Genomic DNA, 56,199 nt, shown 5'->3' with positions numbered 1-56,199 from the left:
CCATACCTTGAGGAGGCATGGATGAGAACCATACGCACAGGTGCGATACTCCTCCTGTTCCTCGCCTTCACGATCGCGGCACAGGAAGCAGGAGATAGCCCATCACAGACGAGCTTCGGCATGGGGGTGGCCTTCGGCGTGGCGGCCTTTCCCAACCCGGACGGTACGGTGGAGACCTACAACCAACTCTCGCTCAGACCCGACATCAGCATCGGGAAGTTCGGCATAGGACTCAACCTCACCCTCCACTACCGCTTCGCCGACAGCGAGGGCGAGTCGGGATTCGAGGTGCGGGAGGAAGACTGGGTGCCCGACAGCGACACCTCGTTCCTCGAGCTCTACCTCCCGAAGATCCGCTACGTGCGGTACGGATTCAAGGGCGACCCCCTCTACGTGAAGGCGGGTACCCTCGACGCAGTGAACCTCGGGACGGGGTTCGTGGTGGGAGGCTACTCCAACGCCAACTATCTCCCCGACTTCCCGGTGTGGGGGCTGGAGTGGGACATGGACGGCACCCTGGTGAACTTCCCCTTCATCGGGTTCGAGAGTTTCGTGGCCAACCTGGCGGCCTTCGAGCTCTTCGGCGTGCGCGGCTACGTGCGTCCCCTCGCAGGGAGCGGCATACCGATGATCAAGGACCTCCAGGTGGGGGCCACGGTGGCGGTCGACCGCGACCCCTACTACTATGCGCGGAAGAACGAGAACTATACCGGACCGGATGAGGCCGAAAAACCGGTGGTCGCGTGGTCGCTCGATGCCATCCAGCCGATCCTCGCCTCACCCCTCATCTCCCTCTCGGCCTTCGGGGCCGTGGCCATGGAGGACGAGGCGGCAGGGGCCATGATCGGTGCAGGGGGCCGCGCCTTCGCCTTCCTCCTCTACGGCGCACAGCTGCGCTTCCTGGGCGACGACTTCATCCCCTCGTACTTCGACGTGTCCTACGACCTCTATCGGCCTCAGAAGTACGCCGTCTACACCGGAGAGGCGCACGTTCCGGGCTCCATAGGGTGGCTCGCCACCCTGGGTTTCTCGGTACTCGAGGACAAGATCACGCTCAAGGCCACGATGGACGGGCCCTTCGGCTCCTCCGAGGAGGCCCTTGCGAGACCCCATCTCCTCGCCACCTTTGTGATGGCAGAGGGGGTGATCCCGGGCTTCTTCTTCGACATCGTCTACGACAAGAAGGACATAGGAAGCTTCTCCGATCTGGGGAGATGGCAGGAGGACTCCTACATGGTCTTCAACATCCACTACCGCAGCGGCCCCGCGGTCCTCACCCTGTTCTACACCCTGCGGTACGAACTCACCGACGAGGGTTACGAGCCGGTGACCACCAGCGGCACGGAAGTGTCCATCCAGTTCTAAGGAGGCAGGTATGAGACGTACCATCATCATGGTGAGCGCCCTTCTCCTCTTCCTGGGGGCCCTCACGGCCCAGGAGCAGCCCATGGCGGTGCTCGAGTACTTCGACGACCCCTCGGAGATCGAGGTGATCGACAGTCAGGGGTTCCAGGTGGAGGGCGTGTACTTCGGCATGGAGATCGCGGAAGGTGAGACCATCACCACCTACAACAGCTCGGCGGAGCTCAGGCTCTCCCCCAACGGCACGATCATCAAGCTGGCTCCCGACACCACCTTCAAGGTGGAGCAGATCCAGAAGACCGAGGAGCAGGAGAACCGGTTCGCCCTCGTGGCCGGAAAGCTCAGGGCGGTGGCCGCCAAGGTCCCCAGGACCAGATACACCATCACCACCCCCACCGCGGTCTGCGGCGTGCGGGGAACCGACTTCGGCATCCTCGTGGTGCCCGGACAGGAGGAGACGCTCTTCGTGAGGGAAGGGCTCGTGGCCTTCAGCCGGGGCACCGAGGAGGTGATGGTGGGAGCGGGGCAGATGATCGACGCCCTCGCCGAGGTCTTCCAGCCGGTCGTCATCCCTCCCGAGACCCTCCAGGACCTCTATGAAGGCCTCGAATTCCAGGTCCTCGACCCACAGGAGGTGCCGGGACAGGTGGAAGAGCCTCTCGAAACGGCCGAGATGCCTCCGGCCGAGGAGTCTCCCACGCCTCAGCCGGAACCGGCCCCTTCCCAGGAGGAGAGCGCCTTCATGGCATGGCTGAGGGAGGCACTGGGCCTCGAGCTCGGGTCGGTGACCATCAACGGACAGACCTACTCCAAGGCCGTGCTCCAGCCCACATTCGCGGTGGGCAAGTTCAGGGCGAGCCTGTACCTTCCCATCATCTACACCAGGGACCTCTTCGACCCCTCCGACTGGTACAGGCCGAAGGGGAACGACGAGTGGTCCTTCGGCACCGACTACGACTGGGGGGAGGACCCAGTGGGAGGTGTGAGCGACTTCTTCCGCGACCTCGCCTTGAAGATCCGCTACATCGAGTACGGTGAATTGCGCGACCCGTTCTTCTTCAAGGTCGGCAACATCCGAGGAGTCACCACCGGCCACGGGACCATCATGCGGAACTACGCGAACGACACCGACTTCCCCTCCGTGAGGAGAGTCGGGCTCAACATGGGCATCGACGGCGAGAAGGGCGGCACGGAGCTCGTGGTCAACGACCTGGCCGAACCCGAGATCATGGGGACACGCCTCTACACACGTCCCCTCGCCCCCTCGAGCAGGCTGGCCTTCGGCCTCACCGCCCTCGCCGACATCGATCCTGCAGGCGACATCCCGGAGGACAGCCCCAATCCCTTCGACACCCTCGCGCGCCAGGCTGACCCCGTCTTCCTCAACCTGGGACTCGACCTCGACATCCCCCTCTACGAGGGCGAGCAGCTCAGCTTCATCCTCTTCGCCGACCTCGCCGGCATGCTCCCCTACCTGCGACACGCGGCGGAAGATCCCTGGGTGGGCTCGGTCGATTCGGGCTTCCAGTGGGACGCCCTGCTGTACGTGGACGAGTCGGAGCGAAAGGCAGAGCTGCGGAACTACGGGGTGAGCACGGGACTCTTCGGCACCATCGTGGTGGTGGACTACAGACTCGAGTACCGCTTCTTCCAGGGGACCTTCAGGCCGGGCTTCTACGGCCCGGACTACGACAGGATGCGGGGCCAGTACGCGAGCGCCCTCATGGCCTATCTCACGGACAAGGACAACCCTGCGTTCCACACCACCACCATGGGGATCTACGGAGAGGCGGGCTTCTCCATCGTCGACAAGGTCTCCTTCCAGGCAGGCTACTTCTGGCCCTGGGACCTCACGTCTTCGGGCGAGATCACCTTCTCCGACAACGACTTCCTCACCATGAGACTCGCGGCCGAGAAGGGCTTCATCCCGGCGGGAAGGCTCAAGGACGTCTCGGCCTCGTTCCTCTACCAGCGATCCTTCTTCATCCCCACCATCCTCGGGCGTGAAGGCTTCGAGAAGGCCTCCCTCTTCGATGCGAACACCGTGTTCCAGGGCGAGATCGTCTGGGGTGTGGCACCCACGCTCGACATCGCCATGCTGGTGACCACGAACGTGATCTACAACGACGACGGCACCGTCGCCTACGACGAGGACGGGAGCCCGAAGTGGGCGCCGTCCGTCACCATTGAAAGCAGGGTGCACTTCTAGTACACTCGTCTCCATGAACGACCGCACATCCGCCGCCTCCCCCAGGATCAACCTCCTGGAGGAGGCGGTTTTTCGCAAGATCGCCGCAGGCGAGGTGATAGACAAACCTGCGGCCGTGGTGCGGGAACTCCTCGACAACGCCCTCGATGCCGCCGCCTCGGAGATCACCGTGGAGATCGCCCAGGGAGGGATGGAGCGTATCCTCGTGCTGGACAATGGGGAGGGCATGGTCCCCGAGGACGTGCGACGCTGCTACCTCCCCCATGCCACATCCAAGATACGCTCCGAGCAGGACCTCCTCGCGGTCACCACCCTGGGCTTCAGGGGCGAGGCCCTGGGGAGCATCGCGGCCGTGGCCACGACCCGGATCGCCAGCCGCGCACGCGGCACTCCGAGCGGATACTTCGTGCTCGTCGACCGCGGAAGGCTCGTGGAGGAGGGCGAGACCCATCTCCCGGAGGGCACGCGGGTGGAGGTGCAGCGACTCTTCTCCTCCTTTCCGGCCCGGAAACGGTTCCTCAAGAACCCGTCGACCGAGGGGCTCCTCTGCAGGCGCATGGTGGTAGAGAAGGCCCTCCCCTTCCCCCGCGTGGCCTTCCGGTTCGTGAAGGACGGAGGGATGGAGTTCTATCTTCCGCCTCAGGACCTCCTCGCCAGGGTGTGCGCCGCCCTCCCCGACCTGTTCAAGCCTTCGGCGTCGGAATACTTCGAGGTCGAACAGGATGGGGTCCGGATGGAGGGAGTCCTCCTTTCCCCGGCATTTCCCCAACGCGACAGGAGACACATCCGCATCTACCTCAACAGACGCCTCGTCCAGGAGTTCAGCCTGGCCCAGGCCGTGGCGTACGGCTACCGGGGGGTGCTTCCCGGAGGCCAATACCCCGCCGCGGTGATCTTCATCACCCTTCCTCCGGAACGGGTGGACTTCAACGTGCACCCCGCCAAGCGGGAGGCGAAGATACGAGGCCTCTCCTCCCTCCACGCCCTGCTCGCCCGGGCCGTGGAACAGGCCCTCAAGGACTGGATCGGTGTCCGGAGGATCGCCCCCACCCCGGGGAGGCCGGAGACGGTGGGGGAGACCGAGCGGGTCTACCACCCGTACCCCGATCCCTCCCGGTCGGGAACGGGCGAGCTCTTCACCGGACCTGCCCACACCTTCACCCTTCCCGCCGACTCGGGACCTCCCCCCTCCCCCCGCACCGGCGAGGGCTTCACCTACCTGGGACAGGCCTTCGGCGTGTTCCTCGTGGTGGAACGGGAGGGCACACTCCTCCTCGTGGACCAGCACGCGGCCCATGAGCGGATCCTCTACAACCGGCTCAGATCGCACCCCTCTTCGCAGGAACTGCTCTTCCCCTACGCCTTTCCGGTGGACGCAGACGAAGCAGCCCGGCTCGAAGAGGCGAGGGAGGAGACCGCGGCCCTGGGGATACGGTTCGTGCTGGAAGAGGGGAGATGCACGCTCACCCACCTCCCCGCACCCTTGAGCGACGCCCCGCACGTGGTGGCCCAGTGGCTCAAGGGGGAGCGGCTGGAGGACCCGGAGAGAGACGCATACGCCACCCTGGCCTGCAGGGGGGCGATCAAGGAGGGGGAGGTGGTCGACAGACTCACCGCCCTCGACCTGCTCTCACAGACATTCTCCCTGGAGGAACCGTTCTGTCCCCACGGCAGACCCCTCTGGGTGGAGATCACCCGCGAGGAACTCTTCCGGAGGATACGACGGATCGTCTGAAAGGGGTTCCAGGACTCACAGACCCGAGAGGAGCTTCTCCACCTCTGCTCTGCGGGAATAGTCGGGTTTCTTTTCGAGGAGGGTGGAGAGGACCTTCTTCGCCCCTTCCGCGTCCTCCAGGGTGATGAGAAGCTTGCCGAGCTGGTAGTAGGCGTCCCAGTAGGACGGATCTATCTTGAGGAGCTCCTGGAAGACCCTCACCGCTTCGTCGTACTCCTTCGCATCGAGGTACGAGAGAGCCAGGTTGTAGCGTACCAGGGTGTCCTTGGGGTCGGCCTCGATGGCCGCGCGGTAGTGCTTGATGCTCTCGGAGTAGAGCTTCTTCCGGGCGTAGAGGTTGCCCAGGTTGTTGTTCACCTCGAAGGAGGTGGGATCCAGCTTGTAGGCCTCGAGGAGGAGACTGAGGGCCTTGTCGTCTTCGCCCTTGTCCTGATGGAGGAGTCCGAGCTGGACCCGCGGCTTCACGTAGTCGGGCTTGAGCTCTATGGCCTTCCCGAAAGCCGCCTCCGCCACGGTGTAGGCCCCGAGCTTGTAGGCGGCCAGCCCCAAGGTATACTGGTACTCCGGTACGCGGGGCGCCAGATCCACGGCCTTCTGGGCGTACGAGAGGGCTTCCTGGGCCTTGTCCTCTTCTATGAGCACCAGGGCGAGGTTGTAGGCCGAGATGGGGTCATTGCTCCCCTCCTCCGTTGAGAGGGCCTCCTTGAAGGCCTTCTCGGCGTCCTGGAGCCTGCCGGCGAGGTAGTAGGTGAGACCGAGCCCCCGCCAGGCACGGTAATCGCCGTCGTACTCGAAGATCTTCTTGTAGTGCTTCTCGGCCTCCTGGTAGTCACCCTTCTCCCGTGCGTACTCCCCCAGCTTGAGATAGGCAGCCGTGTTCTTGGGGTCGAGGGCGATCACATTCAGGAACTCCTTCTGGGCGTCGTCCCGCCGACCGAGTCGTTCGTGGGTGAGGGCGAGATTGTAGTGGGCGTTCACCCAGGTGGGTTTGAGGTCGACGCACCGGGTGAACGAGAGCCGTGCATCGTTGAATTTCTGCCTGCTCCGCTCCCTGTCGCTGGAGGCGAGCGAGAGGCCCATCATGTACTGCACTTTCCCCAGCTCGTAGAGGGTCTCCGCACTGCGGGGGTTGAGCTTGAGGGCCTTCTGGAACTGCTCTTCGGCCGCGGGATAGTTCTTGTTGTCGGCGTAGATCTTGCCCAGCACATAGTAGGACTGCCAGACGTTCGGGTCGGTCTCGATCGCCTCCTGCGCCGTACTGACGGCCTCCCTCACGTCGCCCTCCTCGTAGTAGCTCTCCGCGGTGTAGGCGAGGGCTGTGGCATGATGCTGCCTCTGCCTGGTCGCGTCTTTGAGAGAGATGTCAAGCACCTTGTTGAAGTTGTCCCTGGCAGTCATGAACTCCCGCTTCTCCAGGGCCTTGGTTCCCGCCTCGAGGAGGGCCCTGATCTGCTCTTCCTTCTTCCGCTCCTCCTCACCGAGCCGCGCGAGGCGCTCTTCTTCCTGTCGCTTCGCCTCTTCCTCCTGCCGTCTGCGCTCTTCCTCCGCCTTCCGGGCCTGTTCCTCCAGGGCCCGGGCGCTCTGCCCCTCGAGGGCCTCGCTCAGCTCGGAGAGCGACCGCGAGAGCTGCTCCTGCTGGCGGGCGAGTTCCTCGAGTTCCTTCCTCCGTTGATCCTCCTCGTAGGCCCGCTTCTCCTCGAGAATGCGCTGTTTGAGGGCCCTCACCTCCTCGTCACCCGGGTTCCTGAGGAGGAGGGTGTCGAGTATGTCGAGGGCCCGCTGGTACTCGTGGGCCGCGGCGTACTCCTCAGCGAGGAGGAGGGCGTTCCGGTACTCGGCCTTCCCCGACTGCACCACGAGGTAGGCGGTCACCCCCCCACCGGCGAGGAGCAGGGCGGCTACGACGCCTGCGATGAGGAGTCGCCTCCTCGACCGATCTCCCTTTGGTTGGTCTTGTGGTTGGTCTTGCCTCGACATGATCCCTCCTAGTCGGCGAGTTCGAGTTCTTCCGAGAACTCCTGAGCCCCTTCGGTCCCGGCCTCGACGTCCTGTGTCTCTTCGGCGGCCTCCTCCAGGGACTTGAGCACGGAGTCCAGAAGCTGTTTCCTCCTCGCCTCCTCTTCCTTCCGCCTCCGCTCCTCCTCTTCCTGCCGGCGCTGGGCTTCGAGGAGCTTCTCTCCGAGGAGGGCGATCATCTTCTCTATGTTCGTCCTCTGGGGCGTGGTGGGATCGAGCCTGAGGTAGATCGTATAGTCGTCGATCGCGTCCTGGTACTTGCCCAGCCGCACCCGGGTGTTGGCCCTGTTGAGGTAAGGCTTGGGGAATGTGGACTTGAGGGAGATGGCCTCGGTGTACATGAGCTCCGCGGTATCCTGATGCCCCAGTGCCAGATAGCTGTTACCCATGTTGAAGAAGAAGACCGCATCGTACCCATCGGTGCGGTCGATCCCCTGCTTGAAGACCTCTATCGCCTTCTCGTGGAGCCCGAGGGCCTGATAGGCGGCCCCGAGGTAGAGGTAGACCTGGGGCACGGAGGGATTCTCCCCGATCGCCCCCTCCAGGAGCGGGACCGCCTCCTGGAGTTTGTTCTGCATGAAGAGTTCTTCCCCGCGGGCGAAGAGTGAGAGTTCCTCGGCCCCGGCGGGGGCCGCGAGGGAGAAGAGGAGAAAGGCGCTGCATTTGACACATACGAGAAAACGCTGTAGTGTTTTTATAAGACTCAGCCGCGAGGGAAGGTGCACCTGCATGTTCATCATCATACCTATCATTATCGTCGGTACGGGCCTGGGAGTGTTTACCTTTTTCCTCTTGAAGGCCATCCTCCTCCCCCGTCGGATCTCCTCCATCGCCCATCTCATCTCGCAGGAACGCTACAACCAGGCCATCAAGATGGCGAAGGCCATCGCGGAGCGGGATCCCCGCAACAGCGAAGCCCACTACCTGCTCGGCCTCGCCTACCTCAAGACAGGACGCCCCGAACTCGCCCTCATGGAACTCAAGATGGTAGGCAGGATAGGCGTGTTCACCGAATACTGCCCCGAAATCCAGTACAGGGAAACCATAGCCGAACTCTACAAAAGCTTCAACCAGCCGGAAGAGGCGCTCAAGGAGTACCTGCTCCTCCTCAAGCGGTATCCCGAGATGCCCGACTACTACTACAAGTGCGGACAGCTTTTCGAGATGAGGAATCAGAGCGACAGGGCCTTCATCTACTACCGGAAGGCCATCGAGCTCAACCCACGCTATGCCGACGCCCACTTCAGGCTGGGAGCCCTCCTCTACCGCATGCACAAGTACCCGGAAGCCCGGTCCGAGCTCGAGACCGCACTCCGCTACGATCCCGACATCCTCCCGGCCTACTACTATCTGGGCAAGATCTACCGGGAGGCGAAGGAGTATCACGCGGCACTCCTCTCCTTCGAGAAATCCGTCCGGCATCCCGACTACAAGCTCAGATCCCTCATCGAGCGGGGGACCTGTTACCTCAACATGGGCGATTACGAGAGCGCCATCATGGAGCTCGAGCGGGCCGTCAAACTCAGTCCCGAGGCCACCAACCCCGAGATGCTCTATGCCCGCTACTTCCTCTCCATCGCCTACGAGAAACGCAGGCGGATCGAAGATGCGCTCGAGCAGTGGGAGTTCATCTATCGCATCAATCCTTCGTTCCAGGACGTGGGGGAAAAGCTGGCCCAGTACCAGGATGTGCACCACGACGATCGCATCAAGGACTTTCTCACCTGCAACGAGAACCTCTTTCTCGAGATCTGCAAGAGCATCATCCAGGCGATGAACCTCGCAGTCACCACGATCAAACCCATTCCCAACGGGGCGGAGATCATCGCCGTCGACGTGGAGACGAAATGGAGGAACACCAGGAAGCTCCCCCGCCTCGTGAGGATCTACCGTACCACCGAGATGATCGACGAGGCCACGGTCCGTGCCACGCACGAGGCCATGAGGGAACAGAACCTCGTACGCGGGGTCATCGTGGCGAGCGCCCCGTTCTCGAAGCTTGCCCGTGAGTACGCGGAGACGCGTCCCATCGACCTCTACGATAAGAACGTACTTCAGAAGCTCCTCCAGCGCATAGACATGGATTCCGGGGTGCTCAAGGTATGAGGATACTCTGCGTCTCCGACGAGGTGGACCCGATCATCTACAGCCCGAGGGTCAAGGAACACTTCCCCGATATCGACCTCGTCATAAGCGCGGGCGACCTTCCCATGGAGTACCTCGGCTTCCTCGCGAGCATGTTCAACAAACCCGTGCTCTTCGTGTTCGGCAACCACAACCTCAAGTACCTCGGGCTCTTCAGGCCCAGTATCCCCATCCCCTTCTCGGCCCAGCCCGTCCCTCCCCACAAGTTCGGCGCCACCTACATAAGCGACAGGGTGCTGAAGGTAAAGGGACTCCTCATCGCCGGTCTCGGGGGCTCCTACCGGTACAACAACGGACTCAACCAGTACAGCGACTTCCAGATGTGGTTGAAGGTCCTCCGCCTCGTCCCCCGACTCCTCTACAACAGGATCCGCTACGGCAGGTTCCTCGACATCCTGGTGACCCATGCGCCGCCCTACGGGATCAACGACAGGCCCGATCCCTGTCACCGCGGATTCAAGAGCTTCCTCTGGTTCCTCAAGACCTTCAAACCCCGCTACCACCTCCATGGACACATCCATCTCTACAACGGCCTCGAGAAGAGGGAGTCCCGGTACCACCAGACCACGGTGATCAATGTCTTCAAATACTACCTCCTCGAACCGTCTCTTTGATCGAGGTATATAAGGGGGATCCATGTCCGACTTCCTTCGCGAGCAGGCGAAAAAAGACTTCGAACGAGCCCGCATGCGGGAGTTCTTCGAACGCATCCTCTCCTTCACCTCACCGGAACGACAGGAGCTCCTCCCTCTCGATGAGGTGAAGAAGCTCTTGAGACCGAAGGGAGAACGGTATCTGGGGCTCAAGACCGTGCCCATCGACAAGATCGTGGGGAGCGAGGGGAGGTACCTCGACTTCAACAAGAAGTTCCTCCCCCGGCATGGGCACACCCGAGGGAGATGGGAGAGCATCGATCAGGCGCACCTCGCCTACAAGGAGCTCCCGCCCGTGAAGCTCTACGAGGTGGGGGGTGTGTACTTCGTCAGAGACGGCAACCATCGGGTCTCGGTGGCAAAGAGCAAGGGGTCGAAGTTCATCGACGCCGAGGTGACGAGTCTCAACGCCGAAATCCCCCTCCACCCCGACATGACGCTCGACGAGCTCCGGAAGAGGGTGATCGACTACGAGTACGCCGAATTCCGGGAGAAGACCGATATGGAAAGGGTGCTTCCGGGGGTCGAGATCAGGTTCAGCACCCCGGGACGATACGACGAACTCTACGAGCACATCCTGGTCCACAAGTACTACATCAACATGGACAAGGACTACGAGATCCCCTTCGAAGAGGCCTTCCGGTCGTGGTACGAGAACGTGTACCGTCCCATCGTCGAGGTCATCCGCAAGGAGAACATCCTCAGCATGTTTCCGGGCCGCACGGAGGGCGATCTCTACCTGTGGTGCGTGAAGCACTGGGACGATCTCAAGCGACAGTACGGCCAGGACTACGACCTGCGCACCGCGGTGATCCAGTTCGCCCAGCGACACGGGACCACGTGGAAGAGGCGTCTCTCACGCTGGTGGAAGAGGCTCACCTCGTGGTTGAGGAGACCTCCGGCCGATCCTCAGTAGACGGCGTAGGGCCCCGAGCGGAGGAGGTAGCCCTCCCGCTCGATGAGGGCGTAGAGCACCGCCACCTGTTCGGGGATCTGCTCCCGGGAGAGGAAGGCGCCGGGCTTGAGCTCGCGGGAGAAGAGGAGCCTTCCCTCTCCGTCGTATCCTACCACCTTGAGGGGCTCGGTACTCCTGGACTGCACGCTCCCCTCCTGTACGAAGAGGGAGGGGAACCTCTCGGCGGGGTATGAGGCCGGGTGCTCCTTCACGAGAAAGGTGCGCTCCGCCTCCCTCCCCCCGTAGTCGCGGACGAGGAGGCGGTAGGTGCCGGCCGGGAACGGGTCGGCTCCCGGCGAGGCGAGGGTGAAGGAGAGCCAGTGCTGGCCCTCCTGAGAGAAGATGTCCCACGCCTCTTCTTTGACCTCCCAGTAGAGACCCGCCTCGTCTCTGATCACGTACACCACCTCGATGTCGTCGATTCCGTCGTCGTCCAGGACGGACGCGCTGCAGAGCAGGAGGAGCTCCTGCTCGCCGGATGCGGGATTCCGGGAATAGACGAGGCTGTGGGACACTTCGAGCACCGAAGGGGGGGCCCCCGTACACGCGAGCAGGAGGAAGGGCACGAGCAACCAGGACCGTCTCATCACCGCATTTTCTCAGAAAACGCCCTCCGCTGCAAGACGAAGGGCCTCGCCTTTCCTCCCCTCCCCCTTTCTGTTATAGTAAGGCCACCTACCATCACGAGGAGGAACGATGTCTTTCCTGTCCGTCGCACGAGAAGCCGCACTCATAGGAAGGGAGGTGCACCTCCGCTACCTCACGGGAGGTTTCCACATCTCCACGAAATCCGGAGTCCGCGACAGGGTGACCACCGCCGACATAGAGGCGGAGAAGGCCATCGTGGCCTTCATACGAGAGGCCTTTCCCACCCACAACATCCTGGCCGAGGAACACTCGTACGAGCCCACCTCCTCTCCCTACACCTGGATCATCGATCCGCTCGATGGGACCAACAACTTCTCCCGGGGATTCCCCTTCTTCGCCTGTTCGGTGGCCCTCAAGGAGGGAGACGAAGTGATCGTGGGGGCCGTGTGCGATTCCGTGAGGGGGGAAATCTTCACCGCGGAGAAAGGAGGGGGGGCTTTCCTCAACGAGGAGCCCATCCACGTCTCCGAGGTGAGCGACCTGGCCACCTCGCTCCTCGTCACCGGGTTCTACCAGACCCAGAGCGAGGAGGTGGTTCGGAACCTCGAGGTGCTCAAGCGTCTCTTCCGGAGGGGTATTCTGGGCATACGGCGCACCGGCGCGGCCGCCCTCGATCTGTGCTACGTGGCCTGCGGAAGGGTCGACGGATTCTGGGAACCGATCCTCAATCCCTGGGATTTCGCTGCAGGGGCCCTCATCGTCCGGGAGGCGGGCGGGATGTGCACCACCTATGAAGCCGAACCGCTTCCTTTCGGGACATCGCCCGTTCTCGCGACGAACGGGAGGCTCCACACGGTCCTCTCCGAGGTCATCAGGGAGGCACTCTCATAGTCTCGCGCCGAGCAACACGAACGCACAAAAAAAAGAAGGGCGCCTTCCCGCGCCCTTATCTTCTGCTGGATTCTTTTTCCTGCATCTTGCGGAGCTTCTTGAGAAGCTTCCTCTGGAGAGCCTTTTTCTTCTGATTCTTGAGTTCCGAAGGCTTTATGTAGAACTCCCGCTTCTTCCATTCCCTGATGACGCCTTCCTTCTCCACCACCCTCTTGAATCGTTTGAGGGCCTTCTCGAGAGGCTCTCCGTTGTCCACGGGTATGTGTATGATGACAATCACCTCCTCTCTCTCTAGGATCGTCCCTCCATTATAAGGAGTTCCCTCAATTTGTCAAGGAGGCTCCCTCCCACGAGCGCGAGGGGATCCACAGGCACGCCCTGCACCCGCACCTCCCAGTGGAGGTGGGCTCCGGTGGCAAGTCCGGTGGATCCCACCGTGCCCAGGAGATCGCCGGGCTCGACCTCGTCTCCCTCCTCGACCGCGATGGAGGAAAGGTGGTAGTAGAGGGAATAGATGCCGGGTCCGTGCCGGAGCACCACCGTCCGGCCCGTGACGATCCTGTCGCGTACCAGGACCACCACCGCGCGCGCGGGGACATGCACCGGTGTCCCTTCGGGTGCGGCGATGTCCACCCCGGTGTGACGCGAACTGTCCGTTCCTCCGTTCGCATACCTGTAGAGGCGCTCGTCACCGAACCAGGACGAGAAGCGCCCCTCGGACACCGGGAGGAACCAGAGGCTGGAAAGTCCCGGGGCGTCGGGGGAAACCGTGAAGAGGAGATCCGAGAGCTCACGCGCCTCGCGGATCCTCCGCTCCGATTGATCGGTACGGATCTGCGTGAGTCCCGGGGTGAGGGGGATCTCCTCCTTCCGGTAGGTGCGGGGAAGCAGGGTGACCCTCCTGGAGATGAGGACCATCCCTCCCCCATCGCGCACCATGAGGGAGGCGGTCGAGGAGCCGTACCCCGGAGGGACGGCGAGGAATCCGTAGAGGGTCCTTCGGGTCCCTTCGAGGGGCAAGAGCGGCGAGGCGGCGAGCGCGCTTCCGACTTCCGACACGAGTACGGCCGTGAGGGGTCCGGATGCCCGTGTGATCAGCACCGGGTAGACATCCCCTTCCCGTGCGAACGAGGGGGCGAGGAGGGTCGAGGGATCGGCGAGGAGAGGCAGGGCTGCAACGAAGAGAACGATCAGGATCCTTCGCATCGCCTCATGTCCACGACCGTGAGCTGGATGGTCTCCTGGTTCTGATAGGTGTTCCACGTAGGGGTGAATACCACATCCACCTCGTCGTCCTCGGAAAACTCCACGTTCACCTTGTCCGACGCCCCCCAATACACGGCAGGCCAGAGGGCACCTCCCATGGCGAGGTGGAACTTGATGTGCGGTTGCCCGTTGCGGCCGATGAACTGGATGTCACGGACCACGGCCTCCCGGTAGAGCAACCTGAGGGGGGGATTCTGCTCCCCGTACGGGGCGAAGAACTCCACCACCTTCATGATATCGGGCGTCATCCATGAGGGCGGTATCTCGGCGTCGATGGTGAGAGGCTCCTCACCGCGAAGCGGAAGACCCAGGTCCTCCACCACCTCGACGAGTCGCTCGATGAATTCCTCCAGGCGTTCGGGGTGCAGGGAGAATCCTGCGGCGAAGTCGTGACCGCCATACTCCATGAGGAGATCTTCGCACGCCGTGAGAAGATTGAGCACCCCCACTCCCTGGAAGCTTCTCAAGGACCCCACGAGCCTCCCCTCTTCTTCGAGGGGGGCCAGAATGGCGGCGGGTACCTTGAACTTCTGGGCGAGCCGGGCCGCGAGGATCCCGGTGACGCCCCGCTGGACCGCATCGTGATACACGAGCACGAACTTCTCTTTGAACCGGGTGAAACTCTCGTAGGCCTGGGGCTGTATCCTCTGCCACAGGTCCTCCCCGAGCCGCTTCCGCTCGTCGTTGAGCTTGATGAGCTCATCGCCCAGGGCCTCCGCCTCGGCAGGGTCCCGGCAGAGGAGGAGACGCACCGCCACGTCCGGAGATCCCATCCGCCCCGAGGCGTTGATGATAGGCCCCACCTGCCAGAGCACGTCACGGGGAGCGAGCTTCTTGCCCAGGAGTTTCTGACGTGCCATGAGGGCCCTGAGCCCAGGCCGCTCCGGATCGGAGAGCCGGACGAGCCCCTCCCTCACCAAGATTCGGTTCTCGTTCCTGAGGGGCATGAGATCGGCGAGCGTCCCCAACCCCACCAGGTCCATCACCCGTTCCATGGAGCGGAGCACCCCGGTCTCCTCCATGAGTACGGCCTGAAAGAGGGAGAAGAGCACGTCGATCTCCTCGGGAGGCTTCTCCCTGTAGAGGGCGCCCCGGGATCTGTCCTTCAACCTGAGGAGGCTCCTGCCCTTCAACGAGGGGTAGAGGCGTTCCACCAGCGGCTTGAGGTCGAAGGCCTGGAGTTCCACTCCTCTGCCGAACGCAGCCTGGAAAAGCCGCTGCTGGAGCGGCAGATCGTACACATAGATGGGCGACTGGGCGATGAGATCGTAGATTCTGGTGCGGTCCACCGGGACCATGCCCGGTACGATCGATTCCTGCACCCTGTCGAGCTCTATGAGGTTCTCGGTCTGTATCACCTCCACGATGTAGGCCTCGTTGCCCGGCCGTATATTGAGGAGGCTCACCTCCTGGTTGAAGTGGTCGGAGAGACCGAAGGTGAGGGCCCAGAGGAACTTCGCCACCACGCCGCATCCGGCCAGGTCGCGGAACGGGTACCCGGATCCCTCGACCTTGGGATCGATGATGGCGTAGGCGGGAGGGAGTTCCTCCTTGGGTTCGTGGTGGTCGAGGACGATGACGTCGAGACCGAGCTCGGCGGCTCTCGTGATCTCACGCACACTGGAGATACCGCAGTCCACGGTGATGATGAGCGATCCCCCGTTCCGGGCGTGTTCCTCCACTGCATCGAGGGAGAGGCCGTACTGTTCGTCGCCCATGGGCACCCGCCAGTCCACCTCCATACCCATCTCCTCGAGGAACTCCGTGAGGAGCACGGTGGAGCTGATCCCGTCCGCATCCCTGTCCCCGAAGACGAGTATACGTTCCCCCTCCTCCTTCGCCTGGATCACTCGTTCCACAGCAAGGGGCATATCTTCGAACAGGAACGGGTTGTGAAGGTATCGGAGGTGTCGTTCCATGAAGAAGGAGAGTTCCTCGGGTGAGTCGAGCCCCCTCCTCACCAGGATGGTGGAGGTGAGAAGGTCGAGTCCGAACCGCTCGGAGATTCCGAGCACCCTGTTCTTGTCAATAGGCGGTTTCTGCCAGCGTGCCACGCCCTGTCCTCCTCGTGCTGCATGATGTCATGGCGATATCCGTTCCAGTACGAGCGAACCGGACGGGGTCTCCTCCCCCACCCGGTACGCCTCCCCCACCATCCGCGCCGCCTCCTCCGCCCTCGCCTCGTCCCGCGCATACACCCGCGCGAGCACCTCCCCGCGCACCACACGCTCCCCCCGCTTCCGCACACACTCCACCCCCACATCCGGAAGCACCGCATCCTCCACCCTGCTCCTCCCCACCCCCAGCACCACCCCCGCCAGCCCCACCCGGTACGCATCCACCGCACCCACCACCCCCTCCTCGACCGCCCGCACCTCCCGCACCACCGGCGCCCGCCACCTCCCCAACCGCCGCTCGAGCTCCTCCACATCCCCGCCCTGCGCCGCCACATTCCTCACCCAACGCTCGTAGGCCCGCCCGTCGTCCAGCACCTCGCCTACCATCCGACGCCCCTCCTCCACCGAGCCAGCCTTTCCGCCCAGCACCAGCATCTCCCCCCCCAACGCGCACACCAACTCCCGCACATCCGCAGGCCCGCCCCCCTTGAGCACCTCCACCGCCTCCTCCACCTCCAGGAAGTTCCCCACCATCCGGCCGAGCGGTTGACCCATATCGGTCACAAGGGCCACCGCCTCCCTCCCCAACTCCCGCGCCCCCTCCACCAGCGACCGGGCGAGGGCACGGGCGTCCTCCCTCCGCTTCATGAAGGCCCCGCTCCCGGTCTTCACGTCGAAGACCAGGCCCTGCGCACCCTCGGCGCACTTCTTGGAGAGGATACTCGCCGTGATGAGGGGGATCGACTCCACCGTGCCCGTCACATCCCTGAGGGCATAGAGTTTGCGGTCCGCGGGCACCATCTGTTCGGTCTGGCCGAACATCGCATACCCGCACTCGCCGAGGAGACGCTCCACCTCCTCCGGGGAGAGACCCGTTCTGTAGCCCGGGATCGACTCCATCTTGTCCAGCGTGCCTCCCGTGTGCCCCAGGGCCCTCCCGCTCATCATGGGCACCGGCACCCCGCAGGCCGCCACCGCAGGGGCGAGCGGGAGGGAGATCTTGTCGCCCACCCCGCCCGTGGAGTGCTTGTCCACACACCGCATCCCAGGGAACGAGAGCACCCTGCCCGACCTCATCATCTCCCGGGTGAGGGCCGAGACCTCCTGCGGGCCCATACCCCTGAAGAACACCGCCATGAGCCAGGCGGCCACCTGGTAGTCCGGCACCTCGCCCGCCACATACCTCCGCACGAGCGAGGCGATCTCATCCGCCGAGAGTTCCCCCCCGTCGCGCTTCTTCACTATGATGTCGACGATACGCATGGCCTCAAGTATAGCACGATCACCCCCCTTCCTGGAAGGCAAGCCCCCCTGTTTCAGGGGAAGAGGCTCCAGGACTCCCGATGACACGACTCCCCGAGGAAACCCTCACCATCCGGGATGCGTCCCTTCACACCGTACGCGCGGGGACGCTGGTGCCCGACCAGGCACCCTCATCCCCTCCACAGGGAAAGGAGCGCGTGGAGTCCCACCCCTACGAGGACCGAGACCCCCATCCTCCCCCAGAGGAGATAGGAGCCCCCCACCCCCAGAAGGGCCAGCCCGTCACGCACGAGGGACCACCCCTCGAGTGGAAGCGAGACGAACGAGGAGATCCAGAGCGCGGCCATCACCGCCGCAGCCGAGTCCTTCAACACCCGCTCCATCCCCTCACCCGTGCCACCCTTCCGGAAGAACGGGAGCAGGCGGATGAGGTAGGTGCCCACCGCCACCAGGAGGATCGCTCCGTACCGGTCCATCAGCGCCTCCTCCTCAGCACGAGCGGAGTGGCGAGCCCGGCCGCGAGCACCCCCAGCGACGAGAGTCCCAGCACGTGGAAGACCAACCCGATCCCGGCCCCCCAGAGCACCGCCCGGAGCCGTCCCTCCTGTACCGAGGGGATGACGAGCACGAAGAAGAGCGCGGTGAGGGAGAACACGAGCGAGCCCTCGATCGGGGAGCCCACGAGGAGGGCGGCCCCTCCGAAGGCGCCAAGGGCCGTCCCGCCCACCCACGCGAGGTAGGCTCCCAACGCCACACCCTGGAGGAAGCGTTCCTCGGCAGGGCCCTGGAGCGCCACCGCAAAGACTTCGTCGGTGAGTCCGGCCAGGGTGAGTGCAGGGCGCGAGAGGGGGATGCGCCTCGCGATGATCCCCGTATAGACCACGTGCCGAAGATTGAGAAAGAGGGGGAGCACCACCGCCGGCAGAAGTCCCTGAGGGAGCAGGGAGACCAGCACGAACTGGCTCGCCCCGGCGAAGACGAGGGCGGAGGTGAGCACTGCCGTCCAGGCCGGGAACCCCGTGCCCACGGCCGCAAGCCCGAAGGTCATCCCCACTGGCAGATAACCGACTACCACGGGGATGCTCGCGAAGAGCCCCCGGCCGAAGAGGGATCGGGCTTCCTTCCTCCGGGGCCGTGCGTTCCGAATCTGCATGAGTGCACTCTATCAGCACCGGCCCCGAGAGGCAACGGTTTTCCTTGACCGCACCCGCTTTCGATGATACACTTTCATAAGTGAATTATAAATTGCGTTACATGCAGGAGGTATGATGGACACGAAGATCCTGGGCGTCTGTATCGCCGCCGTCCTCCTCGTCGGGGCATGCGGGACCCAACCCGCCCCGAGGGAGGCCACACCCACGTCCGGAGGTACGCAGGTGAAACTCGTCGCCCTCACCTTCGACGACGGCCCCGATCCGGTGATGACCCCCCGCGTCCTCGACAAACTCGAGACATACGGGGTGAAGGCCACGTTCTTCGTCATAGGCCAGCTCGTGAACGAACGCACCACGCCGGTCCTCGAACGCATCGTGAGGATGGGGTGCGAGATCGGCAACCACTCATGGGGATGGGAGAGCATGAACACCATGCCCCCGGAAGAGATCGAGGAATCGGTCGACAAGACCACCAAGGCCATCGAGAAGTACGCCGGCACCACCCCCCGCTTCTTCAGGCCGCCCAACCTCGCGGTGAGCGACACCATGTACGAGGTGATCGACCTGCCCTTTGCGAGCGGCATCCTCGCCTTCGACTGGGCGGGACAGAACACCACCGCCGAGCAGCGGGCGAAACACGTCCTCGACGCAGTCCGCGACGGGGCCATCATTCTCATGCACGACGTCCAGCCCGAGCCTCACCCCACGCCGGAAGCCCTCGACATCATCATCCCCGAGCTCCTCGCTCAGGGATACGAGTTCGTGACCTTAAGCGAGCTCTTCGAGCGGAAGGGCATAGACCCACGGTCGAAGACGCACGATATGTGGGTCTTCGTGGAATGAGCCCTCACCCTCACGAGGCACGAAAGGGGCCTCCCGCAAAGGGAGGTCCTTTACTTCGTCTCGAACCGCTCACCCCTCCAGGATCCGCTCCGCCTCTTCCCGATAGGCATCCATGAGATAGGGGATTCCGGAAATCCGCGCCGCCTCCTCGGTGAGGGCCACGAGGTCCTCCCGGGAGATCGAGGAGAGGGTGAAGTTCCTGCTTCCCGCCATGAGCTGCTGGAGCCCCACCTTGAACTTCTGCGCATAGGTGTAGATCCCGATCGCACCCCACGGGAAGGAGTCCACCTCGTTCCCGTACTTGGCCTTGAGTTCCTCGTAGGTGACGAAGATCTCCTCCTTGGTGGTACCGTACTGGGCCACGGTCTTGGGCAGGTCGTTGTTCTTGGCCCAGTGCTCGAGATTCTTGCCCACCATGCCGGGGATCATGAGGGCCCGGCCCATGCACACCGCCTTCACGTAAGGCGCACCCATGGCGATGGCCTTGAACACCCCGTCCTCAGAAGAGAACCCGCCTGCGATCGCGAGATCCGGCACCCGCAGCCCCTTGGCAGAGAGCTTCTCGGCGAACTCGTAGGCGAGGGCCTCGAGGTAGAAGGTGGGGATGCCCCACTCGTTCATCATGGGCCAGGGGCTCATGCCGGTACCGCCCGGTGCACCGTCTATGGTGATGAGGTCGATGTGGGCCTCGGCACCCCACCTGAGGGCCTTCGCGAGCTCGGTCATGGCATAGGCCCCGGTCTTGAGGGTGATACGCTCGAATCCCAGCTTCCGGAGCCGCTCCACCTCGGCGAAAAAGCTTTCCCTGTCCACGAACCCTAGGCGGGAGTGCCGCTCGAACTCCCGGATGGCGCCGTCCTTGTAGGCGGCCTGCACCGCGGGGTTCTCCGGGTCGGGGGTCACCACGTAGCCGCGCCGTTTGAGCTCGAGGGCACGCTCCAGGGATTTCACCCTGATCTCCCCGCCGATACACTTGGCCCCCTGCCCCCACTTGAGCTCGATGGTCCTGATCCCATGTTTCTCAAGGATGTACTCTGCCACCCCGAGGCGGGTGTCCTCCACGTTCATCTGGACGAGTATCTCCCCGTACCCCTCATGGTAGCGCCTGTAGGTGGTGATACGGCGGTCCATCTCGGGAGAGTGCTTCACCTTCCCGTTCTTGTCCAGCTCGAGCTGGGGATCGACACCGCACACATTCTCCCCGCACACGATGGTGATCCCGGAGATCGCCGCTCCCACCGCGAAGTGTTCCCAGTTGATCCGGGCGATGTCGGTGGAACCGAGCGCCCCTGTGAAGATGGGCACCCTCATCTTCACCTTCTTCGACCACCCGTACTCGGTCTCGGTATCCACGTTCGGGAAGATCGCGGTATCGGGACTCGGGTTCTCGATCCCTTTCGCCCCGCTCGCATACCCCTGGATGTTGAGGTGCGAGTAGTCCACGGGGTAATCCTTGTCGGCCCCCGCGGTCACCTCCCCGAACGGACCGGGGTAGAGGACCTCCCTTCCCCGGAACGAGGCGAGCCAGACCTCACAGCCGCCGCGGCACCCGTCCACGCACCGGCTGCAGAGCCCGGACATCGGGACCACGCTTCGTGAGCGGTTGAACGTGGCCGTTGCTTCATTGGCATTCGGCCTGCGCAGGTTCATGAGAGCCCCCTTGACACATGGAGTGGTGTACCTATTGTATCATGGCATAGCGCGACCGCGCAATTATTTTCTGTATATTTATCCGCCACAGGCATCCTCCATTGACACGGAGGCCATCCTCCCCTACCCTCGTACCATATGACCCACTCCCGCTCCCGCCTCATGGACATCACCGCCTTCCTGGGTGCCCTCTCCATGTTCTGCGCCACCCTCGAGTACCTCGTGCCCAAACCGCTTCCCTACCTCAGGCTCGGACTGGCCAACATCCCGCTCATCCTCGCCCTTCCCCTTCTTCCCTTCCGCTACTACCTCCTCCTCATCCTCACCAAGGCAGCCGGCCAGGCCCTCGTGAACGGGACCCTCGCCTCCTATGTCTTCCTCTTCTCGCTCGGAGGTTCTGCGGCGAGCGGCCTTGCCATGTACGCCCTCTTCCGGCTCTTCCGCTCCGCGGTGAGCCCCGTGGGCCTCAGCACCATGGGCGCCCTGGTGAGCAACGCCGTCCAGCTCGCCCTCTCGGTGTGGTTCATCTTCGGCCCCTCCTCTCTCGTCATCGCCCCCCTCTTCCTCATCGTGGGCACGGCGAGCGGCCTGGTGGTGGGCCTCCTCACCCTGGCCTTCGTACGATCCTCGACCTGGTACAGGAGCCTCCATGCACACGCTGCGGACCATCCTCCTGCATGAGACCCACCCCGTCGAGGCCCTGTTCACCGGGATCCTCGTCTTCGTGCTCTTCCTCGCCCAACCCTCCCTCCCCCTCAGGGCCGTGCACACTGGCATCCTCGCCCTCATGGCGGTACTCTCCGGCAAACGTCTCAAACCCGGGTACTTCATCCTCTTCGTCGGGGGCATCACCTTCTTCCAGCTCCTCATCCCCAGAGGACAAGTACTCCTGGAGCTTGGCCCCTTCCCCGTGACAAGGGAAGCCCTCCTGGTGGGTCTCAAAAAGGGCCTCACCCTCTGCGGCCTCGTCTTCCTCTCCCTCTTCTCGGTACGGAAGGATCTTCCCCTCCCCGGCCGCCTCGGGACCTACTTCTCACGCGTCTTCGGCTACTACGCCGCCCTTATGTCCACCAGGGACCGCATCTCCCTCCGCCACCCCCTGGAGAGCCTCGACCGCATCCTCCTCCACACCGCATCATCCCTCCCCCACTCCCCCGATGCCCCCACAACGACCACTCCCCGAGGCCGCATCCTCCTTGGCATCCTGGTCCTCATCCATACCGTCCTCACCTCCCTGGGATGGATCATCCCCGGAATTTGACAAAAAAATAGTTTATTCTATAATGAAATAGAGGGCTTTTTCGAGCGATCGTACAAAAGTCTTCGAACCCATCTGGATAAGGAGGAACGTATGAGAACACGTCCATACGCGCTTCTTGTCATGATCGGCCTCATCCTTCTCGTGACCGCATGCGGCAAACAGGAGGCACGGAAGCCACAGGAGCCCGTGGCCTTCGAGTTCTGGACCTCGCAGACACAATCGGACAGGATGGCCACGATCCAGCTCCTGGTCGATACCTTCCAGGCCACCCATCCGGAGATCACCATCAACGTGATCCCCGTGGAGGAGAACGATCTTCCCACTCAGATCCACGCAGCCTCGGCCGCGGGCACCCTTCCCGGCCTCGTGGAGATGGGAGCCGAGAACGCCGTGGCCTTCGGGGCCGAAGGGCTCCTCGACACCGCGGCGGGCACCCGTGTGATCGAGAAGGTGGGCAAGGACAGGTTCTACGAGGGAGCCCTCACGCTGGTGGACGACGGGAGCGGCACCTACTACGCGGTTCCCTTCCACGGGTGGGTCCAGGGGCTCTGGTACAGGATCGACTGGTTCGAAGAGGCGGGGCTGAAACCGCCCTCCACCTGGGAGGACATGCTCGAGGCAGCCCGATACTTCTACAAACCGGAAGAGAATCAATACGGCATCCTGGTGGGGACGAAACCCGAGGTCTATGCAGAGCAGTGTTTCACCCACATCGCCCTCTCCAACAACGCGAGGCTCTTCGACAGGGACGGCAACCTTGTCTTCGATTCCCCCGAGATGCGTGAGGCAATCGAGTTCTACGCCGAACTCGCGAAGTACACCCCGCCCGGTCCCCAGACATGGAGGGCGAGGGACTACTACTTCCAGAACAAGCTCGCCATGTTCTTCTACTCCACCTATATCATGGACGACCTCGCCCTCGCCGAAGTGGCGCAGGGCTCGCTCACCGGCGAGAACTTCCCCGAACTCACCGGGGCCGAGTTCGATCCCGAGCTCGTGAACAAGACCGGATTCGTACCCATCATCACCCACACACAGCCTGCAGGCTACGGCGTGGTGGTGACCATGGGCATCACGAAAGGCCTGAGCGAAGCACAGCTCTCTGCGGTTGAGACATTCCTCCTCTACCTCTTTTCCGAGAACGCCTATGTCTCCTACCTCCACATGGCTCCCGGCGGCATGAACCCCACGATAAAAGGGATCGCGGAGACAGACCGCTTCCTCGAGGATCCACGGGGTGTGTACAAGCGGTTCGGAAAGGAGAAGCTCGCCCAGATCATCTCCGGACTCAACAGTATCCAGACCTTCAGCATCGTGGAAGGCAGGCGGATAGAGGCGGCCAGTACCATCTTCAGCAAACAGATCATCCCCCAGATGATCTATGCCATCACGCAGGAGGGAGTCCCCATCGACCAGGCGATGCGTGAGGCAGAACAGAAGATGAGAGAGATAGTGGAAGGCCGGTGACGACGGCATGATCGTCAGATCGTCATGAAACGGGAGCTCCGCATAGAGGAACGGGAAGCGCTCCTGGGGAGGAGGCTCATCCTCCCCGCGCTTCTCGTGATTACCGGACTCATCGTCTATCCCATCTTCTACAATATCTATCTGAGCTTCTTTGATGTTCATGTCTACGGAGCGAACCGTTTCATCGGCTTCAAGAACTACCTCGATATCGTCCTCGACAGGGAGTTCTGGGGAGCCTTCTACACCACCATCGTCTACGTGATAGGGACGACCCTGGGCACCACCCTCATGGGCCTCCTGGTCGCCCTGGTGATGAACCGGGAATTCCCCCTCCGGGGGCTCGTGCGGAGCCTCATCCTCCTTCCCTACGTGGCCCCGCTCATCTCCGTGGTATTCTCCTGGCAGTTCCTCTTCGACCCCGTCAACGGCATCGTGATGCACACCCTGGTGGAGCAGCTCCGCCTGCTTCCCGAACGGATCAACCTCATAGGCTCCCCCAAGAATGGAATATGGGTGGCCGTACTCTTCAGCATCTGGAAGAACTTCCCCTTCACTTATCTCATGCTCCTCTCACGGCTCCAGGCCATCGATCAGAACCTCTACGAGGCGGCTGAGATAGACGGTGCCTCGGCCCTCCAGAAGTTCTGGTACCTGACCCTCCCCGAGCTCTACTTCGTCATGGGCGCCGTGATCCTGCTGCGTTTCATCTGGAATTTCAACAAGTTCGAGGAGATATTCCTCCTCGCCCCCAATGTGAAGGTCCTCTCGGTGTACACCTACTACACCGCGTTCACCGGCACCCTCGACCTCGGGAAAGGAGCGGCCCTGGCCGTGGTACAGTTTTCCATCCTCATCATCTTCATCCTGTTCTACGTGAGGAAGGTGCTCAAATGGTGAGGAAACGGAACATCCTGAAGAGCCTGGGGTTCTTCCTCCTGGTCGTGGGGATCGTGCTCTTCGCGTTCTTCCCCTTCCTCCAGATGATCTCCACCTCTTTGAAATATCAGTGGGACTGGGGGAACCCCTCCCTCATCCCCCGGAAGCTCAACCTCGAGGCCTACGCCGAGCTCCTCAACATCGGACAGGAGCTGAAGAATGTCCCCGAGTCGGTGAGGCGGCTCCTCGAGGAGCAAGAGCTCACCGAAGCACAGAAGAGGGCCATCCTCGCCCGGTATCGCGATACGAGCGATGTCTTCCCCTTTCTCCAGTACTTCCGCAACTCCCTCTTCCTCTCCTCGTCGGCCGCGCTCCTCTCGCTCCTGATCGCCACCTTCGGCGCCTATTCCTTCTCGCGTACGAGGTACAGGGGGAGGGGGCTCATCCAGCGCGGGGTTCTCTTCGTCTACATGTTCGGAGGCATCCTCCTGCTCATCCCCCTCTACCAGATCTTCGTACGCATGGGCTGGTTGCAGACGAGCGGAGGCACCCTCGCCGCCCTCCTCATCATCTATCTCGTCCAGACCCTTCCGGTGTCCCTCTACATGCTGGGAAACTACTTCCGAACCATCCCCTTCTCCATCGAGGAAGCGGCCCTCATCGACGGATGTTCCCGGTTCGGCACCATATGGCGGATCATCATCCCCATGTCGATCCCCGCCCTCTTCACCGTCTTCATCTATGCCTTCATGATCGCCTGGAACGAATACCTCTTCGCGAGTGTGTTCCTCAAATCCTACAAAGGACTGTATACCCTCCCCTTCGGTCTCAGGTCCCTGTATCATTCGAAAAACGCGATATGGGACAGGATCATGGCGGCCTCGGTGCTCACGGCCCTTCCGGTGATCCCCATATTCATGGCGATCCAGAAGCGCCTGGTGGCAGGACTCTCGGCCGGAGGGGTAAAAGAGTAGTGATTTTTTTATCAGATCTTACCTAAAAGTAGAGAAAAACACATATTTTTTTGACCAATCCGCGAAATCGGGGTTATAATAGTGCGAAAATCCGTTTAAAGGAGGGGTCCATGAGTACCTGGATCGTCCTAGGAGCGCTCGTTTTCTACTTCATCTTCTACTTTTCGTACGGACGTAACATCCAGAAGAAGCTTCTCAAATCCCACGAGGCACCCGAGGCGCCCGCAAAGCGGCTCTACGACGGCGTGGACTACGTGCCCACCAGCAAGTACGTGCTCTTCGGGCACCACTTCGCCTCCATCGCAGGGGCGGGTCCCATCACCGGTCCGGCCATGGCAGTGGCCTGGGGCTGGCTCCCGGGGCTTCTGTGGATCTGGATCGGGAACGTCTTCATCGGCGCGGTCCACGACTACCTCTCGCTCACCGTCTCGGTGCGGTACGACGGGAGATCCGTCCAGTACGTGGCCCAGGATCTCATCGGCAAGGTGGCGGGGAAGGCCTTCGGGTGGTTCATCCTCTTCCTGTGTATCCTCGTGGTCGCGGCCTTCGGTGACATCGTAGCAGGGCAATTCGCGAGCAATCCCCACCTCTTCCCGACCTTCCTCTTCTTCTGTATCGCCGCTATCTTCACCGGCCTCATCATGTACCGCACCAAGGTGGGTATAGGGTACGGCTCCATCATCGGAGCGGCCCTCATCGTGGTCTCCTTCTGGCTCGGCTCCATGGTCTCCATCCCCGCCTCGAAGATCACCTGGTTCCTCGTGATCTTCGTGTACATCATCATCGCCGCCTCACTGCCGGTGAACATCCTCCTCCAGCCGAGAGACTACCTCAACAGCTTCCTCCTCTACTTCGGGCTCCTCGCAGGAGGCGTGGCAGCCCTCATCGGGTTCTCGAGCTTCGACTCGCTTCCCGTCTTCACCTCTTTCTCGGCCAAGGTGATAGGCGGACAACCCTCGCCCTTCTGGCCCACCGTGCCCCTGGTGATCGCCTGCGGCGCTCTCTCGGGATTCCACTCCCTGGTGGCCTCGGGTACCAGCTCGAAGCAGCTCAGGGAAGAGAAGGACGCCCTCTTCGTGGGCTACGGCGGCATGCTCACCGAGGGGTTCCTCTCGACACTGGTCGTCGTCTCCATCGCCACCTTCGGAAACGAGGTGTTCGGTGATCCCGCGAAGGTCCTTGCGGCAGGACCCCTCGACAGGTTCGTGAAGTCCTACGGCGCCATGGTGAGCGGCACCATCCCCTTCCTCTTCTCCGCCAGTTTCATGCAGCTTTTTGCGGCCCTCTGGGTGAGCTCCTTCGCCCTCACCACGCTGGACACCACCAACAGGCTCGGACGGTACATCCTCCACGAGCTCGCCCTCCCGCTCAAGGATCGCTCGCCCGGGCTCTACAGCATCTTCCAGAACAAGTGGATCGCCTCCTTCGTAGTGGCGACCATCGGCCTGCTCCTCGCCTCCTCGGGCGGCTACACGAGGCTCTGGCCCGCCTTCTCGGGTGCGAACCAGCTCCTCGCTTCCATCGCCATGCTCACCGCCACCGTCTGGGTGAAGAGGAAGCTCAATCCCAGGTATACCAATCTGGTCTTCATCCCGGCCATCTTCCTGTGGATCACGGTGACCGTCGGGCTCATCTGGTACGAAATCGTCATCGTACCCACGTATTTCGGCGACTTCACCAATGCCCTCAAGGTGAGTACGGGCATCATCGTCGGTACCATCAACATCGTGATGCTCATCCTCAACGTGGTGATCATGGTCGGATTCTTCCGCCACTTCCGGGAACAGGAAGCATCGGTATAAGGTGCACGGTGCACTCACACACAGGGGGGTCGTGCGAGACCCCCCTTCTTCGCTCGATCGGGGAGGCCGTGTGAAAGAAAAGGCACGAAGGCTATGGACAGCCCTCAAGGAGACGATCACACAGGTCCACAGGAGGAAGGCCACGGAGATACTCCTCTTCGAACTCTCCGAGATGGAGAACATCTTCGCCCTCCTCGTACTGGGGAGCTTCATCGGCATCCCCTCGCCGAATCCCATCCTCACCCTTGAACTCCTCCCCCACATGGAGGAGGAACTGTGGACCATGGTCTCCCGGGCCGATTTTGCACAGGATCCGCTGGGAGGCCTCATCAGCCTCCTCGAACTGGACTAGAAAGGAGCAGCATGAAACAGGGCGTGTTCTTCCTCGGGAAGGGCGGGGTGGGAAAGACCACCACCGCCAGTGCCTTCGCCGCAGGATGCGCCGCATGGGGAGGCATGGACGTGCTCGCCGTCTCCCTCGACCCCGCCCACAACCTGGGGGACGTGCTCGGCACATCGTTGCGGGAGAAACCCTCGAAGGTCGGGGAGCACCTCTCGGCCATGGAGATAGACGTGGGGAAGTGGATCTCCCGGTACCTCGCCTCGCTCAGGAAGGAACTCGCGAGCACCTATGCCTATACGAGTGTCGCATCCCTCGATTCCTACTTCTCTCTCCTCCGCTACTCTCCGGGCACCGAAGAGTATGCCCTGCTCTGGGCCATCAAAGAAATCGTGAGTCGATACCAGGAATACGACCTCGTGGTCTTCGATACCCCGCCCACAGCCCTCACCCTCAGATTCCTCGCCCTCCCCTTCCTCTCCGAGAAGTGGCTCGAAGGGCTCAAAGGCCTGCGCACGGCCATCCTCGAGAGGAGGCAGACCGTCCTGAGGCTCGACCCGGAGGCCCCGGTACGGGGGGCCCGTAGACCAGAAGAAGATCAGCTCTACCACAGGCTCCTCGGGCTCCAGCGGAGGCTCGCATCGCTGCGGGAGCTCTTCCTCGCCCGCAGCACCGTGGTGCTGGTGGTGAATCCGGACGAACTGAGCCTCAGGGAGTCGATCCGCATCAGGGACGAACTCACAGGTCTGAGGATACCCATCGCCGTGGTGTGTCACAACAAGGCAAGGGAAGCGGACGAATCGTGGGAACGGAAGATCAGGAACGCGTTCCGTACCACCCCCGTGGTGCGGATCCCCTTCAGGGAAGAGGAGGCCCTCGATCCTGACCGGCTTCCGGTACGGGAGCTGGTTGACCGGATCATCGACCACGTGCGTAAGGAGCAGCCATGAACTACTTCATACCCATCCTCGTACTGGGAATCACCGCCACGGTGGCCTACTTCTGGGGGAGGAGGAAGAACCGGTGGATGAGCGGGTTCATCGCTCAGGAGACCGAAGAGGTGCTCACCCCTGAGGACACGCACTATGTGAACATCGGCGGCACCATAGGGTACCACTTCACCTATCGTCTTGGACCACCGTTTACCGAGGCGAAGGGGACCTTCACCCTCCTGCCGAGACAGTCCATCCTCTATCTCCCCTTTTCCCTGCTCCTGGGCCATAGGGACAGGTACTTCCTCACGTTGTTCACGGACAGGCCCCTCTTGGGCGAGGGCCACCTTGTGCACGAACCCTACTACCGGAAACTCCTTCGCACCATTCCCAACAGAGCCGCCCTCACCGAGGAGCACATCACCTGTGGGGGAAAGCCCTACGTCCTGCTCTACGATCGGAAGAAGGCAGCTGACCGGCTCAAGGAACTCGCATCGCGGCTGCCCGATGTGGAAGGTCTTCACCACTTCTGCGTGTATGCGGACAACAGGAACTTCTACCTGTTCATGGAGCCGGCACGGGGGAGGATACAGCGTCTCCTCTCCGCCCTCCTGCCGCACCTTTCCTCGTTCTTCGCATGAGGCCGGGCTTTCAGAGGGACAGCGAGCGTCCCCTCCTCCTTCGGGGTATCCTTCTCACACCTCCCGGTACTCCTGCCGTGCAGAGCGGGCGAGCTCAGCGTAGAGGAGGGCGTTCCGACGGATGCGCGCCACCTCCTCATCGGTGAGGGAGCGCACCACGCGGGCCGGGCTCCCCAGGATGAGCGAGCGGGGGGGGAACTCCTTGCCCTCGGTGACGAGGGCGCCTGCTCCCACGAGGCTCTCCTCCCCGATGACCGCGCCCGAGAGGACCACGGCGCCCATCCCGATGAGGGATCCGTCCCCTATGGTGCACCCGTGGATCACCGCGTTGTGCCCTATCGTGACGTAGGAGCCGATGACCACCGGCAGATCCACGTCCACATGCACACTCGCGTTGTCCTGGACATTGGTATGGGCCCCTATGGTGATCGGCGCGATATCGGCCCGGACCGAGGCGCCGAACCACACGGAGGCATGGGGGCCGAGCTCCACGCTCCCGCACACCTCCGCGTTCCACGCCACGAAGGCGGTCTCGTCCATCCGGGGGACCCTTTCTCCTATCGCATGCAGCATACACGTCACTCCTTTCCGCTCATGTGGTATGGTACACGCACGCACCACCATACTACGGTGAAGGGGCGTACGTCATCCTCCTTGCAATTTCTTCCCCTGTGTGCATAATTTTTTCCATGAAGAGAGAATGGTTTTCGCAACACCCGCCTGCAGGGGCCGTGCTTCTCGCGGCCGACATCGGAGGAACCAACACCAACATCGCCCTCTTCGAACAACAGGGCGGGCGACTCGCCATGCTCGCCCACTGGGAGTTCGCGAGCAGGGAACTCGCGAACCTGGAGGAAGCCCTCTCGCAGGTGATAGAGGACCTCCAGGAGACTCTCGGGACAGGGATCCACATCCACGGGTTGTGCGCATCCGGCGCAGGACCGGTGGAGGAGAACGTGTGTCACCTCACGAACCTCCCCTGGATCATCGACGGCGAGGCCATACATAGGGATCTTGGGGTGAAGACGGTGGTCATCAACGATTTCTCGGCCATCTGCTACGGGGTACCCATCCTGGAGAGCCAGGCCGAGGAGAAGCTCGTGCCCATACCCCACACCGACGGACGCATCCCCCCGAGGAGGGGGGTGGTGCGGGCGGTGATCGGAGCCGGGACCGGGCTCGGCGTGGGCTTCCTCGTGGAGGACAGGGGGGAGTTCCACGCCTATCCCTCCGAGGGGGGGCACATCGACTTTCCGGCCGATGATGAAGGCGGGGATGCGCTCCGGCGCTACCTCGCCTCCCGCTACGCCCCCACGCCCGATGCCGAGGCAGTGGTCTCGGGACAGGGGATTGCCAACATCTTCGCCTTCCTGGTGGAGACAGGCCGGATCGAGCAAGACGAGACCACCCGCACCATCCTCTCCCACCCCCCTGAAGACCGCCCCCCCCTCATCGCCCGACACCGCAGCTCGCACGAGGGGTGCCGCCGCACCATGGAGCTCTTCGCCCGCCTCTACGGGCACATCGCCGCGGCCTTCGCCCTCACCTTCCTGCCCACCGCCGGGCTCTACCTCGCGGGCGGGATCGCGGCGAAGAACCTCCCCCTCTTCCTGGAGAGCCCTGCCTTCATGGAGGCCTTCGAGGCGAACTGCAGACCCAACATCCGGGCGGTGCTCTCCCGCATCCCGGTGTACATCATCACCGACTACAGCATCTCGCTCTACGGTGCAGCCTACGCCGCGGGGATCCTCATCCATGACTGAAGGAGGAGCTGTGCAGGACGATGCCCTCATCCAGAAGATGCGCACGGCCGGGATCGATCCCGATCTCACCTACGCGATACTGGAGCGGGTGAACGCCGCCGAACCGGAGGCCGCCCCCTCGTTCGAGCTCCCCTCGCCCGGCGACCCACGCATCGTGGACACCACCCGCCCCCTCTCCCTCACCCTCCCCCGCGCCGCCTTCCTCTCCCGGGCCGAGGAGCTGAGCATCCCCTCATCCCTCATCGATCGCTACGGGGGGGAAGACCCGGTGGTGCTCGACGATGCGGCGCTCTCCCTCCTGGGCGTAGCCCTCTACCCCCGCACCGCCTACGGCGTGCTCAACGGAGGGGCCGCCACCAGCTACGCGGACCTCACGCGGAACCGGGCCTTCGAGCCCGACCTGTTCGAGCTCTACCGCGCCTCCTTCGAGGCGGTCGCCCCCCGCGTGAAGGGCTCGGCCAAGGGGGCGTGCCCCGCCTTCTACCAGGAGGACACCTCGGGCGGGCCGAGCTTCCTGGCCCTCACCCTACGCAACCTGCTCCTCTGTGTGGCCCTCTACCGGCGCATGGCAGAGCAGTGGCACACCCCCTTGAGGGGCACGGTGCTCCCCCTCTTCCAGATGACCAGCCCCGCCACCCACGACCAGGTGATGGCACACCTCGAGAAGCTCAGAGGCCATCCCCTCCTCGAAGCGCTCTTCGCCCACACCGGCTATCGCGTGGACCCCACCCTCACCGCCCAGCAGCCCCTCGTGGCGGCCCTCACCCACCGCGAGGAGGGACTCCCGCGTCGGATCTTCACCCGGGCCTACGGGAAGGACGGCGAGCTCCTCCCCCTCCCGGGCGGCCACGGTCAGAACTTCATGGTCCTCGAAGGCATCTACCGAAGGCTCCACGAGGAAGGGTTCCGCTTCGTCTACCTCACCAACGTGGATAACCTTGGCGCCTTCGTGGAACCACGCACCCTCGCCTACACCGCCTTCTCCCGGGCCCAGGCCTCGTTCGAGTTCTCCTACAAGACCCCGGTGGACGTGAAGGGCGGGATCCTCGTCCGTGCGGGCGATGTACTCTCCTGCAGGGACATAGGCCCGGCCATTCCCAAAGAAGCCGTGGCCGCCTTCGAGAAGGAAGGCAGGCCGGTCCTCTTCAACTGCGCCATCGGGCTCTTCGACCTCACCTATCTCACCACGCACCTCGAGCACATCATCCGCACGCTCCCCCTCAGGGTCTCCGAGCAGGAGAAGGACGCAGGGCGGTACGCCCAGGTCGAGCAGATCACCTGGGAGGTGATGGACCTCATCGAGCGGCCGCTCGTCTTCGGGGTGGACAAGTTCCGCAGGTTCCTCGCGGCAAAGCTCCTCCTCGAGACATTCCTCACCGGCGGCCTCCACTTCGGCAGGCCCGAGCTCGAGGCCTTCTTCGCCTCCAGACCAGAGCTGGCCCGGACCGCGCGCGCCCTCTCCGCCGGCTTTAGGCGCGTGATGGAGGAGGCCTACGGCTACGTCCGCACCGAGGAGAGGTGGCGCCCCCTTCGGCTGGACGAGGCCCTCGTGAGGATGCAGGCGTGTGGAGGCATCGCATGAGTCGGTGGCGCAGGCTCTCAGAGGAGGCACGGGACCTCCTCGACTTCGCCAAGATGGGGGGGCTCGTCCCGGTGGTGACCCAGGAAGTGCACACGGGCGAGGTCCTCATGGTGGCCTTCCTCGACCCCGAGGCCTGGGAGCTGTCCCTCGCCACCGGCTACGCCCACTACTACTCCCGGACGCGGCGGCGCATCTGGAAGAAGGGGGAGACCTCGGGACACGTCCAGCGCATCGTGGAAGTCCGCATCGACTGCGACAACGACGCCGTGCTCTTCCTGGTGGAACAGGAGAGGGGGACGGCCTGCCACACCGGCCGCCGCAGCTGCTTCTACCGGACCCTCACCCCTAGAGGGCTCGCCGAGGAAGAGGCGACACTGCCTTGGCGAGGAGTCTCCCCGGAGGACCAGTCCTAGAGCAGGACGAGGCTGGTGATGGTGAAGTAGATGAGGAGCCCGGTCACGTCGAGGATAGTGGTGAGGAGCGGGCTGCTTATGAGGGCCGGGTCTATCCCCACCCAGGTGCAGAGGAGGGGGAGGGTGCTTCCGATGAGGTTGGCCCACAGGGCGATCCCCACGGTCGAGAGCCCCACCGTGAGGGCGATCCCGGGGTGACCCGTCCAGAGATACCCTATCGTGGCGAGCACGAGCCCTAGCGAGCCTCCCAACAGGAGCCCCACGAGGAGCTCCTTCCTCATCACCAGGAACCACCTCCGCGGGGTCAGTTCCCCCACGGCGAGGGCCCTGATCACCAGGGTGGCCGCCTGGCTGCTCGTATTCCCCCCGGTGTCCATGAGCATGGGGATGAAGAGACTCAGGCTGATGAACGAGGAGAGCACGCCCTGGAACCGGGAGATCACACCCGAGGAGAGAAACCCGGAGATGCCGAGGAAGAAGAGCCACACCACCCGCTTGGTGTAGAGGAGAAAGGGGGAGGCCTGGGTGTAGCTCGTCTCGAGGGGGACCACCGCGCTCTCCTTGTGCACGTCCTCGGTGGTCTCCTCGTCGAGCACGTCGATGATGTCGTCGACCGTGACGATGCCCAGGAGGATGTTGTCGTCATCCACCACGGGGAGGGCGTTGAGGTCGTACTTACGGATGAGGCGTACCGCCTCCTCCTGGTCGGCATAGGCGTTGATCGCCACGTAGTGCCAGTCCATGATGGACTCCACGGTGGCGTCAGGCGGGGCGAGGATGACCTTGCGCAGGAGGATGTCGTCCAAAAGATGCCCCTCCTCGTCAATCACGTAGAGCATGTTGATGATCTCGGCGTCTTTCCCGTACCTGCGGATGTGGTCGAGTGCCTTCTCGATGGTCCAGTGCGGCTTGAGCGAGACATAGTCGGGGGTCATGAGGCGGCCGACACTCTCCTCGGGATACCCCAGGAGCTCGAGGGTGATGGACCTGTCGTCGGGCGAGAGGAGGTTGAGGACCCGACGGGTGAGGTTGCCCGGGAGGTTTTCGAGGAGCTCGATACGGTCGTCGTGGGAGAGCTCGGAGAGGATCTCCTTCACCTGATCGCTCGTGATCCGTTCGAGGATCTGGCGCTGCAGCTCGCTGTCGAACTCGCTGAAGACATCGGCCTTGAGTTCGGGGGGCAGCATGAGAAAGAGGATGAGGGCGTCGGTGGAGGCCTCTTCCTCCTCCAGCGATGCGAGGAACTCGGCGATGTCGGAGGGGTGCCAGGAGACGAGTTCCTGCTTCACCTTGTGCCACAACCGCTGACGTACCCACTCCAGTACGAGCTCGCGGGAGACGTGTTCCCTCTCCATGGCCTCCTCCTCTCTCCTGGTATCGGGTGAGTATAGCCGGAAACCTTCTCCTCTCACAATAGGCCCCTCCACCCGCTTGCCCCTCTGCTCATTTTTCTCTATCTTTGCCCTGCACATACACGCAGGTGCGTCCCACGCAAGGAGTGAAATTCGATGGAGTGTCTCGTCATCCTCGACTATTCCGGAACCGTAAGCCTGGAGAGCGTGCGCTTCGGCACCGAGGAGCGGCTGAGGAAGGCCCTCGAGGAGAGCGGTCTCGCTGCCCTGGAGGTCACTCCCTCCTTCCTATGGAAGCAGGTGATCGAGACCTTCTGGGATCGGGCGAGCAAGGGGGGTATCACCTACGTGGAGAGCATCGTACGGGCGCTCGGGACGGTCTGTGAGGCACCCGAGGCGCAGAGGGAACAGGCGGCACGCGCCTTCGTGCGGAGCTACCTCAGGGCCTCCACCGTAGACCCGGTATGGGCACGCTTCCTCCGGATCGCAGGCCCGCACCTTCCCATCCTCATCGCCACCGATCACTACCTCGAGGCGGAACAGGCCATCCTCGCCCACCTCGAAGACGAGGGTATAGCGGCAAGGCCGTGGCCCGACGCATCCGAAGGGTGCATGGTGGCCTGCTCGGCCCGCATCGGCGCACGCAAGGAGGAGACCACCTTCTGGGAGGAGGTCCGCAGGGCCTACGGGAGCCACCCACGGGTGATCCACCTGGTCGACGACTTTGGCGCCAATGAGGCACCTGCCCGACGGCACCCCCTCACACGACGCCTCCAGGGACGCATCGAGCGCATCTCCACCGCCCTCCTTCCCCTCGAGGCGAGGGAAGTCACCATCCACCCCTTCGTCCTGCCGCGGCTCGACGACGAGGACCGGGCAGCGGATACCGTGCGGAGCTTTGTCCGGAGCCTCGCCGACACCCTCACCGCCGAAGGGTTCCTCCCCAAAGACGCGCGGGAGAGGGTGTGAAGAATTGCCCGCTTCGGTCCCCGGTGGTATAATGGGAACCATGAACGAACGAGCCTCACTTCCTTCACAGGGAAAGGGGCTGCTCGTGAGGGCGCTCGGCTTCTCCCTCGCCCTCCTCGGCGTCTATCTCCTCGCAGACGGGGGGAATTCGGCCGAGACCTCTACCGAGAAGGAGGATACCATGGCCTCGCTTTCAGGGGTAAAGGTGGTGATGATCATCGCCCACGAGAACTTCAGGGACGAGGAGCTCCTCGAGACGCGTGAGGAACTCCTCGACGCAGGGGCCTCCGTCGCCGTGGCGAGCTCCTCCCGCACCCCAGCCACCGGGATGCTGGGCGCACGAGTGACACCTGACAAGACCCTGCAGGAGATCCGCGTAGACGACTACGACGCGGTGATCTTCGTGGGGGGAACCGGGGCCCAGGAGTACTTCTCCAACCGTCAGGCCCTCGATCTCGCCAGGCAGGCCTATGAGAAGGGCAAGATAGTAGGGGCCATCTGCATCGCCCCCTCCATCCTCGCCAGGGCCGGGATCCTCAGAGGCAAGAGGGCCACCTGCTGGTCGGGCGAGAGCGGCACCCTGTTGGCCAACGGCGCCACCTACACCGGAAGGCCGGTGGAACGCGACGGCCGCATCATCACGGCGAACGGCCCCTCGGCGGCCCGTCAGTTCGGAAGGGCGCTCGTCGAGGCCCTCTCGGCCGGGGTCACCTCACCCTAAGCGGATCGCTTGAGGTGGACGAGGGCCCACCTGGGCCCCGGGAGACGTCCTTCCTCGGTGCGCACGCAGTCGAGGAGACCGAGGAGAAGGCCTGCGAGCGCGAGCTTCTGGAGGAACTCGTGAGAGGGCGCATCGAGGAAGAAGCGGATGGCATACACCACGAGCACCAGGTGCACGCACAGGTGAAAGGCCTTTCTCGCACCCGAGAACGCCCCCCAGTTCGCACGGCTCAACACCACCGTGCACAGCCACAGCGACCCCACGAGAAGGCCCGCTCCCAGGCGATGGAGGGGGTTGAGGAGCGTGCACGGTGCGAGCATGAGGAGCGATCCTATCCCTGCGAGCGTGAACAGGAGGGAAAGCCCGCCGCCTCCCTCCGCCCGTATCCGGGAGGCAATACGGAAGGAGAAAAGGCCGTCCACGAGAAAGGCGAGCACGAAGAGGCCCATGCCCCAGGGATTGGGGAGTCCCTCTTCTTCGGTGAAGGGCACGCCGAGGAGGCTCAGGGGATCGTTCCAGATATCGAAACCCTCGGGGTAGAGAAACGCCGATAGACACACCAGGAGGAAGGTCCACCATACCAGGAAGGAGATCTCCGCCCGTACCTTCTGGGAGAGGGCGGAGGAGGAATGATGCACCGCTCCCTCCTTCCCCATCGCTCTCCTCCGTGAAGGAGACTCAACTTTCCATAGGTTCCCTGCCGATAACATACTACAAAAAGGGGCGGTGATGAAGTCCTCGGCCTTTTCACATCCCACATATACGCTTGTGTGGAAGGTGGGGATCCTTGCGGTTACCCTCTACTACGCGATCCGCATCCCCCTCACCCTGGTCTTTCCATCCCTCTTTTCCCCCCTTCTTCCCCTCGACATCCTCGCGAGCCTTGCTCTCATCGCCGACATCCCCCTCGACTTCGCCTTCGAATCCCGTAAGACCTCCGGCCGGAAGCCCACGCTCCTCGCCCCTTCCCGCCTTCCCGACCTGCTTGCGGCACTCCCGCTCGATCTTCTGGTATTCGCCCTCCACCTCCCCTCTCCCCTCTCCCTCCTCTCGCTCGTCAGGCTCCTCAAGCTCATCTCGGTGCAGCGGAGCGCTACCCGGATCCTCTCCTACAGGATCAACCCCGCTCTCCTCAGGCTCCTCTCCCTTGTGGGATTCATCCTCCTCGCCGCACACGGGATTGCCTGCGGATGGATGAGCCTCCAGCCACCTTCGGAGAGCCCGGCCGGAACGAGGTACCTCTCCGCCTTCTACTGGACCATCACCACCCTCACCACCATCGGGTACGGCGACATCACCCCCTCGACCCCGATACAGACTGTCTATACCATTGTGATAGAGCTCCTCGGTGCGGCCATGTACGGTCTGGTCATCGGTAATATCGCGAGCCTCGTCTCGAAACTGGACGCCGCAAAGCTCCTCCACAGGGAGCGGATGGAGAGGGTCACGGCCTTCCTCTCCTATAAGAAGATCTCACCCGAGCTCCAGCGACGCATCCTCGAGTACTTCGACTACCTGTGGGAGACGAGACGAGGGTACGAAGAACGCGAGGTGCTCAAGGAGCTCCCGCATCCCCTCCGCCTCGCAGTGGCCATGGAGATCCACGGCGACGTCATTGAGAAGGTACCCCTCTTCAAGGGGGCGGGCGAGGATTTCATCCGGGACATCATCCTCCACCTCGAACCGGTCATCTATGGACCGGGCGAGTACATCATACGGGCGGGAGAGCTGGGCTCCGACGTGTACTTCATAAACAGGGGCTCGGTAGAGGTGCTCTCGGCCGACGAAAAGACCCGCTATGCCATCCTCTCGGAAGGTCAGTTCTTCGGCGAGATGGCGCTCATCCTCAGAGCTCCCCGTACCGCCACCGTGCGGGCCCGAACGTTCTGCGATCTCTACCGCCTCGACAAGGAGACCTTCGACAGGATCCTCTCACGGTATCCGGAGATCGCAGCCCAGATACAGGAACTCGCCGTCAGGAGAAAAGAGGAACTGGAAGGCGGGACCTCACGCCGGGGGTGAGACATCCTCGTCTTCCCTGTCCTCGCACACGAAGGCACCCTTCTCGGGATCGTATCGGAAGGGCGCGGGGATACACTCCTGTATGAACTCGAGGTACTGCACCAGTCTCTCCAGGAGCTCCTCCGAGATGGCGTGCTCGATGCGGCAGGCATTCTCCTCGGCCATCTGCTCGTCAGCACCGAGAACCACCCGGAAGAACCGCTTGAGGATGGTATGTCTCCGGAAGACGTCCTTGGCGGCCTCTTCCCCCTCCTCGGTGAGGCTGATGATGTCGTAGGGCGCATACTCGATAAACCCCCTATCCGAGAGGGTATGGAGGGTGTTGGAGACCGTGGAGCGGGACACGCCGAGGGCTTCGGCGATGTCCCGCACCCGGGCTACCCGCTTGGTCTTCGCGAGGACATAGATGGCCTCCAGGTAGTCTTCCATCCGTGAGGTGAGATCCTCTTGTCTCATGAGACAGCCTCCTTCGGTCGTGTGCTCCTTCCAACAAGGTAGAGGACAACCATCAGGCCGAGGAGGAGTCCTCCCGCGACCCCGAGCCACAGGAGGCTCCCGCCCTCCACCACCTGGAAGTAGAAGGTCCCCACAATCCATGCGAGGAGGGTAAGGTAGCCCGCGTTCGCGAGCATGGTCCCCACTCCCGCTTGCTGGAGGATCGCCGAGAGGGCCGCCACGCAGGGTGAATAGATGAGAACGAAGAGGAGATAGGCATAGGCGGCCGCCGGGGTGAAGCGTTCCCGCACGAGCGAGAATCCTCCCTCTTCCTCCTCCCCGCCGGGGGAAGGCACGAGCAGCTCATACAACCCCCTGAGGAGGGCCCTCCCCGCATCGACAAGGCCCGAGAGCGCCACCTGGAGGGAGAAGGGCTCTTCTGCTTCTTCCTCCGCTTCGATACCGTACATGGCCTGAAGGGTACCGATGATGGTCTCCTTGGCAAAGAGGCCGGTGAACAGACCTGCCACCGCCGGCCAGTTCTCCTCTTCCACACCCATGGGTTCGAAGACCGGTGTGATGGCCTTGCCCGTGCGGATGAGGAGCGAATCCGGCGATCCGCTCTCGAACGACACCTTGCCATTCTCGATCACCACCGCATTAAGGAGCGAGAGGATGAACACAGCGGTGGTGATGGTGATACCCGCCCGCTTGATGTAGGCGGAGAACCTGATCCAGGTGATCTTGAGGACCAGGGACATGTTCGGGAGGTGATAGGGGGGAAGCTCCATCACCAGAGGGGTGCGCTCGGCCTTGAAGAGGGTGTGCTTGAAGAGGAGCCCGGTGCCCACCGCGAGGACGATCCCCACGAAGTAGAGGGAGAAGACCACAAGCCCGGCTGATCGGGGGAAAAATGCCGCCGCGAAGATCACGTAGACCGGAAGCCGAGCGCCACAGGACATGAGCGGCGCCATGAAGATGGTGAGCAGCCGTTCCTTGCGACTCTCCAGGGTCCGGGTGGCGAGGATCGAGCTCACGGTACACCCGAATCCAAGGAGGAGCGGGACGAAGGCCTTTCCCGAGAGCCCCAACCCTCTCATGCCCCGATCGGCCACGAACGCGGCCCGCGCCATGTACCCGCAGTCCTCGAGGATCGTGAGGAGGAAGAAGAGGATGTAGATGATGGGGACGAACGTGGCCACGGTCTGGATACCCGTCCCCACCCCCTCCACGAGGGTCTGTACGAAGGGACCTGCTCCTATCCGGGAGAGGCCGTAGAGCGGAAGGTCCACGGCCAGGATCTGGAAGATCCCGTCGAAAAAGTCGATGAAGACCCCTCCTAAGGAGGTGGTGGCCCAGAAGAGCAGGAAGAGCACGGCCCAGAAGATCGGGATCCCCCACACCTTGTGGAGGACCACCCGGTCGATCCTCTCGGTGAGGGTGAGCTTTTCTGCGGCCTCGTGCGCCTCCTTGAGGATCGATTCGATCTCCTCGTAGCGTCGCCGTGCGAGGTAGACGTCAAGGTCCTCGCCCATACGCGCCTCAAGCTGGGTCCTGCTCGCTGCGAGTTCGGCCTTCCTCTCACGAAGCGAGGGATGGAGGGAGAAGATCACCTCCTCGCCTTCCAGGAAGAGGAGCAAAAGGGTGCGCAGACGGGGGGCTGGGACTCCGAGGAACGAGAGCTCGTGTTGCCACCGGGAGAGCCACTCCTCCACCACCTCGTCATAGGTGACGGGATGGGGCGGAGAGGGAGGGGAGAGGCAGGACTGGACGAGGGAATTCACCAGGAGACGAGCGTCCTGCCTACTGTGGGAGTTCACCAGGGAGACCGGCACCCCCAGACGCCGGGAAAGGGCCTCGGGAGAGATCCGGATCCCGTTCTGTTCCAGGAGATCCTTCTTGGTGATCACCACGTGCACGGGAAGTCCCTCCTCGAGGAGCTGGAGGGTGAGGTAGAGATTCTTCTGGAGCGAGAGCCCGTCCATCACGTTGATGACGAGATCCACCTTTTCCTTAAGAAAAAAATCAAAGGCCACCCTTTCCTCGGGGGCGGAACTCCCCAGGTGGTAGATCCCCGGGAGATCCACGATCCTCAGGCGGACGTCCTCACCCTGGTACACGGTGGTGAGGATGCCGTCGGTCCGTTCGATGGTCACCCCCGGCCAGTTCCCTATGTATTCGGTGCGGCTGGTGATGGCGTTGAAGATCGAGGTCTTCCCGGTATTCGGGGTACCGATGAGGGCACAGGTATAGGTCCTCATGAGGCCCTCCTCAGAAGAAGGATCTCCGCCTCATCCCTTCTCACCGAGACGAGGTACCCTCTCAGCTCCACCTCCACGGGGTCGCCGAGGGGGGCCCGCCGTTTCACCACAATGGAGGTGCCGGGGATAAATCCCATGGCGAGGAGCTTGCGCCTGTAGGGGCCGGGGCCGCCCTTGAATCCCACCACCAGCGCACCTTCCCCCTCTCTGAGCTGGGAAAGGGTCACGGTGCCACCCGAATCCGCCTCTTCGAGAGGGAGGGGCATCCCCAGATGGTGCATCCTCCCGTGCCTGTGTCGGTACCTGAATCGCGGCATTGTTCCTCCTCGAGTTTCAAGTTTAACTTTTTGTTTTATTGTTAAAACAATAGCGCATTCCGCTTTTTCCTGTCAAGCACCCCGACACAGTTCCTTGAGGCACCAACCGCCCATAAAGGCAGGGGAGGCCGACGCATCGACCTCCCCTGGAGTGGAAGTGAACGTTTTTATTCCGGCGTACTCACCTGTTCCCGTAAAGGGTTCTTCCTGAGCCGGTAAGGATCGCGTGGTTCGTAGTGGGTGTGGAGCAGGGTGTGCGGGAGCTCACCATTGGGCTCCTTGAGGAAGTGCTCGTAGAGGGCCCGCACTTCCGGGTTCTCGTGCGATTTGCGTACAGGGAGGGCGCTGTCCTCGGCGTAGAGTCCCATGAGTCGTTCCTCGCGTTTCTTGAGCGGACTCGGGAGCGGCTGGCCTCCCCCTCCCACACACCCGCCGGGGCAGGCCATCACTTCGATGAAGTGGTAGGGAAGAGGCTCCCCTCTCTCCTTCGCCTCGCGCACCCTGTCGAGGACCTTCCTCGCGTTCGACAGCCCATGGGCCACCGCCACTCTGATCTGCGTACCGTTGAGCTCTATGACCGCCTCCTTCACCCCCTTCACTCCCCTCACCTGGGCGAACTCCACCTTCGGGAGGCTCTTGCCGGTCTTGATCTCGTAGGCCGTGCGGAGGGCCGCCTCCATCACTCCGCCCGTGGCGCCGAATATGGTGCCCGCACCGGAATACGAGGAGAGCACCGGATCGGCGGGCTCCTCCTTGAGTTGATCGAAGCGGATACCCGCCTGACGGATCATCCGGGCGAGCTCCCTGGTGGTGAGGACGATGTCGACGTCCCAGAACCCACTGTCCCGCATCTCCTCACGCTGGGCTTCGAACTTCTTGGCCGTACACGGCATGATGGAGAGCGAGACGATCCTGGAAGGCGGTATCCCCTTCGCCTGGGCGAAGTAGGTCTTCACCACCGCACCCATCATCTGTTGGGGCGACTTGCAGGTGGAAAGGTGCGGCAACAGGTCGGGATAGTAGGTCTCGGCGAACTTTATCCAGCCCGGGCTGCAGCTGGTGATGAGGGGGAGACGCTCCCCTTTCTCGAGCCGGTGGAGGAACTCTGTGCCCTCTTCCATGATGGTCAGATCGGCGCTGAAGTTGGTGTCGAACACGTAGTCCACACCGAGCCTTCGGAGCGCGGCGTAGATCTTGCCGATCACCAGCTCGCCGGGTTTCATCCCGAACTCCTCGCCGAGGGCCACGCGCACCGCAGGGGCGATCTGTGCCACCACCACCTTCTCCGGATCGGCGAGGGCCTCCCATACCCGCTCCACCGCCTCCTTCTCGTAGAGCGCGCCCACCGGGCAGTAGACCACGCACTGGCCGCAGGCCACGCACACGCTCGTACCCATGGTCTGACCTGCGGCGTTCGCCACGATGGTGTGCGATCCCCTATTATGGAAGAAGATGGCGCCCACCGACTGCACGTGGTGGCACACCTCGATGCACCGGCCGCACCCTATGCACTTGTTCATGTCGCGCACGATGCTCGGCGAGGTGCGGTCCACCGGGAGCCCACGCTCGTACTTGTCGTAGGGGATGCTCCTCACTTCGAGCCGCTCTGCGAGGTCCTGGAGCTCGCACTTTCCGTGCTTGATGCACTTGAGACAGTCGTCGGGGTGCGTCGCGAGGATGAGCTCGAGTATCTTCCGTCTCGTCTCCCTGATCACCGGGTCGGAGGTGACCACCTCCATGCCCTCCCGGACCCGCGTGATGCAGGAGCGGACGTACTCGCCGTTCACCTTCACCAGGCAGATGCCGCAGATGCCCCGCGGCGAGAGGTCCTCGTGATAGCAGAGGGTGGGGATCTCCACGTCAGCCCGTGAGGCCGCATCCACGAGGAGCGTCCCCTCCTCCACCTCGAGGGGCGTGCCGTTTATGGTGATGGTCACCGTCTTGGCCTGCTTCGCCATTATCCGGCCTCCTTCACGTAACGCTGGTGTGCGATGAACGTGCGGATCTCGTCACCGAAGAGGTCCAGCACGTTCCCCACAGGAAGGGCCACCGACTTCCCGAACGGACAGAACGAGGCCACGCTCATGGTGGTGACGATCTCGCGCATCTCGTCCAGGTACTCCTCCTTGCCCTTTCCCATCATGATATTGCGCGCCATGAACTCGAGCTGGCGCGTGCCGTACCTGCAGGGGAAACACTGGCCGCAGGACTCCTCTGAGAAGAAACGGGTGGTCACCTCGAGGAACTCGGCCATATTGCGGGTGTGATTCATCACCACCACGGCACCCGAGCCGAGGGCCCCTCCCTCGGCCCTGAGTGAATCGTAGTCGAGGGGGAACGAGAGCGCCCGATCGTCATACACTGGGCCAGCGGTACCCCCGATCTGCACCGCCTTGAGCCTCCCCTTCACCCCTCCAGCGGCCTCGAGGAGCTCGTGAAGCGGCACCCCCATGGGCAACTCGTAGAGGCCCGGAGCGTGGACGTCACCGCTCACGCAGAAGAGCTTGAGCCCGGGTGAGTGCTCAGGCCCTATCTGCGTGAACCAGGAGGCTCCCTTGGTGAAGACCGCAGGCACATAGGCGAGGGTCTCCACATTGTTCACCAGGGTGGGGTGGCCCCACAGGCCCTCCTCGGTGGGATAGGGAGGCTTCATCATGGGGTAGCCTCGGTTCCCCATGAGGGAGTTGAGGAGTGCGGTCTCGTCCCCCACCACATAGGAGCCGCCCCCCATCCTGAGGGAGATATCGAAGGAATAGTCGGTCCCCAGGATCTTCTCACCCAGGAAGTGGTGTTTCCGAGCATCTTCCACCGCCTTGATGAGCCCCTTGGCGATGGCAGGATACTCGCCACGTATGTAGATGAACCCGCGCCTGGCCCCCACCGCATACCCCGCGATGGTCATCCCCTCGATGAGGAGGTAAGGCGCGTGCTCCATGATGTACCGGTCCTTGAAGGTTCCGGGCTCACCCTCGTCGGCGTTGGCCACCACGTAGGGCTCCTTGTGGCGCTGCACGCTCTCCCACTTCACCCCGGTGGGGAATCCTGCTCCACCCCTTCCCCGGAGGCCCGAGGACTTCACCTCGGCGATCACCTTTGCAGGGGGCCGGGCGAGGGCCTGACGCAACCCCATGAACCCTCCCCTGGAGATGTAGGCCTCCATGTCGAAGGCGTCCCTGTCGACCGCGAACTCAAGAATGAACCGTGCGTGGTTCATAGGCCACCCCCTCCCGTCTCGCGAGTTCCTCGATGAGAAGGTCGAGCTTCTCCCGGGTCATGCGGGTATGGAGCTCGTCGTTCACCATGAGCGAGGGGCCCTTGTCGCAGCACCCCAGGCAGTTGACGAGCTCCACGGTGAAGAGGCCGTCGGGCGTGGTCTGGCCTCTCTTGATACCCAGCCCTTCCTGAAGGGCGAAGTAGAGGTCGAGCGATCCGGCCAGCCTGCAGGCCAGCGAGTCGCACATACGGATGACGTATCGCCCCCGGGGTCTCCGGGAGAACATGGAGTAGAACGAGATGATGCCGTCGAGCTCGGAGACCGGGATATCCAGGTACCGGGCCACCTCCTCCACCTCATCGTCGGGAAGGTAGTTGCGGGGGTTATGATCCTGGATGTCGTGGAGGATGAGGAGGAGGTTGTCTCTCCGGGGAGGATACGCCTTCCACGGCCGGTCAATGTGCGCCATGGGGCCCTCCTGAAAGATAATTTTCGTATCTATAATTTTAGCCCCATACAAGACTCTCGTCAAGAAAAATTTCTCGAAAGATGTCCCTATGAGACATTATGACACATATTCGATTCTTCATGAAGAAACACTCGAGGCAATCAATAGAGCATTTGAACACTTTTTTTGAATATTTGATGTATGTTATATATCATCCCTCATGTGTCCCAATACCGCGCTACCCGGCGGAGGAGAGAGTTTCGGTACCCATCCCAGTCCGTGATGGGCCGGCGTGCCACCCCTTCCTCACAGGCGGCACGGGCCACTGCCACGGACTCGTAGGCGATCACCCGCGGATCGAAGGGTTTGGGCACGATGTACTCAGGGCCGAACGTGAATCGCTCCCCCCCGTAAGCCCGGGAGACCTCCTCGGGTACCGGCTCGCGGGCGAGTTCAGCGAGGGCACGTGCCGCCGCCATCTTCATGCCTTCGGTGATCCGGGTCGCCCGAACGTCGAGTGCTCCACGGAAGATGAAGGGAAAGCCCAACACGTTATTGATCTGGTTGGGAAAGTCGCTCCGGCCGGTGGCCATGATGAGGTCGGGCCGCACCGCCTTGGCTTCGGGATAGGAGATCTCGGGATCGGGGTTCGCCATGGCGAAGATGATGGGGCTCTTCGCCATACTCCTCACCATCCCCTGGCTGAGCACTCCCCCCACCGAGAGTCCCACGAAGACATCGGCGTCCCTGAGGACCTCCTCCAGTGTCCTGAAGGGCGTCTCGGCTGCAAACTCGGCCTTCTCGGGAGAGAGGTCGTCTCTCCCGGTGTGGATGACCCCTTTCCTGTCGCACATCACGATGTGTTCCTTCTTCACTCCGGCCGCTATGAACATGCGCGCGCAGGAGATTCCCGCCGCTCCGGCACCGTTGAAGACCACCCGCACCTCCTCCAACCTCTTCCCTGCGAGCTCGCACGCATTGAGGAGGCCGGCCGTCGCGATGATGGCGGTACCGTGCTGGTCGTCGTGGAACACGGGGATGTCACACTCCTCGATGAGCCTCCGCTCGATGGAGAAACACTCCGGGGCCCTGATGTCCTCGAGGTTGATCCCCCCGAAGGTGGGGCTTATGAGCTTCACGGTGCGGATGAACTCGTCGGGATCGGTGGTGTCCACCTCTATGTCGAAGACGTCGATATCCGCGAACCGCTTGAAGAGCACGGCCTTGCCCTCCATGACGGGCTTGCTCGCGAGGGCCCCCAGGTTCCCCAGACCGAGGATGGCCGTGCCGTTCGAGATCACTGCCACGAGGTTCCCCTTGGCGGTGTAGTCGTAGACGGCCTCAGGTCTTCGGGCGATTTCGCGTACCGGCTCGGCCACGCCGGGGGTGTAGGCGAGCGAGAGCTCCTCGGCGGTCTCACAGGGCTTGGTGGGCCTGACGGCGAGCTTACCCGGGACGGGGTGTCTATGGTAGGCGAGTGCGCGCTCCCTCAGGGACATGGCTCCTCCTCCACAGGGGTGTGGCTCACAGGATGGCAAAAACCGGCCAAAAGGGGAAGGGGTTCACGACCGGCCGCGCACTGCCCGGGAGAGAAGGGGGATAAGGGCAAGGAGCAGGAAGACGAGGGCATAGGCGAGGACGATGGCCGGGCCGGTGGGGAGGTTCCAGGCGAGGGAGGCGGTCATGCCGAGGAACACCCCTCCCACCCCGACGAGGGCCGTGACGGTGAGGGTAGCAGCAAATCCCTTTCTTAGAAGGAAAGCGCAGCTCGCGGGGAAGACGATGAGGCTCGAGATGAGGAGCACCCCCACGAGCCGGATCCCCAGGACCACGGTGACTGCGGTGGCCACCATGAGGATCCGCTCGTACCGCCGCACCGGGAGGCCCTGGACCTGCGCGAACTCGGGGTCGTATGTCACCATGAAGAGGGGGCGATACCACACCACCACCCCCGCCACCACGACCGCGGCCCAGAGGAGGCTCATCCACACCTCGTCCCACGTCACGGTGAGGATGCTCCCGAAGAGGTAGGCGAAGAGGTCCACGTTGAACCCGCCCGCCACGCTCGCGAGCACCACCCCAAGGGCCACCGCAGCACCGGAGATCATGCCCACTGCGGCATCCCCGTACGCCCCCCGCCGCTCCACGAGGAAGAGAAGAAGAAGCGAGGCGGCGACCACCAGAGGGAGGGAGAGGATGAAAGGCTGCGTCCCCACGAGGAGGCCCAGGGCCACGGTGGCGAAACTCACGTGTGCGAGACCGTCGCCCACCATGGAGAACCGACGGAGGATGAGGAACATCCCCAACAGCGAGGCCGGAAGGCTCAAGGCGAGGCCTGTGAGGAAGGCCCTCTGCACGAAACCGAGGGAGAGCAGCTCGATCATGGCAGCACCCTCGAGGCGTGGTACCGGCGTATCGTACACCTAGTCACAGGCGACCTCCCCGTGCGAGAAGTAGTGCTGTGCGGCCTGGTTCGCAAACTCCTCGGGCGTGCCGAAGAACTGGACCCTCCTGTCGAGGAGGAGGACCTTCTGTACATAGGGGAGCACTCCGGTGACGTCGTGGGTCACCATGATCACCGTGACGGGGTGGCGCCCCTTGATCTCGCTCAGCGTGAGGTAGAAGCACTCCCTCGTCCTCGGATCAAGGGCACCGGTCGGCTCGTCGAGGACGAGGAGATCCGGGTCGGCCACCAGTGCACGGGCGAGGAGGGTCCGCTGGCGCTGGCCGCCGGAAAGGGCATCGAGTCTCTTTCGCCTGAGATCACGTATCCCCAGGAGGCCAAGCACCTCCTCCACGCGCCGGCGTGCTTCGGGTCGCGGCAGTCTGCGCGTATAGAGGCCGGAACACACCACTTCCTCCACGGTGGCCGGGAACTGGGCACGGGTGTCCACGTCCTGGGGCACATAGCCTATGCGGAGGCCCTTCGTCGCGAAACGGACATCCCCCCCCATCGGACGGACGAACCCCAGGAGGGTGCGGACGAGGGTGGTCTTCCCCGATCCGTTGGGGCCGAGGATGACGAGGAACTCCCCCTCCTCCACCGAAAAGGACACGTCGGTGAGGACCTCCTGCGTGCCGTAGCCAGCGGCAAGGCCCCGCACCTCAATCAGCGGCGCCATACAGCACCTTCCTGAGGGAATCGAGATTCATCTCCCACACCTCCACGTACCCATACCCCTCCTCGGCCATCTCCTTGGGGAGGGTGTGCAGCCCGTAGAAAGGATACACCGCGATACCCTCGGCCTCGAGGAACCCGCCGAGCCTCACCTCTGAGACCGCTTCGTAGAGTACGCCGGGAGCACCCTCTTCTTCAAGGACGTGTCCGAGCACCTCCCTCACCTGGCGGGGGAGGACCTCGGCCGAAGGGGAGGCGCTCTCGAAGGGATAGACCACCTGAACCCCGTACCGTGCGGCCCATGCATCGAGCATCCTGTGGCCGGCGAAGACCACCGTTCGCCGGGGCGCAGCATCCACCAGCTCTCTCATCCTCCGATCGAGGACCTCCAGGCCCTCGAGGTAGGCCGAGAGCCGGGACCTTATCTCCTCCTCGCGATCGGGCATGGCCCGTAGGAGCTCCTCGGCATAGGCGCGGGCAAGCCCCTCGAGCGCCAGGGGATCGAGCCAGAGGTGGGGGGCATGGTGGTGGACCTCCGAGGCCTCGTGATCATGCTCCCCCCCATGTTCCTCCTCGACAGGATGGAGCCCTCCGCCTGCGACATCCTCCAGGGTGAGCACCTCCACCTTCTCGGGGAGGGCGCGGGTGAGCCTCTCCATCCACGGCTCGAGCTCCTCGCTGGTGTAGATCACATACTGCGCAGACTGCACCACCTGTATGTCACGAGGCGTGGGCTCGTATCCATGAGGGCTCGCGCCCCACGGGAGGAGGAGGTGGACCTTCACCGCATCGCCTCCTACGCGGCGTGCGAGGTCGTAGTAGGGAAAGAGCGAGACCGCCACCCTCACAGAGGAGGACGCATCGGCCCTCTCGTCCTGTCCTCGCCCGCATCCTGCGAGCGCAAGCATGCCGATGAGAAGAAGCCCGGCCAGGCGGCGGCTCATCATCTCCTCCTTACACGAAGGTTTTTAGCGTATGCTAAAAATAGTAAAAACAGTCACCTCGGGCAAGCGCCCTCCTCAGCCCGGACGCTCCCCCTCCTTGATCATGCCTTCGAGAGGTTCTACCATACCAGTGGAGGATGCATGTACAGACGGGTGAACGCGAAGACCCACCTCTCACGGGAGATAGCGGATCATATCAAGGACCTCATCCGCCGGAAAAAGCTCAACCCCGGAGAAAAACTTCCCAACGAGATCGAGCTCGCGCAGCTCTTCGGCGTGAGCCGCCCCACCATCAGGGAGGCGATAAAGACCCTCGTCTCACAGAACATCATAGAGATCGTCCGGGGGAAGGGCACCTACGTCTCCCGGACCCCCGGACTCCAGGAAGACCCACTGGGGCTCGAGTTCCTCATGGACGAGAACCTCCAGCTCGCCCTCATCGAGGTGAGGCTCATCGTGGAGCCGCCGGTAGCGAAGCTCGCCGCGGAGCGGCGCACGCCTGAAGATATTGCACGCATTGAGGAGATCCTCGCCCGGATGGAGCAGGAGATCCGTGACGGCCAGATCGGTCTCGTGCCCGAGATGGAGTTCCACCGGAGCCTCGCCGAGGCCACCCGGAACCCCGTGATCATGCGCCTGGTGCCCCTCATCACCGACGCGATTAGGAAGATCTACGGAGAGGCACCCCGCACCCTCGAGGAACACAGAGAGGCCCTCGAGGAACACAGGGACATCCTCTCCCACATCCGCGAGGGCCACGGGGAAAAGGCCGGCCAGGCCATGAAACACCACCTCGAAAAGAGCTACAGAAGAACCCAGAGAAAACAGTGGGCGAAGACCATTCCCCACTCCTTCCCCAGCCGGGAGGAGACTCAGTAGTCCACCTTCACCTTCCGGCCGGTCTTCGCGCTCTCGTAGATCGCGAGGATGATCGCCACCGCCTTGCGCGCCTCGTAGCCATCCACGGGGGGTTCTCTTCCCTCTTTCATGGCATCCACGAAGGCCTGGAACTGCCGCACATGCCCCTCGAGGCTGATCGCCCCCGGATCAGCGGCACCACCCTGTGTCCGTGTGGCACCTGAGAAGCGCCGGCGGATCTCCTCGTCCTCCGGGATCTCCTTCGCAAACGTCCAGGCCTTGAAATCCTCTTCCTCCATGACGGCGGAGCCCGCGGTGCCGGAGATCTCGATCCGCTTGAGGAAACCCGGATACACCGCGGTGGACCCCTCGATCACCCCGAGGGCTCCGTTCTCGAATTCGAGGGCGGCGACCGCCGTGTCTTCCACCTCTATCCGCTCATGCCCGAGTATCGCGGCGTAGGCCTGCACCGTCTTTACTCTGCCCATGTACCACTGCAGGAGGTCGATCGCGTGGATCGCCTGCACCATGAGGGCCCCTCCCCCGTCGAAACGCCACGTCCCCTTCCACTCACCCCTGTCGTAGTACTCCTGGGACCTGTACCACTTCACGTACGCATCCCCCAGCACCAGTCTTCCGAACCTGCCCTTCTCCACCGCATCCTTGAGCACCCTCGAGGCGTCGTAAAACCGCGACTGGAAGATCCCCATCACCTTCACACCCTTTTGGGCCGCAGCTTCGATGATGGCGTCGCATCGTTCCAGGGTGATCTCGAGGGGCTTCTCCACCACCAGGTGTTTCCCCGCCGCTATGGCCTCGAGCGCCGGCTCCATGTGGTACCCCGAGGGGGTACAGATGGAGACGATATCCAGTTCAGGATCGTCGAGGAACTCCGACATACTGGTATACGCCCTGCACCCGTGCCGTTCGGCAAACGCCTTCGCGCGCTCTTCCGAGCGGCTCATCACCGCCACGAGCTTCGCACCCTCGACCTGCCCTACGGCGAGTGCGTGCTTGTCCGCAATACCACCTGTACCCACGATCCCTATCCCATAGCTCATACCATCCTCCCTGATCTCATAGTGATCTCATGGTAGACTCAATGTACCTCAAAGACGAGAGGTGTGAACATGGCCTCTCGACCTCCACAGGGCATACCCTATGGAGAGAACCGCCAGCCCATAGAAGGCCACCGCGATGGGAGACCTCACGAGGGTACTCCAGTCGCCGTGGGAGATGATGAGGGCCTTGCCCAACTCCCGCTCCGCGAGAGGGCCCAGGATCACACCAAGGACCATGGGCGCCACGGGAAAGGACGCCTTCCTCATGAAGTAGCCCACCACCCCGAACGCCAGGGCCACCCCCACGTCATAGAGGCTGTTGTTGAGGGAGAAGGCCCCCACGAGGCACAGCATGAGGATGACGGGAAAAAGGTGGGACACCCGTATTCTGAGGATGAGGGGGAAGAGACGGGCGCCCACCAGACCGAGCACCAGTATGAGTAGCTGGGCCGCGAAGAACCCCACGAAGAGCGAGGAGATGAGCTGCGGATCTTCTTTGAAGAGGAGCGGCCCCGGCCTCACCCCTATGAGGATGAGGGCGCCGAGCATCACCCCAGTGATCACGTCGCCGGGAACACCCAGCGTGAGGAGCGGCACCATGGCCCCTCCCGTGGTGCCGTTGTTGGCCGCCTCCGGCGCCGCGATCCCTTCGGGCACCCCTTTCCCGAAGCCATCCGGGTTCTTCGAGAATCGTCTGGCCTCGTTGTAGGCGAGGAAGGAGGCGATCGTCCCCCCCGTACCGGGTATGATCCCGATGAACGTGCCGAGGAACGAGAAGGGGACGATCACCTTCATGAGCCGTCCCAGTTCACGGAGAGGAGGGATGACCCGCTCTATCCTCTGGTGGTACCGGGGGAGCTCCTTGCCTATGTTCTTGAGCTCGACGAAGACCTGCGATATGGCGAAGAGCCCTATGAGCACCGCGAGCATCGGGAAGCCCGCCATGAGTTGTGGTATCCCGAAAGAAAACCGGGCATACCCTGTGAGCTCATCGATCCCCACGCAGGCGATCAGGAGCCCCAGGAACCCGGAGATGAGGCCCTTCAGGATCATGCCGGTGGAGACCGAGGCGATGATGGTGAGGGCGAATATCATGAGGGCGAAGTACTCCTCGGGTCCGAAGGCGAGCGCCACCCTCGCCAGTTGAGGAGCGATGAGTATCATGCAGAGGGTGGAGACGATTCCCCCGGTGGCCGAGGCGATGGTGGCGATCCCCAGGGCCCTCCCGGCCTCCCCGCGCTGCGCCATGGGGTATCCATCGAGCACCGTGGCCGCGGAGGAAGGAGTACCCGGCGTGGAGATGAGGATCGCGGGGATGGACCCCCCATAGATGGCACCACAGAACATCCCGCTGAGCATGAGAAGGGCGCTCGCAGGTTCGAGGTAGAAGAGGAAGGGAAGCAGGAGGATGATCCCCACCGATCCGGTGATACCCGGGAGGGCACCCACCACGATACCGCCGGCGACTCCAATGAAGAGATAGACGAAGTGAAGCGGCGTGAATACGTAGAGCATTCCTTGTACAAAGTCCATGTCCTTTACTCCTCGTCGTTCACCAGAGCACTCCCCGTGGGAGGGGGACCTGGAATCCGAGCCTGAAGACCGAGTAGATCACCAGGGGTATGCCGAAGGAGAGGAGCCCCACCAGCAACGGCCGTCGTTCACCGAAGATGAGGAAGACCACCGCCATGTAGGGGATCCCCGCGCCGACGAAGCCGACGAAGCCGAGGGAGAAGACATACCCGATCGAAGCCACCACCAGGAGGACGAGCCTCATCCATACTGCCCGCTCATCCGAGGCACCTTTCCCCGGTTTTCCGTTTCTGAGCTGCAGCCCTCCCCTCACCGCGAGGAGGATGGAGAGGACCATGAGGACCCCCCCGATCACCCTGGGAAAGACCGCGGGCGAAAGGGCTATCTGGGTCTCGGGAAATCCGAACGTCGCCGCTACGAGGATCACTGCGAACAGGAAGACCGCCATACCCCACACAAGGTCGACCATAGACCACGTTCCTTTCTATAGAATAAACATGAACGGCAGTGCCGCCTCACACGGAGGCGGCACTCCTCTCTCATTGATACCTGTCACCCAGCTTGTTCTCGATGATGATCTGCTTGTAGAGCTCGCTCTGTTCCTGCACGAACTTCTTGAACTCCTCGGTTCCCTTGTAGTCGGTGATGATTCCGGCCTTCTCCGCGAGCACCTTGAAGTCGGGATCCTCCATGGCGGCCTTGAAGGCATCGTGTATGATCTTGATCTTCTCTGGATCGGTACCCTTTATGGCGGCCAGGCCCCGCCACTGTCCGAGGGTGAAGTCTATCCCCTGCTCACGGGCGGTCGGATAGTCGGGGAACTGGGGAAGCCTCTCGGCCGAGAAGACCGCCAGGCACCTGAGCTGCCCGCCCTGGAGCTGGGGAACCCCCTCGGGTGGGCTGCAGATCACCGCATCGACGTGGCCACCCACCGCCGCGGTGACAGCCGGGCCACCTCCCGCATGGGGCACGTGATTCACCTTGACGCCCGCCGTCCGCTCGAACGCGAGCATGATGAGGTGCGTGCCGCCTCCCGCTCCTGCGTTCGCCACGTTGATCTGACCGGGCCGCTTCTTGGCATCCTCCACGAAGTCCTTGAGGTTCTGATAGGGGGAATCCGCGGGGACGAGGAGCCAGCACGGGGCATTCACCAGGTTGATCACCGGTTCGAAGGAATCCACATCGTAGGGGGTCTTACTCATGTGGATCTTGGTGATGGAAGGAGTGGCCCACGCCACGAAGTAGTAGCCGTCGGGCTTCTTGCCGAGTGCCTCGGTGTATCCGGGCACGGCACCCCCACCCGGTCTGTTCACGATGATGACCGGTACCGGGAGGTACTTGGGGAGTACCATCTGGAACGTCCTGAACACCACGTCGGTGGCTCCTCCCACGCTCCACGGCACCATGATCTCAATGGGGCGAGAGGGGTACGACTCCTCTTCCTTCTGTCCCTCAGCCCAGAGCACGCCGCCGACGAGCATGCACAACAGAATGAATGTCAGACCTCGCCATCTCATACCATGCCTCCTGGTTATGTAGTGTGCGCCTCGAGGCGCTCAGCCGGGCATCTCCAGTACACCCGGCCGCTCAAATCGTATCCCATCCACCTCCAGAGAGATGGAGGGAAACAGTATCGGTTTGCTGAGAAGCTGCGGCCCATCGGGGGTGGCCAACATGGTATCCTCGCTCTTGGTCCCAGTGATGGAAGGGTTCCAGGTGAAGGCCTGATTCGTCTGCACCACTTCCTGGGTGGTGAAGGTGACCTTGTAGTCCCTTCCCTCATAGCCGATGGCTCCTCCCTGGTGGTGGAGCTTGTACTCCTCCGGATACCCAAGGGCCTTGTAGGCCTCGATCCCCTTTGTGAAGGCCTCGACCACCGGGACCCCCGGACGGGTGGCGGCCATGAACGTGCAGTCAATCCTCACGTTGTCCAAGTACTGGCGGTACCAGTCCTCAGGAATGGGTCCGAAGTTCACGAACCTGGTGAGCGAGACCACGAGCCCGTACTTCCTCGCATTCACACAGAGCATGGCCCGCCTCTTCACCTCTTTCTCGGTGGAGATGGGGTGTCGGTAGGCGCTGATCCTCTCGTCGGCGGCCACGAAGATGGTCACATAGTCGAGCCCGTGTGCCCACAGCTTGTGGGCGAGCCTACCCACGATGGCGCACTCCTTGTCGCCCGGACGCACCTCCCTCGCGGTCTCCTCGATCGCGAGGGAGGTGAGGTAGCCCACCTCCCTGTAGCGCTCCACTTCCCAGGGGGTGAGGGCATATCTGAGCCGCTTCACCTCGGCCGAGATGTCCTGTGCACCGGGGAAGGGATGATCGGCACCCAGTCTTCCCCCTCCAGCGAGTTTCCGCACGATCTCGACCTCCCTGTCTTCGTACCAGAGGAAGTCGTGGACCTCGAATCCCTTTTCCTCGAGTCGCTCCTCCTCTCTCATCCGGGGGGACTCGATGTTGTTGCACACCGCATGACACCGGGTAGGAGTCACGAGGATTCCCGCCACGCCGAGTTCGAGGGTGATCCCCACCACATTCCGACCTCCCCCTGTGATCCAGGAGAAGTTCGTCTGCCGTTTGAGGTAGACGGCGTCAAGCCCCTTTTCCTCCATGAGGGCTCTCACCCGTCCCAGCTTTTCCGCGATCTCCTCAGGATGCCACTTCGTCATCTCTTCTACTCCTTGGTATGAACATTCACTGGGAGAGCACCTCCTCCCAGGTGGTCACCGACCAGAGCGTACGGAAGAGTTCCTCCACCGCTGTCTTGCCCTTCTCCCTGAAGGAGGCCGCATCGGGAATGATCACCTGCATCCCCTTCTTCTGGAGATCCATGAGGAGCATCCCCTCCTCGCTCATCACCTTGTTGGTGGCCCACTCAATGGCCTCGACGGCCGCATCCCACACAGCCTTTCTGTCGGCCTCGGAGAGCGACTCGTAGAAGGGCTTGTTGACGAGCACGCCGCCCGTCTGGACCAGGTGGTTGGTGATGATGAGGTACTTCTGGACCTCGTAGAGCTTGTAGCTGTGGATCTGCGGGATGTCGCCTTCGGATGCCTCGGCCTTCCCCGTCTTGAGGGAATCGTAGAGCCCGCTGAGCGGGACGGTCACAGGATCGGCTCCCATGGCCTTCCACACCGTGACCCACGTCTGCACTCCAGGAAGCCTCAACCTGAGCCCCTGCACCTCGTCAACCGAGTAGATGGGCTTGTTGGCGGTGGTCTGACGGAACCCACGGTAGACGTTCCCTATCCAGAGCATATTCCCTTTCTCTGCAACCATTTTTCTAGCTGCCTCGCCAAGTGGACCATTCCAGACCCGTGTGAAGTGGGCGAAATCCTTCATCACATAGGGGGCGTTGAAAAAGGAGTACTCGGGAGCGAAGACCTGGAGCGGATACCCACCTGTGAACTGGAGATGGGCAGCTCCGGAGCTGCACAGCTCGTTGGCCTTCTCTTCGGTCCGTTCCACATCGAGGATCTGGACGATGAACCTCCCCCCACCCTTTCGTTCGAGGACCTCTTTGAACCTGTCGGCCGTGAGGCTCATGATGTTCTGCGGCGCGAAGGCATTGACCACCTTGATGGTGATCGTATGGGAAGCAGGGGCAGGTTCCTCCCCTGACTGAGAAGTGGTCGCACAGCTCATGAGAAGCACCAGCACAGGAACGAGGACGGCGTATCGTTTCATGATCCCCTCCCATGTGTGGTATACCCCCATTATATGACGTCAGACAACAGTTGTCAAGGAAAAAGTATGCCACATGTATGTCCCGGAGTTCACAAGGGCCAGCGGTCATCTTCCGGGGAACCCTGGGAGAGGGTGTGCGACGGTTTCACGGCCCGTTCCCCCGCCTCCCTCAGAGGGACTCACCATCCCTTGGGGGAAGGGGCTGGCTCTGTCCCACGAAGATGTGCAGGACCGCAAGATATCTACTATACTTCACAGTAAGGGGGGACGTATGGAACATGCGGAGGCGGTCATCCGTAAGGCACTGGTGGTGCGGGCAGCGCCGGGGGAGGACCTGGTGCCTGCCCTCATGGAAGCC

At 62.9% G+C, this 56,199-nt stretch carries 54 protein-coding genes (1 of these 54 cut by a window edge); 25 read left to right on the top strand and 29 right to left on the bottom strand.

Annotated features, from left to right (window positions below):
* Positions 1 to 21 precede the first annotated feature (21 nt).
* From STHERM_RS03290 to mutL, 3 genes are read left to right on the top strand one after another with little or no spacing between them, the layout of a single operon-like run.
* Positions 22 to 1,365, top strand: coding sequence for a hypothetical protein (locus STHERM_RS03290; RefSeq protein WP_013313465.1), 1,344 nt, complete (start codon positions 22 to 24; stop codon positions 1,363 to 1,365).
* Positions 1,366 to 1,375: 10 nt separating this feature from the next.
* On the top strand, positions 1,376 to 3,571 hold the full coding sequence (locus STHERM_RS03285) for a FecR family protein (RefSeq protein ID WP_013313464.1): 2,196 nt from the start codon (positions 1,376 to 1,378) through the stop codon (positions 3,569 to 3,571).
* A gap of 13 nt (positions 3,572 to 3,584) precedes the next feature.
* Positions 3,585 to 5,306 (top strand): DNA mismatch repair endonuclease MutL, encoded by a 1,722-nt coding sequence (mutL, locus tag STHERM_RS03280; RefSeq protein WP_013313463.1) that lies wholly within the window; start codon positions 3,585 to 3,587, stop codon positions 5,304 to 5,306.
* 15 nt (positions 5,307 to 5,321) lie between these two features.
* Here mutL and STHERM_RS03275 read toward each other — a convergent pair whose 3' ends face one another.
* Both STHERM_RS03275 and STHERM_RS03270 read right to left on the bottom strand, forming a co-directional pair.
* Positions 5,322 to 7,283 carry a tetratricopeptide repeat protein gene (locus STHERM_RS03275; protein WP_013313462.1) on the bottom strand — a complete coding sequence of 654 codons (1,962 nt, stop codon included), beginning with the start codon at positions 7,281 to 7,283 and terminating at the stop codon, positions 5,322 to 5,324.
* Between the two features lie 8 nt (positions 7,284 to 7,291).
* Positions 7,292 to 8,053: a tetratricopeptide repeat protein gene (locus STHERM_RS03270; protein WP_237223343.1), complete on the bottom strand. Its 762-nt coding sequence runs from the start codon at positions 8,051 to 8,053 to the stop codon at positions 7,292 to 7,294.
* Between STHERM_RS03270 and STHERM_RS03265 the strand changes: the two genes are divergently transcribed.
* Genes STHERM_RS03265 through STHERM_RS03255 form a run of 3 tightly spaced genes read left to right on the top strand, consistent with a single transcriptional unit; the run spans position 8,052 to position 11,036 of the window.
* Positions 8,052 to 9,428 carry a tetratricopeptide repeat protein gene (locus STHERM_RS03265; RefSeq protein ID WP_041623196.1) on the top strand — a complete coding sequence of 459 codons (1,377 nt, stop codon included), beginning with the start codon at positions 8,052 to 8,054 and terminating at the stop codon, positions 9,426 to 9,428. The two genes, STHERM_RS03270 and STHERM_RS03265, sit on opposite strands and share 2 nt — an antisense overlap.
* A complete protein-coding gene (locus STHERM_RS03260) occupies positions 9,425 to 10,081 on the top strand; it encodes a metallophosphoesterase family protein (protein ID WP_013313459.1) in 657 nt (218 codons plus the stop codon). The genes STHERM_RS03265 and STHERM_RS03260 overlap by 4 nt, the downstream gene beginning before the upstream one ends.
* Positions 10,082 to 10,103: 22 nt before the next feature.
* Positions 10,104 to 11,036, top strand: coding sequence for a hypothetical protein (locus STHERM_RS03255; RefSeq protein ID WP_013313458.1), 933 nt, complete (start codon positions 10,104 to 10,106; stop codon positions 11,034 to 11,036).
* Here STHERM_RS03255 and STHERM_RS03250 read toward each other — a convergent pair.
* Positions 11,030 to 11,662, bottom strand: coding sequence for a hypothetical protein (locus tag STHERM_RS03250; protein WP_013313457.1), 633 nt, complete (start codon positions 11,660 to 11,662; stop codon positions 11,030 to 11,032). The genes STHERM_RS03255 and STHERM_RS03250 overlap by 7 nt on opposite strands.
* Positions 11,663 to 11,771: 109 nt before the next feature.
* Here STHERM_RS03250 and STHERM_RS03245 point away from each other — a divergent pair, with 109 nt between their 5' ends.
* Positions 11,772 to 12,554: an inositol monophosphatase family protein gene (locus tag STHERM_RS03245; protein WP_013313456.1), complete on the top strand. Its 783-nt coding sequence runs from the start codon at positions 11,772 to 11,774 to the stop codon at positions 12,552 to 12,554.
* Between the two features lie 55 nt (positions 12,555 to 12,609).
* Here the strand turns inward: STHERM_RS03245 and rpsU are convergent, their stop codons facing one another.
* The 6 genes from rpsU to STHERM_RS03215 form a co-directional block, all read right to left on the bottom strand.
* Positions 12,610 to 12,834, bottom strand: coding sequence for a 30S ribosomal protein S21 (gene rpsU / locus STHERM_RS03240; protein WP_013313455.1), 225 nt, complete (start codon positions 12,832 to 12,834; stop codon positions 12,610 to 12,612).
* An 11-nt stretch (positions 12,835 to 12,845) separates the two neighbouring features.
* Entirely contained in the window at positions 12,846 to 13,760 is a 915-nt protein-coding gene (locus tag STHERM_RS03235; protein WP_013313454.1) for a M23 family metallopeptidase, read from the bottom strand.
* Positions 13,745 to 15,874 carry a single-stranded-DNA-specific exonuclease RecJ gene (gene recJ, locus STHERM_RS03230; RefSeq protein WP_013313453.1) on the bottom strand — a complete coding sequence of 710 codons (2,130 nt, stop codon included), beginning with the start codon at positions 15,872 to 15,874 and terminating at the stop codon, positions 13,745 to 13,747. Before recJ ends, STHERM_RS03235 begins: the two co-directional genes overlap by 16 nt.
* Positions 15,875 to 15,901: 27 nt before the next feature.
* The gene (locus STHERM_RS03225) at positions 15,902 to 17,200 is read right to left on the bottom strand and encodes a thymidine phosphorylase (protein ID WP_041623193.1); all 1,299 of its coding nucleotides are present in this window, start codon (positions 17,198 to 17,200) and stop codon (positions 15,902 to 15,904) included.
* Between the two features lie 170 nt (positions 17,201 to 17,370).
* Positions 17,371 to 17,676, bottom strand: coding sequence for an AzlD domain-containing protein (locus tag STHERM_RS03220; RefSeq protein ID WP_013313451.1), 306 nt, complete (start codon positions 17,674 to 17,676; stop codon positions 17,371 to 17,373).
* A complete protein-coding gene (locus STHERM_RS03215; protein ID WP_013313450.1) occupies positions 17,676 to 18,353 on the bottom strand; it encodes an AzlC family ABC transporter permease in 678 nt (225 codons plus the stop codon). Before STHERM_RS03215 ends, STHERM_RS03220 begins: the two co-directional genes overlap by 1 nt.
* Positions 18,354 to 18,468: 115 nt before the next feature.
* Between STHERM_RS03215 and STHERM_RS03210 the strand changes: the two genes are divergently transcribed.
* The gene (locus tag STHERM_RS03210) at positions 18,469 to 19,197 is read left to right on the top strand and encodes a polysaccharide deacetylase family protein (RefSeq protein ID WP_148223857.1); all 729 of its coding nucleotides are present in this window, start codon (positions 18,469 to 18,471) and stop codon (positions 19,195 to 19,197) included.
* 69 nt (positions 19,198 to 19,266) lie between these two features.
* On the opposite strand, the gene STHERM_RS03205 is transcribed toward STHERM_RS03210, so the two are convergent.
* Complete coding sequence (locus STHERM_RS03205) at positions 19,267 to 20,847, bottom strand: FMN-binding glutamate synthase family protein (RefSeq protein ID WP_013313448.1); 1,581 nt, start codon at positions 20,845 to 20,847, stop codon at positions 19,267 to 19,269.
* 138 nt (positions 20,848 to 20,985) lie between these two features.
* On the opposite strand from STHERM_RS03205, the gene STHERM_RS03200 reads away from it, so the two are divergent.
* The 9 genes from STHERM_RS03200 (at position 20,986) to STHERM_RS03160 (ending at position 29,140) form a co-directional block, all read left to right on the top strand.
* The gene (locus tag STHERM_RS03200; RefSeq protein ID WP_013313447.1) at positions 20,986 to 21,528 is read left to right on the top strand and encodes a Gx transporter family protein; all 543 of its coding nucleotides are present in this window, start codon (positions 20,986 to 20,988) and stop codon (positions 21,526 to 21,528) included.
* Positions 21,497 to 22,108: a hypothetical protein gene (locus tag STHERM_RS03195; RefSeq protein ID WP_013313446.1), complete on the top strand. Its 612-nt coding sequence runs from the start codon at positions 21,497 to 21,499 to the stop codon at positions 22,106 to 22,108. Before STHERM_RS03200 ends, STHERM_RS03195 begins: the two co-directional genes overlap by 32 nt.
* 90 nt (positions 22,109 to 22,198) lie before the next feature.
* The gene (locus STHERM_RS03190) at positions 22,199 to 23,575 is read left to right on the top strand and encodes an ABC transporter substrate-binding protein (protein ID WP_013313445.1); all 1,377 of its coding nucleotides are present in this window, start codon (positions 22,199 to 22,201) and stop codon (positions 23,573 to 23,575) included.
* A gap of 24 nt (positions 23,576 to 23,599) precedes the next feature.
* Positions 23,600 to 24,472, top strand: a complete 873-nt coding sequence (locus STHERM_RS03185; protein WP_013313444.1) for a carbohydrate ABC transporter permease — start codon at positions 23,600 to 23,602, stop codon at positions 24,470 to 24,472.
* On the top strand, positions 24,466 to 25,425 hold the full coding sequence (locus STHERM_RS03180) for a carbohydrate ABC transporter permease (protein WP_013313443.1): 960 nt from the start codon (positions 24,466 to 24,468) through the stop codon (positions 25,423 to 25,425). The genes STHERM_RS03185 and STHERM_RS03180 overlap by 7 nt, the downstream gene beginning before the upstream one ends.
* A gap of 110 nt (positions 25,426 to 25,535) precedes the next feature.
* Positions 25,536 to 27,227, top strand: coding sequence for a carbon starvation protein A (locus STHERM_RS03175; RefSeq protein WP_013313442.1), 1,692 nt, complete (start codon positions 25,536 to 25,538; stop codon positions 27,225 to 27,227).
* A gap of 70 nt (positions 27,228 to 27,297) precedes the next feature.
* A complete protein-coding gene (locus STHERM_RS03170) occupies positions 27,298 to 27,579 on the top strand; it encodes a hypothetical protein (RefSeq protein WP_013313441.1) in 282 nt (93 codons plus the stop codon).
* 11 nt (positions 27,580 to 27,590) lie between these two features.
* A complete protein-coding gene (locus STHERM_RS03165; protein WP_013313440.1) occupies positions 27,591 to 28,517 on the top strand; it encodes an ArsA family ATPase in 927 nt (308 codons plus the stop codon).
* On the top strand, positions 28,514 to 29,140 hold the full coding sequence (locus tag STHERM_RS03160) for a hypothetical protein (protein ID WP_013313439.1): 627 nt from the start codon (positions 28,514 to 28,516) through the stop codon (positions 29,138 to 29,140). The genes STHERM_RS03165 and STHERM_RS03160 overlap by 4 nt, the downstream gene beginning before the upstream one ends.
* 54 nt (positions 29,141 to 29,194) lie before the next feature.
* Here the strand turns inward: STHERM_RS03160 and STHERM_RS03155 are convergent, their stop codons facing one another.
* Positions 29,195 to 29,713, bottom strand: coding sequence for a gamma carbonic anhydrase family protein (locus STHERM_RS03155; RefSeq protein ID WP_013313438.1), 519 nt, complete (start codon positions 29,711 to 29,713; stop codon positions 29,195 to 29,197).
* A 116-nt stretch (positions 29,714 to 29,829) separates the two neighbouring features.
* Between STHERM_RS03155 and STHERM_RS03150 the strand changes: the two genes are divergently transcribed.
* From STHERM_RS03150 to hisI, 3 genes are read left to right on the top strand one after another with little or no spacing between them, the layout of a single operon-like run.
* Positions 29,830 to 30,903 carry a glucokinase gene (locus STHERM_RS03150; RefSeq protein ID WP_013313437.1) on the top strand — a complete coding sequence of 358 codons (1,074 nt, stop codon included), beginning with the start codon at positions 29,830 to 29,832 and terminating at the stop codon, positions 30,901 to 30,903.
* Positions 30,904 to 30,913: 10 nt separating this feature from the next.
* The gene (locus STHERM_RS03145) at positions 30,914 to 32,485 is read left to right on the top strand and encodes a UTP--glucose-1-phosphate uridylyltransferase (protein ID WP_148223856.1); all 1,572 of its coding nucleotides are present in this window, start codon (positions 30,914 to 30,916) and stop codon (positions 32,483 to 32,485) included.
* Complete coding sequence (hisI, locus tag STHERM_RS03140; RefSeq protein ID WP_013313435.1) at positions 32,482 to 32,898, top strand: phosphoribosyl-AMP cyclohydrolase; 417 nt, start codon at positions 32,482 to 32,484, stop codon at positions 32,896 to 32,898. Before STHERM_RS03145 ends, hisI begins: the two co-directional genes overlap by 4 nt.
* On the opposite strand, the gene mgtE is transcribed toward hisI, so the two are convergent.
* Positions 32,895 to 34,253 carry a magnesium transporter gene (gene mgtE, locus STHERM_RS03135; RefSeq protein WP_013313434.1) on the bottom strand — a complete coding sequence of 453 codons (1,359 nt, stop codon included), beginning with the start codon at positions 34,251 to 34,253 and terminating at the stop codon, positions 32,895 to 32,897. The two genes, hisI and mgtE, sit on opposite strands and share 4 nt — an antisense overlap.
* Before the next feature lie 153 nt (positions 34,254 to 34,406).
* Here mgtE and STHERM_RS03130 point away from each other — a divergent pair, with 153 nt between their 5' ends.
* Positions 34,407 to 35,219 (top strand): hypothetical protein, encoded by an 813-nt coding sequence (locus STHERM_RS03130; protein ID WP_013313433.1) that lies wholly within the window; start codon positions 34,407 to 34,409, stop codon positions 35,217 to 35,219.
* Between the two features lie 40 nt (positions 35,220 to 35,259).
* Complete coding sequence (locus STHERM_RS03125; RefSeq protein WP_237223340.1) at positions 35,260 to 35,940, top strand: DJ-1/PfpI family protein; 681 nt, start codon at positions 35,260 to 35,262, stop codon at positions 35,938 to 35,940.
* Here the strand turns inward: STHERM_RS03125 and STHERM_RS03120 are convergent.
* A complete protein-coding gene (locus STHERM_RS03120) occupies positions 35,937 to 36,596 on the bottom strand; it encodes a hypothetical protein (RefSeq protein WP_013313431.1) in 660 nt (219 codons plus the stop codon). The genes STHERM_RS03125 and STHERM_RS03120 overlap by 4 nt on opposite strands.
* A gap of 73 nt (positions 36,597 to 36,669) precedes the next feature.
* Here STHERM_RS03120 and STHERM_RS03115 point away from each other — a divergent pair, with 73 nt between their 5' ends.
* The gene (locus STHERM_RS03115) at positions 36,670 to 37,962 is read left to right on the top strand and encodes a cyclic nucleotide-gated ion channel (RefSeq protein WP_013313430.1); all 1,293 of its coding nucleotides are present in this window, start codon (positions 36,670 to 36,672) and stop codon (positions 37,960 to 37,962) included.
* Here the strand turns inward: STHERM_RS03115 and STHERM_RS03110 are convergent.
* The 10 genes from STHERM_RS03110 to STHERM_RS03065 all read right to left on the bottom strand — a co-directional run bounded on the left by STHERM_RS03110 (position 37,948) and on the right by STHERM_RS03065 (position 48,699).
* On the bottom strand, positions 37,948 to 38,418 hold the full coding sequence (locus STHERM_RS03110; RefSeq protein ID WP_013313429.1) for a metal-dependent transcriptional regulator: 471 nt from the start codon (positions 38,416 to 38,418) through the stop codon (positions 37,948 to 37,950). The genes STHERM_RS03115 and STHERM_RS03110 overlap by 15 nt on opposite strands.
* Entirely contained in the window at positions 38,415 to 40,658 is a 2,244-nt protein-coding gene (gene feoB / locus STHERM_RS03105; RefSeq protein ID WP_013313428.1) for a ferrous iron transport protein B, read from the bottom strand. The genes STHERM_RS03110 and feoB overlap by 4 nt, the downstream gene beginning before the upstream one ends.
* Complete coding sequence (locus STHERM_RS03100; protein WP_013313427.1) at positions 40,655 to 40,975, bottom strand: FeoA family protein; 321 nt, start codon at positions 40,973 to 40,975, stop codon at positions 40,655 to 40,657. Before STHERM_RS03100 ends, feoB begins: the two co-directional genes overlap by 4 nt.
* A 167-nt stretch (positions 40,976 to 41,142) precedes the next feature.
* Positions 41,143 to 42,933, bottom strand: a complete 1,791-nt coding sequence (locus STHERM_RS03095) for an NADH-dependent [FeFe] hydrogenase, group A6 (RefSeq protein WP_013313426.1) — start codon at positions 42,931 to 42,933, stop codon at positions 41,143 to 41,145.
* Positions 42,933 to 44,189 carry a complex I 51 kDa subunit family protein gene (locus STHERM_RS03090; protein WP_013313425.1) on the bottom strand — a complete coding sequence of 419 codons (1,257 nt, stop codon included), beginning with the start codon at positions 44,187 to 44,189 and terminating at the stop codon, positions 42,933 to 42,935. The genes STHERM_RS03095 and STHERM_RS03090 overlap by 1 nt, the downstream gene beginning before the upstream one ends.
* On the bottom strand, positions 44,164 to 44,658 hold the full coding sequence (nuoE, locus tag STHERM_RS03085; RefSeq protein ID WP_013313424.1) for an NADH-quinone oxidoreductase subunit NuoE: 495 nt from the start codon (positions 44,656 to 44,658) through the stop codon (positions 44,164 to 44,166). Before nuoE ends, STHERM_RS03090 begins: the two co-directional genes overlap by 26 nt.
* Before the next feature lie 197 nt (positions 44,659 to 44,855).
* Positions 44,856 to 46,136: a malic enzyme-like NAD(P)-binding protein gene (locus STHERM_RS03080; protein WP_013313423.1), complete on the bottom strand. Its 1,281-nt coding sequence runs from the start codon at positions 46,134 to 46,136 to the stop codon at positions 44,856 to 44,858.
* Between the two features lie 63 nt (positions 46,137 to 46,199).
* A complete protein-coding gene (locus tag STHERM_RS03075; RefSeq protein ID WP_013313422.1) occupies positions 46,200 to 47,021 on the bottom strand; it encodes a metal ABC transporter permease in 822 nt (273 codons plus the stop codon).
* A gap of 39 nt (positions 47,022 to 47,060) precedes the next feature.
* The gene (locus STHERM_RS03070) at positions 47,061 to 47,759 is read right to left on the bottom strand and encodes a metal ABC transporter ATP-binding protein (protein WP_013313421.1); all 699 of its coding nucleotides are present in this window, start codon (positions 47,757 to 47,759) and stop codon (positions 47,061 to 47,063) included.
* Complete coding sequence (locus tag STHERM_RS03065; protein ID WP_013313420.1) at positions 47,743 to 48,699, bottom strand: metal ABC transporter substrate-binding protein; 957 nt, start codon at positions 48,697 to 48,699, stop codon at positions 47,743 to 47,745. The genes STHERM_RS03070 and STHERM_RS03065 overlap by 17 nt, the downstream gene beginning before the upstream one ends.
* Positions 48,700 to 48,840: 141 nt before the next feature.
* Here STHERM_RS03065 and STHERM_RS03060 point away from each other — a divergent pair, with 141 nt between their 5' ends.
* Positions 48,841 to 49,578 carry a FadR/GntR family transcriptional regulator gene (locus STHERM_RS03060; RefSeq protein ID WP_013313419.1) on the top strand — a complete coding sequence of 246 codons (738 nt, stop codon included), beginning with the start codon at positions 48,841 to 48,843 and terminating at the stop codon, positions 49,576 to 49,578.
* Here the strand turns inward: STHERM_RS03060 and STHERM_RS03055 are convergent.
* The 6 genes from STHERM_RS03055 to STHERM_RS03030 form a co-directional block, all read right to left on the bottom strand.
* Entirely contained in the window at positions 49,572 to 50,618 is a 1,047-nt protein-coding gene (locus STHERM_RS03055; protein WP_013313418.1) for a Gfo/Idh/MocA family protein, read from the bottom strand. The genes STHERM_RS03060 and STHERM_RS03055 overlap by 7 nt on opposite strands.
* A 48-nt stretch (positions 50,619 to 50,666) precedes the next feature.
* Positions 50,667 to 52,151, bottom strand: a complete 1,485-nt coding sequence (locus tag STHERM_RS03050) for a tripartite tricarboxylate transporter permease (protein WP_013313417.1) — start codon at positions 52,149 to 52,151, stop codon at positions 50,667 to 50,669.
* A gap of 19 nt (positions 52,152 to 52,170) precedes the next feature.
* Positions 52,171 to 52,620, bottom strand: coding sequence for a tripartite tricarboxylate transporter TctB family protein (locus STHERM_RS03045; protein WP_013313416.1), 450 nt, complete (start codon positions 52,618 to 52,620; stop codon positions 52,171 to 52,173).
* Between the two features lie 70 nt (positions 52,621 to 52,690).
* The gene (locus tag STHERM_RS03040) at positions 52,691 to 53,668 is read right to left on the bottom strand and encodes a tripartite tricarboxylate transporter substrate binding protein (RefSeq protein WP_013313415.1); all 978 of its coding nucleotides are present in this window, start codon (positions 53,666 to 53,668) and stop codon (positions 52,691 to 52,693) included.
* 39 nt (positions 53,669 to 53,707) lie between these two features.
* Positions 53,708 to 54,823, bottom strand: coding sequence for a M24 family metallopeptidase (locus STHERM_RS03035; protein ID WP_013313414.1), 1,116 nt, complete (start codon positions 54,821 to 54,823; stop codon positions 53,708 to 53,710).
* Positions 54,824 to 54,848: 25 nt separating this feature from the next.
* The gene (locus STHERM_RS03030; protein ID WP_013313413.1) at positions 54,849 to 55,841 is read right to left on the bottom strand and encodes a TRAP transporter substrate-binding protein; all 993 of its coding nucleotides are present in this window, start codon (positions 55,839 to 55,841) and stop codon (positions 54,849 to 54,851) included.
* Between the two features lie 271 nt (positions 55,842 to 56,112).
* Between STHERM_RS03030 and STHERM_RS12630 the strand changes: the two genes are divergently transcribed.
* Positions 56,113 to 56,199, top strand: the beginning of a protein-coding gene (locus STHERM_RS12630) for a PCC domain-containing protein (RefSeq protein WP_013313412.1). It continues 468 nt past the right edge of the window; only the first 87 of its 555 coding nucleotides appear in the window; the start codon lies at positions 56,113 to 56,115; its stop codon lies beyond the right edge, outside the window.

It is taken from the genome of Spirochaeta thermophila DSM 6192 (assembly GCF_000147075.1).
GTDB lineage: Bacteria > Spirochaetota > Spirochaetia > Winmispirales > Winmispiraceae > Winmispira > Winmispira thermophila_A.
The sequence above is the reverse complement of the archived record's forward strand: the minus strand, read 5'-3'. Positions and strand labels throughout refer to the sequence as shown.

Bases quoted from the DNA above. Each gene is read 5' to 3' on its own strand.
- STHERM_RS03205 (WP_013313448.1), bottom strand. From the start codon at position 20,847: ATGAACCTGCGCAGGCCGAATGCCAATGAAGCAACGGCCACGTTCAAC.
- STHERM_RS03095 (WP_013313426.1), bottom strand. From the start codon at position 42,933: ATGGCGAAGCAGGCCAAGACGGTGACCATCACCATAAACGGCACGCCC.
- mgtE (WP_013313434.1), bottom strand. From the start codon at position 34,253: ATGGAGAGGGAACACGTCTCCCGCGAGCTCGTACTGGAGTGGGTACGT.
- STHERM_RS03060 (WP_013313419.1), top strand. From the start codon at position 48,841: ATGTACAGACGGGTGAACGCGAAGACCCACCTCTCACGGGAGATAGCG.
- STHERM_RS03190 (WP_013313445.1), top strand. From the start codon at position 22,199: ATGAGAACACGTCCATACGCGCTTCTTGTCATGATCGGCCTCATCCTT.
- STHERM_RS03270 (WP_237223343.1), bottom strand. From the start codon at position 8,053: ATGCAGGTGCACCTTCCCTCGCGGCTGAGTCTTATAAAAACACTACAG.
- STHERM_RS03030 (WP_013313413.1), bottom strand. From the start codon at position 55,841: ATGAAACGATACGCCGTCCTCGTTCCTGTGCTGGTGCTTCTCATGAGC.
- STHERM_RS03165 (WP_013313440.1), top strand. From the start codon at position 27,591: ATGAAACAGGGCGTGTTCTTCCTCGGGAAGGGCGGGGTGGGAAAGACC.
- STHERM_RS03035 (WP_013313414.1), bottom strand. From the start codon at position 54,823: ATGACGAAGTGGCATCCTGAGGAGATCGCGGAAAAGCTGGGACGGGTG.
- STHERM_RS03070 (WP_013313421.1), bottom strand. From the start codon at position 47,759: ATGGCGCCGCTGATTGAGGTGCGGGGCCTTGCCGCTGGCTACGGCACG.
- nuoE (WP_013313424.1), bottom strand. From the start codon at position 44,658: ATGGCGCACATTGACCGGCCGTGGAAGGCGTATCCTCCCCGGAGAGAC.
- feoB (WP_013313428.1), bottom strand. From the start codon at position 40,658: ATGAGGACCTATACCTGTGCCCTCATCGGTACCCCGAATACCGGGAAG.
- STHERM_RS03110 (WP_013313429.1), bottom strand. From the start codon at position 38,418: ATGAGACAAGAGGATCTCACCTCACGGATGGAAGACTACCTGGAGGCC.
- STHERM_RS03155 (WP_013313438.1), bottom strand. From the start codon at position 29,713: ATGCTGCATGCGATAGGAGAAAGGGTCCCCCGGATGGACGAGACCGCC.
- STHERM_RS03185 (WP_013313444.1), top strand. From the start codon at position 23,600: ATGAAACGGGAGCTCCGCATAGAGGAACGGGAAGCGCTCCTGGGGAGG.
- STHERM_RS03055 (WP_013313418.1), bottom strand. From the start codon at position 50,618: ATGAGCTATGGGATAGGGATCGTGGGTACAGGTGGTATTGCGGACAAG.
- STHERM_RS03215 (WP_013313450.1), bottom strand. From the start codon at position 18,353: ATGCAGATTCGGAACGCACGGCCCCGGAGGAAGGAAGCCCGATCCCTC.
- STHERM_RS03250 (WP_013313457.1), bottom strand. From the start codon at position 11,662: ATGAGACGGTCCTGGTTGCTCGTGCCCTTCCTCCTGCTCGCGTGTACG.
- STHERM_RS03255 (WP_013313458.1), top strand. From the start codon at position 10,104: ATGTCCGACTTCCTTCGCGAGCAGGCGAAAAAAGACTTCGAACGAGCC.
- STHERM_RS03290 (WP_013313465.1), top strand. From the start codon at position 22: ATGAGAACCATACGCACAGGTGCGATACTCCTCCTGTTCCTCGCCTTC.
- STHERM_RS03125 (WP_237223340.1), top strand. From the start codon at position 35,260: ATGAACGAACGAGCCTCACTTCCTTCACAGGGAAAGGGGCTGCTCGTG.
- STHERM_RS03045 (WP_013313416.1), bottom strand. From the start codon at position 52,620: ATGGTCGACCTTGTGTGGGGTATGGCGGTCTTCCTGTTCGCAGTGATC.
- STHERM_RS03040 (WP_013313415.1), bottom strand. From the start codon at position 53,668: ATGAGATGGCGAGGTCTGACATTCATTCTGTTGTGCATGCTCGTCGGC.
- STHERM_RS03245 (WP_013313456.1), top strand. From the start codon at position 11,772: ATGTCTTTCCTGTCCGTCGCACGAGAAGCCGCACTCATAGGAAGGGAG.
- mutL (WP_013313463.1), top strand. From the start codon at position 3,585: ATGAACGACCGCACATCCGCCGCCTCCCCCAGGATCAACCTCCTGGAG.
- STHERM_RS03080 (WP_013313423.1), bottom strand. From the start codon at position 46,136: ATGTCCCTGAGGGAGCGCGCACTCGCCTACCATAGACACCCCGTCCCG.
- STHERM_RS03050 (WP_013313417.1), bottom strand. From the start codon at position 52,151: ATGGACTTTGTACAAGGAATGCTCTACGTATTCACGCCGCTTCACTTC.
- STHERM_RS03285 (WP_013313464.1), top strand. From the start codon at position 1,376: ATGAGACGTACCATCATCATGGTGAGCGCCCTTCTCCTCTTCCTGGGG.
- STHERM_RS03220 (WP_013313451.1), bottom strand. From the start codon at position 17,676: ATGGACCGGTACGGAGCGATCCTCCTGGTGGCGGTGGGCACCTACCTC.
- STHERM_RS03120 (WP_013313431.1), bottom strand. From the start codon at position 36,596: ATGGGGAAGGAGGGAGCGGTGCATCATTCCTCCTCCGCCCTCTCCCAG.
- STHERM_RS03180 (WP_013313443.1), top strand. From the start codon at position 24,466: ATGGTGAGGAAACGGAACATCCTGAAGAGCCTGGGGTTCTTCCTCCTG.
- STHERM_RS03150 (WP_013313437.1), top strand. From the start codon at position 29,830: ATGAAGAGAGAATGGTTTTCGCAACACCCGCCTGCAGGGGCCGTGCTT.
- STHERM_RS03275 (WP_013313462.1), bottom strand. From the start codon at position 7,283: ATGTCGAGGCAAGACCAACCACAAGACCAACCAAAGGGAGATCGGTCG.
- STHERM_RS03160 (WP_013313439.1), top strand. From the start codon at position 28,514: ATGAACTACTTCATACCCATCCTCGTACTGGGAATCACCGCCACGGTG.
- STHERM_RS03200 (WP_013313447.1), top strand. From the start codon at position 20,986: ATGACCCACTCCCGCTCCCGCCTCATGGACATCACCGCCTTCCTGGGT.
- STHERM_RS03065 (WP_013313420.1), bottom strand. From the start codon at position 48,699: ATGAGCCGCCGCCTGGCCGGGCTTCTTCTCATCGGCATGCTTGCGCTC.
- STHERM_RS03115 (WP_013313430.1), top strand. From the start codon at position 36,670: ATGAAGTCCTCGGCCTTTTCACATCCCACATATACGCTTGTGTGGAAG.
- STHERM_RS03130 (WP_013313433.1), top strand. From the start codon at position 34,407: ATGGAGTGTCTCGTCATCCTCGACTATTCCGGAACCGTAAGCCTGGAG.
- hisI (WP_013313435.1), top strand. From the start codon at position 32,482: ATGAGTCGGTGGCGCAGGCTCTCAGAGGAGGCACGGGACCTCCTCGAC.
- STHERM_RS03090 (WP_013313425.1), bottom strand. From the start codon at position 44,189: ATGAACCACGCACGGTTCATTCTTGAGTTCGCGGTCGACAGGGACGCC.
- STHERM_RS03235 (WP_013313454.1), bottom strand. From the start codon at position 13,760: ATGCGAAGGATCCTGATCGTTCTCTTCGTTGCAGCCCTGCCTCTCCTC.
- STHERM_RS03265 (WP_041623196.1), top strand. From the start codon at position 8,052: ATGTTCATCATCATACCTATCATTATCGTCGGTACGGGCCTGGGAGTG.
- STHERM_RS03225 (WP_041623193.1), bottom strand. From the start codon at position 17,200: ATGCGTATCGTCGACATCATAGTGAAGAAGCGCGACGGGGGGGAACTC.
- STHERM_RS03100 (WP_013313427.1), bottom strand. From the start codon at position 40,975: ATGCCGCGATTCAGGTACCGACACAGGCACGGGAGGATGCACCATCTG.
- STHERM_RS03075 (WP_013313422.1), bottom strand. From the start codon at position 47,021: ATGATCGAGCTGCTCTCCCTCGGTTTCGTGCAGAGGGCCTTCCTCACA.
- STHERM_RS03195 (WP_013313446.1), top strand. From the start codon at position 21,497: ATGCACACGCTGCGGACCATCCTCCTGCATGAGACCCACCCCGTCGAG.
- STHERM_RS03175 (WP_013313442.1), top strand. From the start codon at position 25,536: ATGAGTACCTGGATCGTCCTAGGAGCGCTCGTTTTCTACTTCATCTTC.
- STHERM_RS03210 (WP_148223857.1), top strand. From the start codon at position 18,469: ATGGACACGAAGATCCTGGGCGTCTGTATCGCCGCCGTCCTCCTCGTC.
- STHERM_RS03260 (WP_013313459.1), top strand. From the start codon at position 9,425: ATGAGGATACTCTGCGTCTCCGACGAGGTGGACCCGATCATCTACAGC.